The organism is uncultured Sphingomonas sp. (assembly GCF_934560975.1).
GTDB lineage: Bacteria > Pseudomonadota > Alphaproteobacteria > Sphingomonadales > Sphingomonadaceae > Sphingomonas_I.
The window spans coordinates 1-52,420 of sequence record NZ_CAKTFO010000003.1; the positions used below are offsets into that span (position 1 = coordinate 1).

A 52,420-nucleotide genomic window follows, 5' to 3' on the forward strand; every position below is an offset into this window, starting at 1 on the left:
CTTCCGCTTCATTCCGTCCGTCCCTTCGAAGGGCCGGTTTCTAGTTCCAACTGGATGAATAAACGGGGGTCACGTCAACCGCCAAGCTCCACGCCCGATGCGACGGCAAAGGTCGTCCACTCGGCTTCGTGCTGACGCCGGGTGAGGCGCGCGACGTGCAACGCTTCGGCCTCTTGTTCCGCATGATAACCGGTAAGGTGACGGCGCTGCTGGCCGATCGCGGCTACGACGCCGACGCGATCCGGACTGAGATCGCCTCGCAAGGCAGCCAGGCGGTGATCCCGGCCAAGCGCGGCCGGAACCATCCCACCCTGCACGACCGCCGGAAGTATCGTCTGCGCAGCCTCATCGAGCAGCTCTTCAGCAAGCTCAAGAACTGGCGACCGTCGCCACCCGCTATGACAAAACGCGCACGTCCTACCTCGGCTTCGTCAGTCTCGCCTCAGATCTCCTGTGGCTGCCTTTCATCAGCGGCTTGGATGTGCGGCATCGCCAAGGCAGATGCGTGGGTTCAATCTTCATGCCGCCCCACCAGGCGCAGCTGCCTCACGATCCCGTTGAATGCTGCGGTGATGCCTGAGCGCGCCCGATCTGATTCTCCCGGTCTTCCCGGCTCATTTGCTTGCCAGTACCTTGCGACTGACTTCACGAGTGGGGCGCGGCGTGCGTCGGTCCGCAGGAAGAAGCCGGATGGAGGCGGGCTTCATCCGGTCCGTCACCTTGGGGATCTGGTCCACCGCCTCCTTTAATCGAGCCAGTCGCGCGGCCTTTGAGTAACGGCCAGCGGTCTCGCCCGGCGTCGCATGGCCTATAAGGTCGGCGCGATCCTCTAGATACACGTGTTGAAACTTCAATTCCGTCGTGACCATGTGTCGAAATGAGTGGAGCGCTTGCCCGGGCACGATGAAGTCGAGGCGCTTGGCAATTTTGGTCCACCAGTTTTTGTAGTAGACATCGCCGTAGCCGCGATTTCCCGTCTCGGTTCGCAGCTCAGGAAAGAGCATCCTCTCTCCGGCTGCACGTAGTGCTTCGACATAGGCGGGCAGCCCGAGCCGGATCAATTCCTCGGCAAACGGCACATCGCGCTTGGAAGCACGGTTCTTAACGCGTCCGCCGTTTTCATCGGTGATGGTGAAGTACCAGATGTTCCCGCTCTGCCCGATATCGTCCAGCGTCAACTGGCAGATTTCCTCACGACGACAGCCTGTGTACCAAGCGATCAGCACGACCCAGTAGCCGGCGTCGTGCCAGATCTCGGTTCCAATCTCCATTCGGCGGGACACCGAACGCGAGCCGATCCAGATCGGCAGGCGGAACATCTTTCTGCCTTCCTCTTCAGTGTACGCATCGCGCTGCTCACGGGCGTCCCGGTCATCCTCATAGATGAAGTCGCTCCAAGGTATGTCCTCGGTGCCAGGCACCTGCTTGCTGAACCAGCCGACTAGCTCCTTCAGGAACAGAAAATGGCGGTTGGTGGTCGTGGCACCTAGGCCCAAACTCGTTCTATCACGCGCGCCGGCTGCGATGTCGTCTTCAGCCTCGCGGCAGATTTCCTCCAACGACATCGCATGATGCCGACTGGATTTATGGTGGCTCTTAGGAAGCTGGGCGAAATGCTGATTGAGAGTCACGACGTCTTCCCGCGTCAGGAGGCGCAGGGGCTTGGAACCGCAGCTCTTCTCCAGAAGTCGCGCCGCCGCCTCGAACTGGCTCCGCGTTTTGGAGGTCCACCGCGCCTTCCGCCTGGCGTCGCCGGTGATCTTCGGATTGTCGGTGATGAACCTTGCCGCAGCCTGGGTCGAAGACATGGAGGCCCATGGCTCTTCAACGGCCGGCATCGTTGCTGTAGCCAGCGCGGGCGGGTTGGGGGAGGGCACATCGGCGACCGGAGGGGGTGCAATGGGCACCTGCGACCACATCGACATCGGGTCTCCCAAGCGACGGCGGAACTCCATTGCCGCCGCCAGCTTACCCTCAAGGGCCACCTTCCGCGCTAAGGCCAGGCTTTCGTCGGTGCGCGGAGCCACAACGCGGTCGAGTTCCTCACCTGCCGAGTCCAACGTCTTTTCGCGCCAGGATGGCCGGTCTGCGAAGAACTCGGTCAGCGTTTCGCGCTGTTCCTCGGAGAGGCCCGCAAACCGCGCCTCGATATGCTCGCGACTGCCGACGTCGGCCGGTATTCCGTGAACGACAAAGTCGCGCAGCATCGTCTCATAAATCTCGACCAGCCCCTCGATCAGGTACGTCGCGTTGGCGGGGTCGTCTTGCTGGAAGCACACATGATTGCGGTCCAGTTCGTCCCGCATCTCCTCCAGCGCCTTGCGGAAGATGTCGGACTTCTGAGCGGTGGTCAGCGAGCGCGTGCGACGATCGTGGCCAAGCTTCATCTTCAGCGTCTCGCTCTTCGCCGTCATGGCGCAGCCCATGCACCGCGCAATGGACTGATCCCTCGTCTTCAGGCTCAGGCGTATCGTGAAAGGCTTACCATCCGGAAAACGGACGGTGCGGCGCCAATAGTAGACGGCACCGCGGCGTTCGACGTTCTGGATTGCGGGCAACGGGCTCTCCACAGGGAGTTGTCACACCCACCGGCCCAATCCAGTGGGTGGAGCCAGCTTTTTGCCGCTATTACTATCGCTTAGGTGGTGAATTGGCTGGGGCGGCAGGATTCGAACCTGCGAATGCCGGTACCAAAAACCGGTGCCTTACCACTTGGCGACGCCCCAATGCCGCGCGGGCTTATAGCGATGCCCGCGCGGGATGGAAGGTCAGAAAAGACGTTCGACCCAGCCGTGTGGATCGGGGGCGAGGCCGCGCTGGATATCGACCAGCGCATCCTTGAGCCGGCCGGACACGAGGCCGGGGCCGCCATTGCCCACCGTAAAGTCGAACTCCGCGTTGCGCACCCGGCCGACCGGCGTCACCACGGCGGCGGTGCCGCAGGCGAAGGCCTCGCGCAGGCGGCCGCTTTCCGCGTCCGCGCGCCACTGGTCCATGGCATAACGCTCCTCACGCACGGTCATGCCGGCGTCGCGTGCCAGCGTCAGCAGCGAATCGCGGGTGATGCCGGGCAGGATGGTTCCGCCCAGCGGCGGCGTGATCAGCGTGCCGTCCTCCATCACGAAGAACATGTTCATGCCGCCCAGTTCCTCGACCCAGCGATGCTCGGCCGCATCCAGGAACACCACCTGGTCGCACCCTTCGCGGATCGCTTCCGCCTGCGCCACCAGGCTGGCCGCATAATTGCCGCCGCACTTGGCGGTACCGGTGCCGCCCGGCCCGGCCCGGCTGTAATCCTGCGACACCCACAGGGTCACGGCCGACGCGCCCCCCTTGAAATAGGCGCCCACGGACGATGCGATCACCATGAAGAGGTATTCGGAAGCGGGCTTCACGCCCAGGAACACCTCCGTCGCGATCATGAATGGGCGGAGATACAAAGCCGCGCCCTCGCCGGAGGGGATCCAGTCGCGGTCGACGGACACCAGTTGGCGGCAGGCCTCCAGGAACAGGGACTCGGGCAACGGAGCCATCGCCATGCGGCGGGCGGACTCCGCGAAACGGCGGGCATTGGCATCCGCCCGGAACAGGGCCGCGCCGCCATCCTCCTGCCGGTACGCCTTCAGGCCTTCGAAGATTTCCTGCGCATAATGGAGCACGGCGGTGGCGGGATCGAGCTGGATGGGGCCGCGCGCGTGGACCCGAGGCTCATGCCAGCCTTGCCCTTCCTTGTAGCGGATCGTCACCATATAATCGGTGAAGACCTTGCCGAACCCGGGATTGACGAGCAGCGACGCGCGGTCCGCGGCGGCCATTGGGGCCTCGCTCGGTTCGTTCTTGAACACCAAAGTGCTGTCGCCGCTCACTTTTTTTCTCCCAACGTCTTTTTGCAGCCGGTTGCAGTGGGGTAGGACGCGTGCCACAAAGGGTCAACAATGGCAGTCTCGTCCGCTTCACCGCTTTTTTTGCGTGAAACCGAAATTCGTCGCGGCGTCGAGCTGCTCTATTTCGGCTACAGTCACCTTTACCGGCAAACCGACGAATGTCTCGCCCAGCAGGGGCTGGGGCGGGCGCATCATCGTGCGCTGTATTTCATCGCGCGCACCCCCGACCTCACGATCAGTTCGCTATTGCGGACCTTGGGTATCACCAAGCAGTCGCTCGGCCGGGTGCTGAGCGAGCTGACCGATCGCGGCCTGATCGAGGCGCGGATCGGGCGGGAGGATCGCCGCCAGCGCCTGCTGCGCCTGACCGAAACCGGCGCGGCACTGGAAGGCAGGCTGTTCGAGCTGATGCGCCAGCGACTCGGCCTGGCCTATGGCAAGGCCGGGCAGGAGGCGGTGACCGGGTTCTGGCACGTGCTGGAAGCCTTGATCCCGCAGGAGGAGCGGGGCCGCGTCGCCGCGCTGACGGAAAGCAAGCTGCCTTAACCATCATAGTTCGCAGGCGCGGCGAAATTGCTTGCGTCAACTTTTTGGTAACTTTAGCAGCCTTGCCCTATGAACATCGAACTGATCCCGGTGGGCAAGGATCCGCCCCACGACCTTAACGTCGTCATCGAGGTGCCGGTCGGCGGGGAGCCGGTCAAATATGAGTTCGACAAGGCGTCGGGTGCGCTGTTCGTCGATCGTATCCTGCACACGCCGATGCGCTATCCGGCGAATTATGGCTTCGTGCCGCACACGCTGTCGCCGGATGGCGATCCGCTTGACGCGCTGGTGATCGCGCGCTCGCCCTTCATTCCCGGCTGCGTCGTGCGCGCCCGCCCGATCGCGGTGCTGAAGCTGGAGGATGAGGCCGGCGGCGACGAGAAGCTGGTCTGCGTGCCGGTGGACACCACCTTCCCATATTATACCGACGTGGGTGAGCGGCATCACCTGCCGTCGATCGTGCTGGCGCAGATTGAGCATTTCTTCACCCATTACAAGGATCTCGAAAGCGAGAAGTGGGTGCGGATCGGCAATTGGGGCGATGCGGAAGAAGCCCGCAAGATCGTGCTGGAGGCCATCGCCGCCGCCGAACGCGCCAAGAGCGGCGGCATCTGACAAGCCGGATCGCACGCCTGACTTACGGGCAGAGCGGGCGGTAGCATAAGAGAATGGCGTGATCCCGGACTTCGGGGTCACGCCATTTTCACGTCGCATCGCTGGGGATTGCGGGGGCCGGGCATGTCGCGCACGGACCGGCTCCGGCGAACGGCCCACCGCGCGACCCCGCAAGGTCGGCGGCGGCGCGCATCATCCCCGCTGCCCCGTCGCGATCAGCGGACGGTAGACGAGCCCGCCTTGCTGGCCTTGCTGCGGTCCCACATCTTCTTGGCGGTGTAAGCGCCGCCGATCGCCATTCCGACCGGGCCCAGGCGCCGCAGCAGCGCCACCGATGCGGCGCCGATTACGGCACCCTTCAGGCCGCTCTCCCGGCGACGGCGTTCCACTTCGCGTCCGATCAGCGCGCCGACGATGTTGCTCAGCATGATCTCATTCCTTTTTGCGTGACGAATTCGGCGGAACAGCGCGCGAAACGCCGCGCTTGTTCCGGCCGTTCGCCGCAAGCGGCTTTGCGGCCGTGGGGCTGTAGGGATAGACTGGTCGGCAAACAGACAGAGGAGACGGAGATGCGCGAGAAATACAACAAGGACGGCGCCAGGTCCGGAGCGGACAGGGACCGTTCGCGCAAGCATCTGGTCACGGCAGCCAAGGCGGGCGCGGCGATCGGCATCGGCTCGGCCGCCTTGGTCGCCGCTTTGCTCTATGCCAATCGCGACAAGGATTGGGACAAGCAGGACGACGCCTTTGACCCACGCTTCGAACCGGAAGATAGCTGATCCGGGCAGCGTTGTTGCGGCGGATAATGTCCCGCCGATGGCGTGTCGCAGGTACGGGCCGGTGCGACCTCGGCATGGGCGGCTTCTCGCTCGCCGCCTTTCGGGCCGAACCTTACGTGAAGCGCGCCCTCACAGGCGGGTGACGATCTCCGCCACGGCGAGCCAGAATGCTGTCAGTCCCGCCAGCATGATCGGGAATGCGTAGCGCGGCGTGAAAACCCAGGCCGGACGCGCCTGCGAGGTGTCGGGGCGGGTGTCGGACGGCAGGACCATGCCGGGGCCTTCACGCGAGATGGAGAGTGGTGAAACCTACGCCCAGCCAGAACAGGCAAAGGCCGGCGGCAGCGGTGGGCATCACCAATTTCTGTCCGATACGGGAGGCAATCAGAGCGTTCATGTCGATCCTCTTGATAATGAGAATGAACTAGACGCCCTGATTGTTCCCCGGAAACGAGCAGTGCTGGTGAGAGTGATCGAACGGACCGATCAACTTCTGCTCAGCGGCCGAGCATCGCCTCCGGCTTCACCACGCGGTCGAACGTCGCCTCGTCCACAAGGCCAAGTTCCAGCCCCGCTTCCTTCAGCGTCAGGTGCTTCTTGTGGGCATGCTTGGCGATGGCGGCGGCATTGTCATAGCCGATTTCGGGCGCCAGCGCGGTGACGAGCATCAGCGACCGCTCCATGCCGGCGCGGATCTGGTCGCGATTGGCTTCCATGCCGTCGACACAGCGTTCCGCGAAGCTCTCCATGCCGGTCGCCAGGATGTCGATCGAACGCAGCAGCGCCGCGCCGATCAGCGGCTTGAACACGTTCAGCTCCATGTGGCCCTGCAGCCCGCCGACCGTTACCGCCATGTGGTTGCCGATCACCTGCGCCGACACCATGGTCAGCATCTCGCACTGGGTCGGGTTGACCTTGCCTGGCATGATGGACGAGCCGGGCTCGTTTTCCGGCAGCGACAATTCGCCCAAGCCCGAACGCGGACCGGAGCCGAGCAGGCGGATGTCGTTGGCGATCTTGGTCAGCGCCACCGCCAGCACGTTGAGCGTGCCCGACAGGTGCACGATCGGATCGTTGGAGGCGAGCGCCTCGAACTTGTTGGGCGCGCTGACGAAGGCGAGGCCGGTGATATCAGCAATCTCCTTGGCGATCGCCTCGCCAAAGCCCTTCGGCGCGTTGAGGCCGGTGCCGACGGCCGTGCCGCCCTGCGCCAGCAGCAGCATGCCGTGGTTCACCGCCGGCTCGATCCGCAGCTTCGCGCGCTCCAGCTGATGGACATAGCCGGAAAATTCATCGCCCAGCGTCAGCGGGGTCGCATCCTGCAAGTGGGTGCGGCCGATCTTGACGATGTCGTCCCAGGCCTTCGCCTTGGTGTCGAGCGCCCGGGTCAGGCAATCGAGTGCCGGCAGCAGGCGCGACGTCACCGCGCGCGCAGCCGCGATGTGCAGCGCGGTCGGAAAGCTGTCGTTGGACGATTGCGAGCGGTTGACGTGATCGTTGGGGTGAACCGGCGACTTGCCGCCCTTGTTGCCGGTCAGGATCTCATTGGCGCGCCCGGCGATCACCTCGTTCGCGTTCATGTTGGACTGGGTGCCGGAACCGGTCTGCCAGATCACCAGCGGGAACTGATCGTCCAGCTTGCCGTCGACCATCTCGGCCGCCGCCTGCTCGATCGCGTCGGCGATCTGCGGATCAAGGCCATGGTTGCGGCTGACCCGCGCCGCCGCCTGCTTCACGATAGCGAGGCCGTGGACGATGCCGATCGGCATCCGTTCGCGCTCCCCGAACGGGAAATTCTCGATCGAGCGTTGCGTCTGCGCACCCCAATAGCTGTCCGCCGGAACCTCGATCGGGCCAAAGCTGTCGGTTTCGGTGCGCGTGGTCATATGTCCAATCCCCAATGCGAGTCGTTTCGGAACGCCCTTAGCAAGCCCTGAGTCGCGGGGGAAAGGCATGTCCGAAGCGGTGAGGGCAACGCGAACGCGCCCACTCCAGCCTATCCCCATGCCAACCACCGATCGAAGCCGCATGATAGTACAACTCGTGCCCGAAAGCAAGAACAAAAGCGGAACGGCAATCCGGTCCGTGCTGCCATGTTCCCTCCGGCCGCAAAGCCGGATAGGCGTGCGGCAAAGGGAGACAATGATGACGCGCGGAATGTCGATGGCAGCGGCGGGGGTAATGATCGTAGCGGCGGCAATGGGCGTACCCGCGTCGGCGGCCGCGCCCCAACCCGGCCTTCGTCCGCAGGCGGAGGCCCAGGCGCTCGACCTTGCGAAGAAGGCGATCGCGCTCAGGTCGGTAACGGGGCAGGGCAACCAGACGGGCCAGGTCGCGGCCTTGTTCAAGCAGGCGCTGGTGGACAGCGGCTTTCCGGCGGACGCGATCACCATCACGCCGGTGGACGACACCGCCTACTTCATCGCCCGTTGGAAAGGGCTGGACGCCAAGCTGAAGCCGCTGGTCATTTCCGGCCACATGGACGTGGTGGCGGCCAACCCCAAGGACTGGCAGCGCGATCCGTTCACGCCGCTGGTGGAAAACGGCTATCTGTTCGGGCGCGGTGCCAGCGACATGAAGCTGGACGGGGCGATGGCGGTCACCGCTCTGGCCGAACTGAAGCGGCAGGGCTTCGCCCCGCGCCGCGACATCGTGCTGGAATTTTCGGGTGACGAGGAAACCGCGATGAAGACCAGCGCGATCCTCGCCGATCAGCTCAAGAATGCCGAACTGGTGCTCAACATCGACGGTGGCGGCGGGATGCTGGATGCCGACACCGGCAAGCCGCTTTACTGGGTGTGGACTGCGGCCGAAAAGACCTATGCCGATTTTGAGCTGAGCGTCACCAACCCCGGCGGCCATTCGTCCGCGCCGCGTGCCGTGAACGCCATCTATCAACTGTCCGCCGCCTTGACCAAGGTCGGCAATTACCAGTTCAAGCCCGAACTTAACGCGATCACCCGCGCCTCCCTCGCCAGCGCCGCCCGCTACGAGGAGCCGAAGACGGCGGCGGCGATGCGCGCCTTTGTCGCAGATCCCGCCGACAGGACGGCCATCGCGACCCTGACCGCCAATCCGGCCACCGTGGGGCGGATCGGCACCACCTGCGTCGCGACCATGGTCGATGCGGGCCACGCGCAGAACGCCTTGCCGCAGCGCGCGACCGCCAACATCAACTGCCGTATCTTCCCAGGCCACAAGCCGGCCGACATCATGGCCGAACTGGCCCGCGTGATCGGTGATCCCGCGGTGAAGATCCGCGACGTCAGCGAAGGATCGGTGGCGACCGATGCGTCACCTTTGCGGCCGGACGTGTCCGCTGCGGTCGAGCGGGCGCTGCATCAGGTCTATCCCGGCGTGCCGGTCTTCCCCGGCCAGGCTTCGGGGGCCAGCGACAGCATGTGGTATCGCGCCAAGGGCATACCGAGCTACAGCATCAGCCCGATCTTCATGAAGGACGCCGACGATTTCAGCCATGGCCTGAACGAACGCGTGCCCGTTTTCAACATCGCGCCGGGCGTGCGTTACTACATGACCCTGTTCAGCAATTTGTCGCAATAAGGTGTCGGAAGCCGCGCCGGACCCGTTCGGCGCGGTATCCTGCGGGCGTAGGGCCAGCTTCTCAACAGCGCATGCGCCGATCCGCGTGCAGCCTTTGTCGAATCGCACGAGCGATCGTGCTCTCGCGCAGGCGGGAGCCCAAAAGGCGAAGATCGTCGCGCAAACTCCTCCACTCCCGCCTGCGCGGGAGCATTGGAGTCGTGGTTGCCGGAACGCTGGCGCCGCCGCCGGCTTACTTCTTGCGGGTGAAGTCCACCGACACGACGTTGGAGCCGTCCTCGACCTGCCGCACCACCGGATCGTTCTCCGGCGGGTGGATCTCCTCCGGCTCCTGATTGTCGGCCTGCGCCGAAAAGTGGAGCGCGAAGTCGACCGCCGGATCCTGGAACGCCGTGATCGCCGCAAAGGGAATCACCAGCTTCGACCCGACCTGGTTGAAGCTCAACCCCACCTCGAAGTGGGTGGGGCTGACGTGTAGGTCCCAGTAGCGGTTCTGGATGACGATCGTCATCTCGTCGGGATAGCGTTCGGTCAGGTGACGCGGGATATCGACGCCGGGCGCCTGCGTCTTGAACGTGATGTAGAAGTGGTGGCTGCCGGGCAGGCCGCTCTTCTCCACCTGGCCGATCACGCGGCCAACCACGGCGCGCAGGGCGTCCTGCACGATCTCATCATACGGAATCAGGCTGTCGGGAGGGCCATCGGTCATGCCCCTCACCTGAACTTGGGCGCGAGGCGGGTCAAGCGTTGCCTGTGTCCGCGTCGGCGCTATACGCCGCCCATGCGCACCGCCACCATCAGCCGCAAGACCGCCGAGACGTCGATCGACGTTTCCGTCAACCTCGACGGATCGGGCGTGTATGAGATTTCGACCGGGATCGGCTTTCTCGACCACATGATCGAGCAGGTGTCCCGCCATTCGCTGATCGACATCAAGCTGAAATGCGACGGCGATCTCCATATCGACCAGCATCACACGACCGAGGATTCGGCGCTGGCGCTGGGACAGGCGGTGAAGAAGGCGCTGGGGGACCGGCGCGGCATCACCCGCTACGGCACGGCCTATTCGCCGATGGACGAGACGCTGAGCCGCGTTGCGATCGACATCAGCGGTCGCCCCTATCTGGTGTGGAAGGCCGAGTTCACCCAGACCAAGCTGGGCGAGCTGGATACGGAGCTGATCGAACACTGGTTCCACAGCTTCGCCGGCGAGGTCGGCCTGACCCTGCACATCGAGACGCTCTACGGCCGCAACAACCACCATATCTGCGAAAGCCTGTTCAAGGGCCTCGCTCGCGCGCTGCGCCAGGCGGTCGAGATCGACCCGCGCAAGGCCGATGCGATCCCCTCGACCAAGGGGACGCTGGGAGGGGAGGCGTGACCGGCCCATGACCCTGGCCCTGATCGATTATGGCGCGGGCAACCTCCGCTCGGTGGACAATGCCCTGCGCGCGGCGGGGGCGGACAATGTGATCGTCACCGCCGATCCCGACCTGATCCGCCGCGCCGACCGCGTCGTGCTGCCTGGCGTCGGCGCGTTCGGGGCGTGCATGGGGGCGCTGACGGCGATCCCGGGCATGGTGGAGGCACTGAACGACCGCGTGATCCGCGAAGGCGCGCCGTTCTTGGGCGTGTGCGTCGGCATGCAGCTGATGGCCGATGCCGGCGAGGAGTTCGGCACCACCCCCGGCCTGGGCTGGATCGGCGGCACGGTGCGCAAGCTGGAACCGGCGGACGCGGCCGCCCGCGTGCCGCACATGGGCTGGAACGATGTGGTGCCCGACCGGGCGCATCCGCTGGTGGAGGCGGGCGAGGCTTATTTCCTCCATAGCTTCGCCTTCGACGTGGCCGATCCCGCGCACCGCGCCGCCGCGACCGACCATGGTGGGCCGGTGACCGCCGCGGTCGCGCGCGACAATCTGATCGGCGCGCAATTCCATCCCGAAAAGAGCCAGGCCTACGGCCTCGCCTTCCTGTCCCGCTTTCTCGACTGGCGTCCCTGAATGAGCATCACAATCTATCCCGCCATCGACCTGAAGGATGGCAAGGTCGTCCGCCTGCTGGAAGGCGACATGGCCCGTGCGACCATCTTCAACGACGATCCGGTGGCGCAGGCCAACGTGTTCCACGAAGCGGGCGCGGACCACCTCCACGTCGTCGATCTGGACGGCGCGTTCCAGGGCCAGTCGGTCAATGGCGAGATCGTGGCCGAGATCGTGGAAAGCTTCCCCGGCAAGGTCCAGGTGGGCGGCGGCATCCGTACCCGCGACGCGATCGACCGCTGGCTGGCGCGCGGCGTCGACCGGGTGGTGATCGGCACGGCGGCCTTGACCGACCCGGAACTGGTGCGGGAAGCGGCGCGGGCGCTGCCCCACCGGATCGTGGTCGCGGTGGATGCACGCGACGGCATGGTCGCGACCCATGGCTGGGCGGAAGTGTCCGACATGACCGCCGTCGACCTCGCCAACCGCTTTGCCGACGTGGGCGTTGCGGCGGCGTTGTTCACCGACGTCGGCCGCGATGGGCTGCTGAAGGGCTGCAACGTGCGCGCGACGTCCGAACTCGCCCGCAACACCCGCCTGCCGGTGATCGCCAGCGGCGGGGTGAAGGGGCTGGTCGACATTGCCGACCTCGCCCGCCATGCGAGCGAGGGGATCGAGGGCGTGATCTGCGGCCGGGCCGTGTATGACGGCAAGCTCGACCTGCGAAAGGCGCTGCGCCTGGCCCACGACGAGGCGATCTAGTGACCGTCCGCGCGCGCGTCATCCCGTGCCTGGACGTGGCGGGCGGCCGCGTGGTGAAGGGCGTCCAGTTCCTCGACCTGGCCGACGCCGGCGACCCGGTCGAGCAGGCCAAGGTCTATGATGCGGCCGGCGCGGACGAGCTCTGCTTCCTGGACATCACCGCCAGCCACGAGGCGCGCGGCACCATCCTGGACGTGGTGGCGCGCACGGCGGCAGTCTGCTTCATGCCGCTGACGGTGGGCGGCGGCGTCCGCTCGGTGGAGGATGCGCGCGCCTTGCTGCTGGCGGGCGCGGACAAGGTCGCGATCAACTCGGCGGCGGTGGCGCGGCCCGAACTGGCGGGCGACCTGGCCGATCGCTTCGGCGCGCAATGCGTCGTCGGCGCGGTGGACGCCAAGGCGGTGGCGCGCGGCCGATGGGAGATCTTCACCCATGGCGGCCGCCGCGCGACCGGCATCGACGCGGTCGAACATGCCGTGCGCCTGGCGGAGCTGGGCGCGGGCGAGTTGCTTGTCACCTCCATGGACAATGACGGCACACGCGGCGGTTACGATCTGGGCCTGACCCGCGCCATTGCCGACGCGGTCAACGTGCCGGTGGTGGCCAGCGGCGGGGTCGGCACGCTGGACGACATGGTGGAGGGCATCACCAAGGGCCATGCCAGCGCCGTGCTGGCGGCCAGCATCTTCCATTTCGGGCAGCATACGGTGGCGGAGGCGCATGCCGCGCTGGCGGCGGCCGGTCTCCCGGTGCGGCGGGCGCTCGCCTGATCGCCGCAGACGGGGGCTCTATCCGGGGCCGGATGGACACGGTGCCTGTAGGGAAAAGGTGAGGGGCGCCCCCGGGGACGTGTCATTCTCTCTCCTGGCCTGCCGCCTTCGCGGGAGCACAAGAGGGCGGGGCGTCGGCCGGCGGATCCTGGTTCGTGATATGGGATGTCATCATCCCAACGCCCCATGCGGCTTCGGCTCAAGAAGGTGGCAAGGGCGCAACCGTCCGCGCGCTCAGCGGCTGATCAAATCCTTCCCGCAGTCAGCGCGTGTCCTGCTCCCGCCGCAGCATCGTCATGCTCCCGCGAAGGCGGGAGCCTGGCAGGCGATCCGCGCCGTTCCAGGCTCGGGCTCGCGCGAGCTGACGCTTCCCGGTGACCAGAATCTGGCCTGGAGCGGTTGGCGACGGATCGTAATACAACCTGCGCGAAAACCGCTCTAAATAGCTGCGATCAGGGCGATATGCCTGCGGTGAACGGTCACCCTGTTCGGACCTGCGCCATCACCGGCCGCGGCGCGGCGATCCGTCAGGACGAAGCCCGGCTGTTCGCATCCGTGCACAGGCCGTCGCCCGTATGTTCCTTGCAATGGTCCTGCGCCTTGGCGCTGCACCCGGACATGGCCGTGATCGCACCCAGAGCGAGCAGGACGGCGAAAACGGAACGAAGCGAACGATACATCCTGAAATCCAGCTACCGAATACGCGTCCCCGGGCGCGCTCCATCGCACGACCCACAATCCGGTCAGCGACGGAGTGCCGCTATATCGCGACAGGCCTCCTGTCGCTGATCAAGATCAAGCAACACAATAGGTTAACCAACAATCCGGAGCCGCAGGCCGAAAGTGTGGCAGGATCGTCGCAATGGCGATTGCGCGTGAATCCCGTCACGAGGCCTTGGCGAGAAAGCACTCCACTGCCCTGCATGGAGCCGGGGCATGGCCGATGCGCAGGCCGGCCGGCCGCAAACGGCTACCGGCTTGCTACTCACGTCATCCTGTCCGGTAACGCATAGCCCACGACGCGGGGCCCGGCTCGGAATAAGGTCAGGCCGCGCCGGAACGACGAAGGCCTGACCTGCCAACCCCGATGACCGCGGGCGAGCCGCTGCTCAGCGGGGCTGGCCGTCCGCCTTGACCACCGTGCCACCCTTCATCACGAAGGCCACGCGCTCCAGCACGCGGACATTCCCCAGCGGATCGCCGTCGACCGCGATCAGGTCGGCATAGCGGCCCGGCTGTACCTGGCCGATGTCCGTGCTGCCGATCAGGTCGGCGGCGTTGCGGGTGCCGGCCAGGATCGCCTGCATCGGCGTCATGCCGGCCTGCACCATCAGCGCCAGTTCCTGCGCATTCTCGCCATGGGCGGACAGGCCGAACGTGTCGGTGCCGAGCGCGATCTTCACGCCCGCCGCCTGCGCATCATGCGCCATGCGCAGGATCATCGGGCCGATCACCTTGGCCTTTTCGGCGGTGGAGGGATTCAGCTGTTCGGGATGGGTCGTGGCGCGCTCATAAACCTTCTGCGCCACCAGCATGGTGGGGACCAGATAGGTGCCGTGCTGCCGGAACAGCTTGAACGTCCCGGCATCGGCATAGCTGCCATGCTCGATCGAATCGACGCCCAGTTCGATCGTATGGTCGATCGCTTCCTTGCCATGCGCATGGGCCATGACCTTCATGCCCAGCGAATGGGCGGTATCGATCACCGCCTTGATCTCGTCATCGGCCATCAGCTGATGCTTGGGATCGTCGCCGATCGACATGACCCCGCCCGACGGCATGATCTTGATCTGGTCCACCCCCAATTGCCGCATCCGGCGCACGGTGGTGCGGGCCTGCTCCGGAGTGTCGATCACCGAATCGTGCCAGTGCGGGATTTCGGAAAAGTCGGGCAGCAGGCCGTTGGCGGGATCGCCATGCCCGCCGGTGGGGCCGAGCGCATCGCCCGCCACCCACATGCGCGGGCCGGGAATGGATCCTTCCTCCACCCCCTTCTTGAGCGCGACGATGGCGTTGGTCGGGCCGCCGGCGTCACGGATGGAGGTAAAGCCCGCCATCAGGGTCGCGCGCGCGTCGTTCACACCGTCGATCAGTGCCTGGTAATCGGTGCGGGTCACCGCGTTGCGGATCGGGTCGCCCGGGTGAAAGGCGGACAGGATGTGGACGTGCGTGTCGATTAGGCCGGGCAGCACGGTCTTGCCGGACAGGTCCACCACCTCCGCGCCCGCCGGCGTGACGAAGCCGGGCTGGACGGCGGTGATGCGGTCGTCGTGCACCAGGATCGATACCTGCCGCTTCGGCGCGGCGCCGCTGCCGTCGATCAAAGTACCGGCGTGGATCACCAGGTCCTTGGCGGCGACCGGCGCCGCGGCGAGCGCCAGGACGGCGGCCAAAATACGTGCAAGCCTCATTCATGTCCCCCTTCAGAGTGCCTGCCACTGGCGGATCGCATCGATCGGCCACAGCAGCATGAGCACGTTCAATGCCAGATTGTCGCGGATCAGCCACAAAGTCACGCCCTCGAACAGCAAGGCGACGACGATCGTGAGGAGAGGGGGCAGGCGGCGTGCCAGCATAAAGCCGGCTGCCATGCAGGCGATGTCCGCCAGTGAGTTGACGACGCTGTCGCCGACATAGCCGAGCGCCATCGTCGCGGTGCGATAGCGGTCGATCACGGCGGGCGAGTTCTCGACCCATTCCCACGCCGCTTCGACCAGGATGGCGAGTGCCAGTCGCCACACCACCGGCATCCGGCGAAGCAGCAACCATCCCGCCAGGTAGAAGAGGAAGCCGTGAATGACATGGCTGGGGCTGTACCAGTCGAACAGATGCTGGCTGTTGCCGCCGTCCACCGCCCCATGCCACAGGTCGACATGGCCGCAGGTGCAGATCGGCGGCCGTCCCATCGCCAGCAGGGTCGCCACGGCCCCTGCCAGGGTCAGGGCGATCGAAGTCAGCGGCGCGGCGATCCGGTGGTTTGCGGCAAAGCGATGCATCCGTGCCACGTTGACCTTCCGCCGCCGGAAAGCCAAGAGCGGCCATGCCTTTGTCCGGCCTTGAGCATCGCGGTGTCCTGTTCGTCCTTTCCTCGCCGTCCGGCGCGGGCAAGTCGACCATCGCGCGTCGATTGCAGGCGAGCGATCCCGACATCGCCGTATCCGTGTCCGTCACCACCCGCCCGCCGCGCCCCGGCGAGGTCGACGGCGTCGATTATCACTTCGTCGACGTGCCCCGCTTCAAGGAGATGGTGGCGAACGGCGAGCTGATGGAATGGGCCCACGTCTTCGACAATCGCTACGGCACGCCGCGCGCGCCGGTGGAGAAGATGCTGGCGGAGGGGCGCGACGTCCTGTTCGACATCGACTGGCAGGGCGCGCAGCAATTGTACCAGCAGGCCGGCGGCGACGTCGTGCGCGTCTTCATCCTGCCGCCCTCCATGGCCGAACTCGGCCGGCGGCTGCGTGGGCGTGGCACTGACGACGAGGCGGTGATCGAAGGCCGCATGGCGCGCGCCGCGGCGGAGATCAGCCACTGGGACGGCTATGATTACGTCCTCATCAACCAGGATGTGGATGCCTGCTTCGCCCAGGTGAAGACGATCCTGGATGCCGAACGCCTGCGCCGGTCGCGCCAGACGGGACTGATCGGTTTCGTCCGCAGACTGATGATCAAGGGCGGCTAAGGATCGATTGACTTGCCCTGCGGTTGTAGCCCGCAAACAGGGAGCAAGCCTTATGGTCCGTCTCGTCATCGGCAGCGTCGCGGGCGCCGTCGCCATGTTCATCGTCGGCCTGATATTCTGGGCGACGCCGCTGCGTTATGCCGGGCTGTCGTCCGCCGGGGAGGCGCCGAACGCCGCCGTCCAGCTGTCCTTGGCACAGAACCTGCCGCATACCGGCCGCTATGTGGTGCCGGACGTGGGCACGCCCAACGGCACGATCCTGTATGGCAAGGGGCCGATCGCGACGGTGGATTACAACAGCCGGGGCTATTCCAGTTCCGACCCCGCCAGCATGATCGGCGGCTTCATCCAGGATGTGGTGGTCGCGTTCATGATCGCGTTCAGCCTGTACGTCATTGCCGGGCGGGTGGACGATTTCACGACGCGCCTGCGCGTGGCGATCGGGCTGTCGGCAGCGGCATCCGTGTTGATCCTGCTGCGCGATCCGATCTGGACGCATACCGACTGGCGCTTCGCGATCTATGCGCTGGTGGCGGACCTGGCCGCGCTCGCCGCCGCCTCGTTCGTGATCGTGCGCTGGTTCCTGCCGCGGGTCGGCCCGGCGCTATAGCAGCGAAAGGAAGCGCGCCGCGGCAAGGAAATCCGCCCGGCGCGCATCCCGCGCCTGCGTGGCGAGCGCGTCCTCGCCCCAGCGTTCGGCCTGCCACAGTTCGTCGAGATGGGTGAGGGCAAACGCCGCCTCCGCCGCGATCGCCCGTTCGGTCAGCGCGAGCGCCACCACCAGCGAACCGCCGATCGTGACCAAAGGCGACAGGGCCGCGAGGTGGAAGGCGTCGAAGGCGTCCAGCGCATCGCCCAGCCGGCCGATGGTCGCGGGCGGCTGCGGCGCGTGGACGATCCCGTTCGTGACCGCAAAATGGACGTCATAGCGCCGCTGCGCCCAGCCGAGCAGTGGGTCCCATGCCTCCGCCTGCCGGGCGACCAGCTCGTCCGGGCCATCGGCGCGGTAGCATAGCAGGTCGGTTTCGGCATAAGCGGCGAGCGGACGGGCGAACATCGCCGGGTCGGGCGCCACCCGGTCGATCGCGGCATTGGCCAGCCCGGTCAGCGGCATGGAGCGGGGGTCGATCGTCTCGCCCTGATCCCGCCATTCCCCGGCCACACCGTCCGCCAGCGCGGGCGAAGGCAGGATCAGCCCGTTGCGCGCGGGCGTCTTGACGGCGCGTCCGTCGAGCAGGATCGCGCCATCGGCGACGGTCACCTCCTTGTAGAAGCGCTTCACGGCAGCGCCTCCAGAATCGCGACCAGGGCCGAGGGATGGTCCGCCACCACGTCCGCCCCTGCCTCGATCAGCTGGTCGGCATTGTGATAGCCCCAGGAAACGCCGATCGCGGCGCAGCCCGCCGCCTTGGCCATCGCCATGTCGTAGCTGGTATCCCCGATCATCGCGGTGGTGGCGGGCGAACTGCCGGCATCGGCCATCGCCTGGTCCAGCATCGACGGGTGCGGCTTGGACGGGTGACGGTCGGCGGTCTGCAGGGTCACGAAGCGGGGGTGGAGGCCGTGATGGTCGAGGATCGCCTTCAGCCCGCGATCCGACTTGCCGGTGGCGACGCCCAGCAGCCAGCCGCGCGCCTCCAGATCGGCGACCGCTTCCGCGATCCCCTCGTACAGCGGATGGTTGGCCAGTCCCTGCGTCCGCATGTCGAAGAACGCCGCTTTATAGGCCTCCCCGATCGCGTCATGCTCCTCGGGCGTGCCGCCGGGATAGAGGACGCTCATCGCCTCGGGCAGGGACAGGCCGATGATGCCGCGCGTCGCCGCATCACCCGGGGCCGCAACCCCCACCACGTCGAACGCGCGCTGCATGGCGAGGCAGATGGTGGACTGCGAATCCACCAACGTCCCGTCGCAGTCGAACACGGCAAGACGCGTCACTTGCGCGTCCGCGACCGGCGTTCGCCCTTGCGTTCCTTGCGGCGAGCCTTGGCGGCGGCGCTGGCGGCCTTTTTCTTGCCCTCGGCCGTTTCACTGAACTTGGGTTCGTCGAAGGGCAGGGCGTCGCCCCCCGCGAGGTCGAAGCCGAGATGCTGCAGGCTTTCCAGGAAATGCTTGGGCGGTTCGGCCGACACGTCCAGTTTGTGCCCGTCGGGATGATCCACCCGCAAACGACGGGCATGGAGGTGCATCTTGCGGCTGATCCCGCCGGTCAGGAACGCGTCCTGCCCGCCATATTTGCCGTCGCCGACGATCGGGTGGCCGATCGCCGCCATGTGGACGCGCAACTGGTGCGTCCGGCCGGTATAAGGCTGCAATTCGACCCAGCAGGCAGCGTTGCCGGCGCGTTCGATCACGCGATAGCGGCTGCGCGCGGGCTGCCCCTCCTTCTCGTCGACATGCATCTTCTCGCCGCCGGTGCCGGGCTGCTTGGCGATCGGCAGTTCGATCATGCCGTCCTCGATCGACGGCACGCCGACCACCAGCGCCCAATAGAGTTTGCGCGCGGTGCGGCTGGAAAAAGCCTTGGCGAGATGCGCGGCGGTGCCGGCGGAGCGGGCGAGCAGCAGCACGCCGCTGGTGTCCTTGTCCAGCCGGTGGACCAGCTTGGGCCGGCCCTCCGCCTCGAACTGAAGGCCGTCGAGCAGGCCGTCCAGGTGCCGTTCGGTCTTGGTGCCGCCCTGGGTGGCGAGGCCCGGCGGCTTGTCGATCACGATCGCGGCCCGATCGCGGTGGATCACCAGGCTCTGCACGAACTCCTGATCCTCCGGCGAAAGCGGCGGGCGCTCGCGCTTGGGGCGGTTGGTGGCGGCGGCAGGCGCGGGCGCCTCCAGCGGGGGGACGCGGATCGACTGGCCCGCCTCGATCCGGTCGCCGGGCGCGATCCGCTTGCCGTCCACGCGCAACTGGCCCGTGCGGGCCCAGCGCGACACGATGTTGAAGCTGGCATCCGGCATGTGGCGGCGGAACCAGCGGTCCAGCCTTATGCCGTGATCATCCTCCGCCACCACGAAGGTGCGGGCGTCCGAAGCGATTTCCGTCATCCCAGCACCCGTACCATCATCAGGCCGACGAACAGCATCAGAACCGAACCCGCCACGGACGAGACGGCATAAGCGGCGGCGGCAACGCTCTGCCCGCGCATCAGCATGTTCGCGGTTTCCAGGCTGAAAGCGGAAAAGGTGGTGAAGCCGCCCAGCACGCCCACGCCCAGGAACAGGCGCAGCGGCTCGCCCTCCCCATTGGTATAGCGGGTCAGGGTTCCCGCCAGCACCCCCATCAGCAATCCGCCGAGGAGGTTCACGATCCACGTGCCCCAAGGGAAAACAGGCCCGAGATTGGCGAGCGCGACACGGCCGACATGATAGCGGAAGCCGGCGCCGACCGCGCCGCCCGTCATGACAAGAATGATGGGATTCATGGGCGGGGTGTAGCGGGTCCGGGCCCTGCCTGCCAGTGGGCCTCAGCCAAGCATCAATCCGGCGACGACGAACAGCAGGCCGAGCGTGGCGACCATCCACACGAATGTGCGAACCTTGGGGATGCCGGCGGCGTAGAGCGGCAGGTAGATCAGCCGCCCCCAGAAATAGAGGTGCGCGCCTGCCTCCGTCTTCCAGCCCAGCCGGCCTACCACCGCCGCGCCGAGCAGAGCGCCGATGAACAATGGCAATGTCTCGAACAGGTTGGCCTGCGCGCGCAGCAGCCGGGCGGGCAAAGGTGCGAGCGGCGGCATCTGCGCATCGCGCGCGCCCATGTTCCAGGCGGTGCCATATTGCCGCGTCCGGGCATTGCCCGCCCAGAATATGTGGACCAGCGCCAGCAGCAGGGTGGCGCCGAGCAGGTAGAATTCGGGTCGCATGGGTTCAGTCTCGTTTGGTCACGGTGATGGTGCCGCCGCTGCCCGCCCCTTCGGGACGGACGGCGAGCGCGAAATCGGCGTCGTCCTTGTGCGCGTCGAGGGAGGCGGTGCCGGACCGGATCGCATGGTAGCCGGCCTGTTGCGCCGCCTGCCGATAATAAGCGATCAGGGCGGCGGGCGGCCTGGGATTGCTGAAGCCGATCCGGACCTCGCCCCCTTTATCCTTGCCGTGAACGTCCATGTTGCGGACCCTGGTATCCGCAGCCAGCTTTATCCCGTCCAGATCGACATGCTGGCCACTGTCGAGGGCCGGCAGCTTCACATTGCCCATGGCGAAGGGCGCATCGAGCGAGACCACGCTGTCGTCCCCGGCAGTCCTCACGCTGAGGCTGACGTCGTTGCCGTTCACGGTTTCCGTGGCGGACCAGCTCGATTTCTGGGTGCAGCCGGCAAGCGCCAGCGCGGCGATCACCAAACCGGATGGGGTACGCATGGACGATCCTCCTGCCCGCCAGGTGTATGCTTGCTGTATTGCCCATGCAACACGCATCTGCTTGACGGGCGGGGTGCGCATGCCGACATTGTCCCCATGCTGAACCTGTTTTCGCTGGCCTGCGGCCTGGCGGCCGTGATCCCGGTATTGTTCGCTTTGCTGCCCATGCTCGGCTGGGCGAACTGGCTGATCCTGCCGTTGCCGGTCGCGGGATTGCTGCTGGGCGTGATGTCCAGCCGGAACGAGGGGCGCAACCTCAACATCGCCGTGCTGGTGGTGGCGGTCGCGCGGCTGATGCTGGGGGGCGGCATATTCTGATCCTGGCCGCCCTTGCCGCGACGGTCGCGCCGACGCCGGCCGCCGAGACGACGGGGGAGGCGGCGGCGGGCGTGGTCCGCGCCTACTATGCTGCGGTGAACCGGCACGATTACCGGACCGCGCATCGCATCTGGAGCGGCGGGCACAGCTTGGCCGCGTTGACCAAGGGCTATGGCCGAACCAAGTGGGTGGAGGTTGAAACCATGCCACCGTTCCGCACGGAGGGCGCGGCCGGCAGTGTCTATTGCACGGTCAATGTGCGGATCCGCGCCGAGCTGGCGGGCGGAACGCGGCAGCGTTTCGCGGGCGCGTATATCCTGCGGCGGATCAATGACGTGGAGGGATCGACGGCGGCACAGCGGCGCTGGCACATCGAACAGGCGCAGCTAAGGGCGGTGCCCGCCGGCGGCTGACCACCGGCGGGCGCTTGCGGGGTCAGCGGCAGCGTATCTGCTGCTGGTTCCGATCCACCGCCTTGCCCGCCAACGCGCCTGCCGCCGCGCCGAGCAGGGTGCCGACCGTGCGCGAACGGCCGCCATCGATGACGTTGCCCAGCACGCCGCCCGCCGCGCCGCCGACGATCAGGCCGGTCGTGCCGTCCGAACGGCGGCAATAATAACGCCCGTCATTGCCGGCATAGACGCGATCGTCCTGCGCCAGCACCCGCTCCCGGTAATTGGGGCTGTTGCGGTAATATTGGGAGGGGTCGTAGCCGCCTTCATACCGGTCGTCACCCTGCGGATAGGCGGGCCCGCCATAGGAGCGGGCGCGCCAGTTGGAGCGCGCCTCGACATAGGCATCGCGCTCGCTCAGGTAACGCTGGAATTCCTGCTGGTAACGGGTCTGGGCCGCATCCCAGCGCGCCTGATCGTCGCGGCTCTGCGCCAACGACGGAGCGGCGACGGTCGCGCCAAGGGCCGCCAGCACCGCAAGAGAGGTAATACGACGCATCTTCGTGTCTCCAAACAAGGCGGTGCCGGGCACCCCTGAACCGGGACCTATCCGGCACCGCCTGAACCGGTTCTTACGAAACCGGGCCGCGCCTGTCCGGCTTAGCGGCAGCGGACATTGCCGCGATCGACCTGACGCCCGAGCAGGCCACCACCGGCCGCGCCGATCACCGTGCCGAGCAGGCTGGAATTGCCGCTGGTCACGACATTGCCGAGCACGCCGCCCAGCACGCCGCCGACCAGCAGACCGGTGGTGCCGTCATTGCGGCGGCAGTAATAGCGATTGTCGGACCCGCGATAGACGCGGTCGTTGCGACCGAGCCGGCGCTCCTTGTAATTGCCCTGGTGGTAGTAGCGGGCCGCATCATAGTTGCGGTAGCGGGGATCGGGCCGGTTCCAGTCGTAATTGCGCCCGCGCTGCCAATCGCGCCCACGCGCCTCGTTGCGGCCCCACTGATCGTTGCGACCCCGATTGTCGTTGCGCCCGCGTCCGTCGCGATCATGATGGTCCCGCCGGTCCTGATCGTAGCGATCCCGATCATAATGCTGGGCCGCGACCGGGGCGGCGGCGGGCAGCGTCATGGCGGCGACGATCGCGCTGATGATGAGCTTGCGCATTCCTGCAATCCACTTCGTCTTTGTGACTGACAGGCGTGTAACGAGGTGTTCCGGCCGGCGGTTGCGTGAACCGAAAACAACGGCTTGTTCAGCCAACGGCGCGGTGCTTCCATGTTGCGCGACGCTCGATTAGACGGGGGCTGGATTTCCACGCCGATGCATCGTTTCGCCAATCCCGCCCGCTTCGTGCGGATTGCCCGTCCGCTCACCGCCTGGTGCGGATGGGCCGGCGCCGTGCTGGTGGCGATCGCGCTGGCGGGCGGGCTGACCGCGACGCCTGCCGATTACCTGCAGGGCGATACGGTGCGGATCATCTACATCCATGTGCCCGCCGCCTGGCTGGGCATGGCAGGCTGGGCCGGTATTGCGGGGGCGAGCGTGGCGCAACTGGCATGGCGCCATCCGCTGGCGGCGGTCGCCGCCCGCGCCATTGCCGTGCCGGGGGCGGTGTTTGCCGCCATCTGCCTGGTTACCGGATCGATCTGGGGGCGTCCGACCTGGGGCACATGGTGGGAATGGGACGGGCGGCTGACGTCGATGCTGGTGCTGTTCTTCCTATATGTCGCCTACCTCGCGCTGGCGCGGGCGGCGGGGCGCGATGCGGCGGGGCAGCGGATCGCGGCCTTGTTCGGCATGATCGGGGCGGCGAACCTGCCGATCATCCACTTTTCGGTGATGTGGTGGCGCACGCTCCACCAGGGGCAGAGCATCGGCCTGACGGGTTCCTCCATCGCAGGAGCGATGCTGTGGCCGATCCCGCTGTCGGCGCTGGGCTTCACCTTGCTGTTCGTCAGCGTCGTGCTGATGCGGATGCGCACCCTGCTGGCCGAAGCGAAGGTGGAGGCGCGGCTGCACCGGATGACCCTGTCATGAGCGCGGTGCTGCATGCCTGGCCGTTCGTCGCAGCGGCCTATGCCGTGGCGATCGGCGGCACGCTGGCGTTGCTGGGGTGGAGCCTTGCGGCGATGCGCCGGGCGGAACGACGGGCGGGGGCTCTGGATCGTCGGTGAAGGCCAGGAACCAGCGATTGACGCTGGCGCTGCTGGCGGTGGCGGCGCTGATCGGCGCGGCCCTGCTCGCCATGTCGGCGCTGAAGGAGCAGGCCGCCTATTTCTACACGCCCGGCGACGTGGCGAAGGGGCATGTGCGCCCCGGCACGGCGGTGCGGCTGGGCGGCATGGTGCGGAAGGGATCGTTGCGGCATGAGGCGGACGGCGTGACGATCGACTTCGTGGTGACGGACGGGCGCGCGACCGTGCCCGTGCGCTTTTCCGGCATCGTGCCGGCCTTGTTCCGCGAAGGATCGGGCGTGGTGGCGGATGGCCGCTTCGATCCGGCCGGCCGCTTCCTTGCCGACACCATCCTCGCCAAGCATGACGAACGCTACATGCCGCCGCAGGTCGCGGGCGCGATGCACACGTCGGACAGCGTCGCGCCATGATCGCGGAACTGGGCCTGGCGCTGTTGTGGCTGGGCGCGGCCCTGTGCGCGCTCCAGCTGGCGGTGGCGATCGTCGGCCTGCGGCGGGAGGAGAGCGGCTTGCTTGCCATGATCCGGCCGACCGCCGCGTTGCAGGCGCTGCCCACCTTGGGGGCGTTCGCCGCCCTGATCGCGCTGTTCGTGCGGGTCGATCTGTCGGTACGGCTGGTGGCCGAGAACGACCATAGCGCCAAACCCCTGCTGTACCGCCTCGCCGCGACGTGGGGAAACCACGAAGGCTCCATGCTGATGTGGGTCGCGATCCTGGCGGCGGCGGGGGCGGCGGTGGCGCTGCTGGAACGCAGGCTGCCGGACCGCACGCTGGCGGCGACATTGGGCGGCCAGGCGGCGATCGGGATCGGCTTCTACGCCTTCCTGCTGTTCGCCTCCAACCCGTACGCGCGGCTGAACCCAGCGCCGGCCGAGGGGCTGGGCCTCAATCCTTTGTTGCAGGATCCGGGTTTGGCGTTCCACCCGCCGACGCTCTATGCGGGCTATGTCGGCCTGTCCGTCGCCTTCTCCTTTGCCATCGGGGCGCTGGTCACGCGTGAGGTGGGCGCTGCGTTCGCGCGGGCGATGCGGCCGTGGGTGCTGGGCGCGTGGGTGCTGCTGACGCTGGGAATCACGGCCGGCAGCTACTGGGCCTATTATGAACTGGGCTGGGGCGGCTGGTGGTTCTGGGATCCGGTCGAGAATGCGTCGCTGATGCCGTGGCTGGCAGCGACGGCCCTGCTCCATTCGGTGACGGTGCTGGCGACGCGGGATGGCTTGCGCATCTGGACGATCATGCTGGCGGTGGTCGCCTTTTCGATGAGCATGATCGGCACCTTTCTGGTCCGCTCGGGCATCCTTACCAGCGTCCATGCCTTTGCGGTCGATCCCGGCCGGGGCGCCTTCCTGCTGGCGCTGCTGATCCTGTATATCGGGGGGGCGCTGACCCTGTTCGCGTTGCGCGCCGGCGTGGTGCGGGAAGGGGCGCGGTTCGATCTCGTCAGCCGCGAAGCTTCGCTGGTCGGCAACAATCTGCTGCTGACAGCCATCCTCGGCATCGTGCTGCTGGGTACGCTCTATCCGCTGGCGGCGGAGGCGGTCGGCAGCGCCGTGTCGGTCGGGCCGCCTTATTTCGACGCGGTGGCCGGGCCGCTCGCCTTGCTGCTGGTGGCGCTGCTCGCCATCGGACCGCTGGTGCGCTGGCGGAGCGACCAGGCGCGCACCGTCCTGCGCCGCGTGGCGCCGGGTGCGGCCGTGGCGCTGGCAACGGCGGCGGCGTGTGCGATCCGCGGCGGGATCGGGCTGATGCCCCTCCTCGGGCTCAGCCTGGCGGCGGGGCTGGCGGTGGCGAGCATCCTGCCACTGGTCGGGCGCAACCTCTTCCGGACGCCGCTGCACCTGTGGGGCATGGTGATCGCGCATCTGGGCGTGGCCGTGTCGCTGGCCGGCATGGCGTGCGACAGCGCCTTCACCGTGGAGACGCTCACCGCCGCGCGGGTAGGGGAGACGGTGTCGGTGGGGCCATGGCAGGTGCGCTTCGCCCATATCGAGCCGGTGTTCGGCCCCAATTGGCAGGCGTTGGAGGCCACGTTCGCGGCCAGCCGGGGCGATGCCGCGCCGGTCACGCTCCACCCGCAGGCGCGGGCCTATTGGTCGCCACCGGCCGAGACGAGCGAGGCGGCGATCCACACCAGTTGGAACGGGCAGCTTTACACGGTGCTGGGCAGGCAGGCGGAGGGCGGGCGCTGGCAGTTGCGCCTGTGGTGGAAGCCGTTCGTGACCCTGATCTGGGCGGGCGGCGGATTGATGGCATCGGGCGGGGTGCTGACGCTGGCCGGGCGCATCCGGCGCGGTGCGCGGGCGCGGCGGAGAAGGAAAGCGTGGGAATGAACGGTCGTCGGATCCTGTGGCTGCCGCTGGCCGCCTTCATCCTGCTCTCCTCCGGGTTGGTCTATGGGCTGGCGCGGCCGGAGAATCGGATCATCACGTCCAAGGTGGTGAGCGCGCGCGTGCCGGACTTTGCCCTGCCGGCGGCGGTGGATACGTTGCCGGGGCTCGCCAGCGCGGACCTTGCGACCGGCCAGCCGCACCTGCTCAACATCTTCGCCAGCTGGTGCATTCCCTGCATTTCCGAAGCGCCGCAGCTGAAGCGGATGGCGGATGCGGGCGTACCGATCATGGGCATCGCCGTGCGCGATCGGCCGGAGGCGGTGGCCCGCTTCCTGCGCCGTCACGGCAATCCGTTCCAGCGGATCGGGGGGGACGGCGACAGCCAGGTCCAGGTCGCGTTCGGATCGTCCGGCGTGCCCGAAAGCTTCATCGTCGACGGCAAGGGACGCATCGTCCAGCAGGTGATCGGGCCGATCAACCCGGCGGACGTCGACGCGATGGTGGCGGCGATGAAGGCAGCGCGGTGAGGGGCGCCTTGCTCTCCATGGCGCTTGCCGGCCTGGCCGCGCCGGCCTTGGCCGAGAGCAGCCTGCCGCCCGCGCCGCTCGCCAACACGCAACTGCCCGATGCGGGGCAGGAGCGGCAGGCCAAGGCGCTGATGGCGACGATCCGCTGCCTGGTCTGCCAGGGCCAATCCATTGCCGACAGCGATGCGGATCTGGCGGGCGACATGCGCAGCCTGATCCGCCAGCGTATTGCACGCGGGGAGAGGCCGGAGGCAATCCGCGCCTGGCTGGTCAGCCGTTACGGCGCCTGGGTCAGCTATGCGCCGCCGCTGGACCGCACCACCTGGCCATTATGGACCGCCCCGGTGGTGATGGTCGGCGTGGGCCTGCTGCTGGCCGCGCGGACGCTGAAGAGGCGGCGGCGATGACGGCCTGGTTCCTTCCCCTGCTATGCGCGGCCGTCCTGCTCGCGGCTTTGGTGCTGGTCGCCCGTCCCTCGCGGGGTGGCGTGCAGCTTGCGGCGGCGTTCCTGATCCTGGGACTGGTCGGCTATACGTGGCAGGGTTCGCCCGGGCTGCCCGGGCGACCATCGCAGGCCCGCGCCGCGCCTGTGCTCAAGGACAGCCTGTTCGAGAGGGAGCGCAAGGCCTTTTTCGAGACGCTGGGGCCGGAGGCGCAGGTGCTGGATACCGCCGACGCCTTCATCCGCAACGGCGATCCGGATTATGCGGCCGGCATCCTGCGCGGGGCATTGTCGCGCAACCCGGAAAGCGGGACTTTGTGGGTCGGCTATGGCCACGCGCTGACCGCAACGGCGGAGGGCGTGATGACGCCGGCCGCGCGCTACGCCTTCGATCAGGGGATCGCGCGTGCGCCGCAAAACCCCGCCGGGCGCTATTTCCTGGCGCTGGCAATGGCGGAGGCGGGCGATCTCGATCAAGCGGAGGCGATCTGGACCGGTCTGCGCCCGCTTGCCGCCAAGCGGTCGCAGTGGCGCGCGTTGGTCGAGCAGAAGATCGCCGCCGTCGCCCGCTTGCGCACGATGATGCAGGATCAGCCCTGATCGGTGATGTGCGGCACCCTCGCCACCTTATTTGATGGCGAGGGGGATGCCCGCCACCACCAGATGGACCCGGTCGACGGAGGCGGCGACGCGCTGGTTGATCGTGCCAGCCATGTCGCGGAAGCGGCGGGCGAGCGCATTGTCGGGTACGATGCCCAACCCGACTTCGTTGGCCACAAGGATGATGCGTCCGCGACCGCGCGCCAGCACATGCTCCAGTTCGGCCAGGGGGGCGTCCAGCGCCTCCTCGGCAAGCAGCAGATTGGACGCCCACAGGGTCAGGCAATCCACCAGGATCACCGCGTCCGGTCGATCCGCCTGCTCGACGGCGGCGGCGAGGGAGCGGGGCGCTTCCACCGTCCGCCAGCGTGGCCCCCGATCGGATCGGTGGCGGTCGATCCGGTCGCGCATCTCGTCGTCGAACGGCTGCGCGGTCGCGATGAAGACGAGGGTGCCGGCACAGGATTCCGCCAGCGCCTGGGCATGGCGGCTCTTGCCCGAACGCGCGCCGCCGATCACCAGCATCGTCCGTCCGTTCATCGTCAGCATCGCTACCTCTTGTGCAAGCGCGCGCCTTCGCGGATGGGCGCGGGGAATGTTCGATCCCACACCGCATAGCCTGTCCTTTCACGGCGGTCGCCTGGATGAAGCGGCGCGGCGTTTCCGCGATGCGCCCGTGCCATGGCTGGATCTGTCCACGGGCATCAACCCGGGTGCGTGGCAAGCGCCCGCCGGCATCGCCGCCGACCTGCGTGCGCTACCGTCCGGATCCGATTTGAAGGCGCTGAACGGCGCGGCGGCGGGAATGATGGGCGCCGACCATGTGGCGGTCGCGGCATTGCCGGGCAGCGAGATCGGGCTGCGCCTGGTGGCGCAGCTCGGCCTGCCCAGACCATGGCGGATCGTGGGGCCGGGCTATCGCACCCACGCCGCCGCCCTGCCGGGGGCAGAGGCGATCGGCGCCGATGCCGTCCTGGCCGAAGGCGCGCGCGGGGGCACGTTGCTGCTCGCCAACCCCAACAACCCCGATGGGCGGCTGTGGCAGCCTCGGGCCTTGTTGGCGTTGGCGCGCGCGCTGGCGGCGGCGGGCGGCGTGCTGGTGATCGACGAAGCCTTTGCCGATGCGGTGCCGGACGCCAGCATCCTGCCCCTGCTGTCGGCCGACGATCGGGTTCTGGTATTCCGGTCCTTCGGCAAGTTCTTCGGACTGGCGGGCGTGCGGCTGGGCTTTGCCTTCGGCGCCGGGGATCTGGTCGCGTCGCTAGGCGAGATGCTGGGGAGTTGGCCGGTATCGGCCACCGCCATCGCGCTCGGCACGGCGGCCTATCGCGACCGGCCGTGGATCGACGCGACGCGGGCACGCTTGCGGGCGGATGCCGACGCACTGGACGGGTTGCTCGCCAGGCACGGGCTGACGGCGGGCGGGGCATGCCCGCTGTTCCGGCTGGTGGAGACCGACGAGGCGCCGGGAGTGTTCGAAAGGCTGGCGCGCGCGGGCATCCTGACCCGGCCGTTCGATCATGCGCCGCGCTGGCTGCGCTTCGGCCTGCCGGGGGATGCGGCGGAACGGGCGCGGCTGGACCGGGCGTTGCGCCATGGCTGAGCCCGTCGCCCTGGTCGCGCTGATGGCCGATGCGGCGCTGGGCTGGCCGGCGTGGCTCTATGCGCGGGCCGGCCATCCGGTAGGAGCGTTCGCGCGGTTGATCGGCGGGTGCGAGCGATGGGGAAACCGGCCGACACTGTCGACCGCAACCCGGCGGCTGGCGGGGGTGGCGACGATCGCCCTGGTCGTGGCGTCCGGCACAAGCGTGGCGTGGCTGGCGGAGGCGGCGGTGCGGGCGGTGTTCGGCCCGGCCGGGTGGGTCGCGGTGGCGCTGCTGGCATGGCCGGGCCTCGCGCAGCGCAGCCTGAACGATCATGTCCTGCCCGTGGCGACCGCGCTGGAGCGAGGCGACCTGCCGGCGGCGCGCGCGGCGGTGGGCCGGATCGTCGGGCGCGATGTGGAACAACTGGACGAGGCGGGCGTGGCCCGCGCGGCGATCGAGAGCCTCTCCGAAAGCGTCTGCGACGGCGTGGCGGCGCCCTTGTTCTGGCTGCTGCTGCTCGGCCTGCCGGGGCTATGGGCCTATAAGGGCATCAACACCGCCGACAGCCTGATCGGCCATCGCGAACAACGCTGGCGCGCGTTCGGATGGGCGTCGGCGCGGCTGGACGACCTGGCCAATCTGCTGCCGGCGCGGCTGAGCGGGGTGCTGCTCTGCCTGGCGGGCGGCGGCGGGTGGCGGGTGATGGTGCGCGATGCGCGGCGCCATGCCTCGCCCAATGCGGGCTGGCCGGAGGCGGCTATGGCGGGGGCGCTTGGGATCAGGCTGGCGGGGCCGATCGCCTATGACGGCGTGGTCGCGGACAAGCCGTGGATCGGGGATGGAATGCGGGAGCCGGGCGCGCGTGAGATAAAGCGGGCGCTTGCGGTCTATCGCCGGGCGTGCCTGATGCTGTGGATCGTGGCGGGGGTGGTGGCATGGGCGCGATAATGTTGCAGGGCACCGGTTCGGACGTGGGCAAGTCGGTGCTGGTGGCGGGCCTGTGCCGCGCCATCGCCAATCGCGGGCTGACGGTGCGCCCGTTCAAGCCGCAGAACATGTCCAACAATGCCGCCGTGACGCCGGACGGGGGCGAGATCGGACGGGCGCAGGCGACCCAGGCCATCGCCGCGCGCGTGCCCCCAAGCTTCGACATGAACCCGGTGCTGCTGAAGCCGCAGGGGGACCGCACCTCCCAACTGGTCGTGCACGGCCGGGTGCGTGGGATCCTGAAGGCGTCGGAATGGCGCAGCGGCCGCGAGGGGCTGATGACGGAGGTGCTGGACAGCTACTGCCGGCTAGCGGCGCAGGCGGACGTGGTGGTGGTGGAGGGCGCGGGATCGGCGGCGGAGGTCAATCTGCGCGGCGGGGACATCGCCAATATGGGCTTTGCGCGCGCCGCCGACGTGCCGGTGGTGCTGGTGGGCGACATCGATCGCGGCGGCGTGATCGCCTCCCTGGTCGGCACGCGCGCGGTGATCGACCCCGACGACGCCGCCATGGTCGGCGGCTTCATGGTCAACAAGTTCCGGGGCGACCCGGCGCTGTTCGCGGACGGGTTGCGCGCGATCGCGCGGCATACCGGCTGGCGCAGCTATGGGCTGGTGCCGTGGCTGTCCGATGCCGCCCGCCTGCCGAGCGAGGACGCAATGGTGCTGCAACGACGAACGGCACGCGGCAACGGCCGTGTCGTGATCGCCTGCCCGATCACGCGCCACATCGCCAATTTCGACGATCTCGATCCCCTTAGGCTGGAGCCGGAGGTCGAGCTGGTGATGGTCCCGCCCGGCGATCCCATCCCGGCGGAGGCGCAGCTGATCGTGCTGCCCGGATCCAAGGCGACGATCGCGGACCTGCGCTTCATCCGGGCGCAAGGCTGGGACATCGATCTGCGCGCGCATCACCGGCGGGGACGGCCGATCGTCGGGCTGTGCGGGGGCTATCAGATGCTGGGCCGCCACGTCGCCGATCCCGATGGCATCGAAGGCCCGGCGGAAACGGTGGAGGGGCTCGGCCTGCTGGACGTGGACACCCGGTTGGGCGGGGACAAGATGCTGACCGAGGTCACCGGAACCGCGCTGGACGCACCCTTCCATGGCTATGAGATGCACCTGGGCCGCACCACGGGCGCGGACACGGCCCGGCCGGTCGCGCAGTTCGACGATGGGCGGCCGGACGGGGCGACCAGCGCGGACGGGCTGGTCGCGGGCAGCTATGTTCACGGCCTGTTCGGCATGGCGGAACAACGCCGTGCCTGGCTCAGGCGGATCGGCGCGGACGGGAGCGGGCCGGACCATCGCGCCGCGATCGATGCGGCGCTGGACGCGATCGCGGCGGAACTGGAGCAGCATGTCGACATTGACGGGCTGCTCGCTTTGTCAAAGACGGCCAAGCACCACGGCGGCGAGTAGCAGCCCGGTTTCGACCAACTCGATACCCGTCCCATGCCCGTCGCCGTTGATCCCGCCGACGCGGGCGTGGAGCCATATGGCATAGGCCGCGAGCAGGAGCGGCGCCGCCAGCAGCGCGGGCGCGGCCACGCAGGCGGCGGCCAGCAGCAGGCCCCAGCCGACCAGGTCGCGCGGGCGGACGGCGCACGCCACCGTCGCGCCGAGCCCGGGCTTCAGCGGCGGCAGCCAGCGCGCCCAGGCCAGCGGCCCGATGCGGGCGGCGGCGGGGATGAGGAGCAAGGCCCACCAGCCGGCGGGAGCGAGCGCGTGCAGCAGCACCAGCTTGGCGATCATCTGCAGAACAAGGGCGATCACGCCGAAGCTGCCGATATGCGGGTCCGCCATCACGGCGAGCAGGCGGGACCGGTCGCCATGCGCCGCGCCCAGCCCGTCGGCCAGATCGGCCAGACCGTCCAGGTGGAGCCCGCCCGTCACCACCACCCACGCCGCGAGCGCGGCCAGCGCCCCGGTCCACGCATCGACCTGCGCGCCGACCCAGCCGGATGCGGCAACGAGCAGCCCGATCACTAGCCCGACCAGCGGGTAGCAGCGGATCGCGGCCGCGAAATCGTCGGCGGAGCCTTGAACGGCAGGCACCGGCAGGCGGGTGAGGAAACCCACTGCGATCAGGAAGCGCCTCATGCCGTCAGTCCGACGATCTGGCCGGCCGGCGGCGGGCCGGGCCAGAGACGCAGCGACAGGATGCCGGCATAAGGCAGGTCGAACGCCCACACCTGTCGCGCGTCGAAACCGCAGGCGGAGGCCAGCGCCGCCCGCATCGCCCCGGCGTGAGTGACCACCAAGGCCGGCTCCGTAATCTCCGCCAAGGCGGCGCCGACGCGCGCCACCAGCGCCGACCAGCATTCTCCGCCGGGCGGTGGCGCGGCATCGGGATCGTCCCAGAAGCGTGCCAGCGCCTGGCTGTCCACCTCGGCGGCAAGACAGCCGTCCCATGCCCCGAAATCCAGTTCGCGCCAGCGCGGGTCAAGGCGCACGGGCAGGCTGTGTCCCGCAATGGCCTGAGCGCAGGCGTGGGCGCGGAGGAGGTCGGAGGAGACGATCTCCGTCACCTCCAGCCGGGCGGCGGCGGCGCGGCACGCGGCGATGCCGGCGGGGGTGGCGGGACAGTCGGTGTGCCCGAGCAGGCGGCCGGCCAGCACCGGCTCGCCATGGCGCATCAGGTGCACCACCGTGCCCGTGGTCACGCGGTGGAGACGCCGGCTTCGGCGAAGGTCGCCATGCCGTTATGCGCGGCCAGCGCGGCGCGGACGATGTTCGCCGCCACCGCCGCGCCGCTGCCTTCGCCCAACCGCATGGCAAGCGACAGCAGCGGCTCCAGCCCCAGCCGGACGAGCAGGCGCGCATGGCCGGGCTCGGCCGAGCAATGGCCCGCCAGGCAATGGTCGACGATGGTCGGGTGAAAGGCGGCGAGCGGCGCCAGCGCCGAGCCGCAGATGAAGCCGTCGAGCAGCACCGGTATCCCGGCCAGCCGCGCCGCCACGACCGCGCCCGCCATCGCGGCGATCTCACGCCCGCCCAACCTGCGCAGCGTCTCAAAGGCCGACGTCGCCGCGTCGCCATGCAGCGAGACGCCCGCATCCACCGTGGCGAGCTTGGTGGCGAAGGCGTCGCCCTGCACGCCCGTGCCGGGGCCGACCCAGTCGCGCGCGGTGCCGCCGAAACTGGCGCAGGCAAGGGCGGCGGCGGCGGTGGAGTTGGCGATCCCCATCTCCCCCAGCAGCAGCAGGTCCAACCCGTCCTCCACCACCGCCGCCCCGACGTTGAGGGCGGCGAGGCACTCGGCCTCCTCCATCGCCGCGGCCTGAGTGAAGTCGGCGGTCGGCCGGTCGAGATCCAGCGGGACGACCACCAGTTCCAGTTCGGCAGCGGAGGCGAGGCTGTTGATCGCCGCCCCGCCGCGCTGGAAATTGGCCACCATCTGCACGGTGACGTCGGCCGGGAAGGCGCTGACCCCGCGCGCGGCGACGCCGTGATTGCCCGCGAACACCGCCACCCGGCCACGATCCAGCACGGGCCGGGCGCGGCCCTGCCAGCCGGCCATGAAGACCGCGATGTCCTCCAGCCGGCCAAGCGATCCCACCGGCTTGGTAAGGTCGTTCTGCCGCTCGGCGGCGGCGGCGCGGCTGTCCGCATCGGGCGCGGGTAGCGCACTCAACGCGGCCTCGAACGCGGCGGGAGAGATGAAGCGGATCATTCGACGACAAATCCCGGCGGGGGCGTGCGGGTGATGAAATGGCCCTTCACCCCGGCAGGCCATTGCTTGAACGGCACCTGGCCCGTCTCGCTCGCGGCATAGAGGGCGGCATAATCCAGGATGGCGCGGGCCGCGTCCGCATCGGGCGCGAACCGGCCGAGGACATAGCCAACCTTGCCCGGCGCGCGCAGGTGGATGGCGCAATGTTCGGTGCAGGCGAACAGGCACGGCATGTCCTGCACCGCCACACCGGCATAGGCCGGGTCGGCGGCCTGCGCCTGGCGCAAGGCGTCCGCCAGCACCGCGCCGCCGCGCCGGCCCGCTGCATCCTCCCGCCCATCCCCGGAAAAGCGGCAGGTGTTGCAGACGACCACGGCGGCACCGGGATCGACGGGGTTCAGCTTCATCAGAACTCGATCCCCGCCTGCGCCTTGATCCCGCCACGGAAGGGATGCTTGACCTGCGTCATCTCGGTCACCAGGTCGGCGGCGTCGATCAGCGGCTGCGGCGCGTTGCGGCCGGTGACCACGACATGCTTCATCGGCGCGCGGTCGACCACGGCCTCCAGCACCTCCGCCAGGGGCAGGTAATCGTAGCGCAGCACGATGTTGAGCTCGTCCGCGATGACCAGCGCGATGTCGGGATCGGCGATCATCCGCTTGACCGTATCCCAGGCGGTCCGCGCCACCGCAATGTCGCGGGCGCGATCCTGCGTGTCCCAGGTGAAGCCTTCGCCCATGGGACGAAACTCGACCAGATCGGGGAATGCGTCGAAGATGGCGCGCTCGCCAGTGGTCATCGCGCCCTTCACGAACTGGACGATGCCGACCTTCATGCCATGCCCCATGGCGCGCACCGCCATGCCGAAGGCCGCGGTCGATTTGCCCTTGCCCGCGCCGGTATGGACGATCAGCAGACCTTTCTCGCCCGTCTTGCCTGCCATCATATCACGCCGTGCCGCCTGGATGCGGCGCATTTTGTCGGTGTGGCGTTGCGCGTCCGCTTCCGTCTCGCTCATCGCCGGACCCGATGGCCGGCGGCGAGGAACAGCCGCTCCGCCGAGCGGCCGAACAGGTCGGCGGTGACCAGCCAGAACACGCCCTGCGCGGCGATCGAGCCCAAGCGGAACTGCCACAGCAGGGTCGCGGGGAAGTCGCCCGGCACCTCGTCGATCACCGGCAGCAGGTGCTGGAGGAGAGCGACCGCGCCGACATAGATGCCGCTCGCGATCAGCAGCCGGTCGACCGCGCCACAGCGATCGGCCAGACGCCGCCATGCCCACAAGGCACCACTCGCGGCGAGCAGCGACACGGCCAGCATCGCGAAATAGGCGGCGGTGCGCAGCCGCACCGTTTCATGCAGGCCCACGGCCGGGGGCGTCGGCGGATATTTGATCGCGGGCACAAGCACGATGGCCACGAACGCGCCGAGTGCCAGCAGCAGCGCCAGGCTGCGCGGGCCGATCCGCACCACCCGTCCGTACAGGCCGGCAAAGACGATGGCCAGCAGCCCGCCCAAAGCGGTGCCGTACAGCCCCATCGCGGTAAACAGGCCCCACGTCTTCTGCGTCGCGCGGCTGACCAGCTCCGCATGCGGCATCGCGCCGGCGGCATGGGCGGCATGCTGCGCCTCAAGCGCGATGGCGGCGTCGATCTGCGGCTCGGCGAACAGCAGGGCGAAGGTGGCGGCGACGAACGCGCCGACCAGCCCGGCGAGCATCCCCCGCCAGAGCAAAGTCTTCATCATGGCCGGGTGATCCCCGTGGTCAGTGGCAGGGAAAGCCCAGCAGATGGCGACCGTCATGCACATATTCATGCACGTACATGCCGTCGAACAGCGCAAACGCGCCCTGTTCGGTGCTGACGAAATAGAGCAGGATCAGCGCCATCACGGTCGCGAGCACCGCCCATGGCGCAATATCGCCCAGCGGGATGTCGGCGGTGGCGCCGACCGGGATGAAGCTGTCGTCAAAAGCAGCGACGGCGCTGGTCATGGCTTTGTCTCCTGCCCGGGAAAACGCGCCCGGCGTGGGTGAAGGATCCGGGCGGGGTCTGGCTCTCGACAGAAAGGGTTCCGCCGATCACAGTGGCGCGACCGCGCCGGGCTTGCACCGGCTTCCCGCCCGGTTCCGATGCCCTGCTGTGCCGGGTTGGCGGGATCGCGTCAACTGATCAGGAGCCCGGCACCATGTCCACCCGCCTCGTCCTGCTCTGCGCGGGCGCTACCGCGTCGGCCCGCGGCGGCGGCTTCCCGGACCCCGCCGAGCCGCTGGATGCGGGCGGGCGGGATAAGGCGCGGACATGCGATCCGGGCGTTTCCCGCGCCAGCCGATGTTGGACCAGCCCCTCGCACGTGGCGCGCGAGACCGCCGCGATGCTGGGGCTCGCGCCGGTCGAGGAGCCGGCATTGCGCGACATCGGCTGTGGCGATTGGACCGGCCTGCCGTTCGGACAAATCGATCGGCAGGCACTGGCCGGCTGGCTGGCCGCGCCGGAAGCGGGCACGCCGGGCGGAGAGAGCATGGCGGAGGTGCTGGCCCGGGTGGCACCCTGGATGGACGGATTGGGCGAAGGCCCCGCGCTGGCGATCACCCACGCCGCCGTGATCCGCGCCGCCATCGGCCATGCCTTGGGTGCGTCGCCCGCCGCGACGCTGGGGATCGACGTCGCGCCCTTGTCGGTGACCGTCCTGTCGCGGCACGGACGGTGGCGGTTGCGGGAGCTTCGCCGTGCCTGATGCTCAGCGTTCGCGACGTAGCAGGTAGGTGTCCATGATCCAGCCATGCTCCCGGCGCAGCGCGGCGCGGCGCGCCACGATGTCCGGCCCGGTCTGATCCAGCGGGCCGCTGGCAAGCGCCTGATGCCGCATGCCGAGATAGGCCCCCCACCAGATGGCGATGCCCGTCGGATCGAGCCGCTGAAAGGCGCAATGGCCGTCCAGCATCACCGCCAGCGTGTCCACCCCATCCGGCCAGCCATCCTCCGCCAGCCGTCGCCCGGTGGTGACCAGCACGGGTGCGGCCAGCGCGTTCAGCGGAATGACATGGGCGGCGGTGAGTGCCTGCAGGCTGGTGATGCCGGGCACCACCGTGACGCGCATCGCCATGCCATCTGCGCGCAGCCGCTCGGCAATGCGCAGCGTGCTGTCATAGAGCGAAGGATCGCCCCACACGAGCAGCGCCAGCCGTCCGCCAGCGGGCAGGTGGGCGGCAATCTGCGCGGCCCAGCCCTCAGCGGTATGGCGGTGCCAATCGTCGACGGCGGCAAGGTAGGGCGCGCCGGCATCGCGTTCCGCCAGGTCGAACTCCACCACCCGGGTCGCGCCGGTCAGCACGTCGGCGCACAGCATCCGGCGGAGGTCGAGCAGATCGGCCGTGTCGGCGCGCTTGCGGGGCAGCAGGATCAGGTCGGCCGCCCGCATCGCCGCTTCGCCCGCGCGGGTCAGGTGGTCGGGATTGCCCGTGCCGATGCCGATCAGATGGAGGTCGATCACGTCCGCTGCCCGGCGGCGATCAGGTGAAAGAAGGTGCCGGACACGCGGCGCCGCCACGATCCCGTGTCCGGCACGTCGTTGCCATCGGCGTCGGTGACGTGGGCCAGCGGCAGGTCCGGCTGCTCCACGATGGTCGAATAATGGAATTCGTGGCCGGCAAGCGGCGTGCCCGTCGCCAGCGTCCCGATCGGGCCATGCAGTGTCGCGCGGCGATAGCCGAGGTGCATCCGCCGCTGGGCATAGCTGGTGACCAGGCCGAGCAGCCCGGCCATGCGGTGGGGCGTGCCCTCCGCATCGATCAGCGCCTCGCCCAGGGCCATGTAGCCGCCGCATTCGCCATGGACCGGCCGGTCGGCGGCATGGGCGCGCAGCCCGGCGCGGAATTGGTCGGCGGCGGCGAGGCGTTCGGCATGAAGCTCGGGATAGCCGCCGGGCAGCCAGACGAGATCGGCGCCGGCGTCCGGAGCTTCGTCGGCCAAAGGCGAGAAAGGCAGGATCTCCGCACCCGCCGCCCGCCAGCCGTCGAGCAGGTGGGGATAGGTGAAGGAAAATGCCTCGTCCCGCGCCAGCGCGATCCTTTGCGCGGGCGGCGCGACACGCGGCGCGGCGGATGGGGTGCGCGCGCTGCCCCGCGCCGCGTCGCGCAGGGCTGGAAGGTTCACATGTTGTGCGAGGAAGGCGGCATAAGCGTCGATGCGCGCGTCCAGATCGGAATGCTCAACCGCCTGGACCAGGCCCAGATGGCGTTCAGACAGCTGGAGGTCGCCACGCCGGGGCAGGCAGCCGAAGACCGGCATGCCCACCGCCTCCATCCCGGCGCGTGCCAGTCGTTCATGGCGCGCGCTGGCCACGCGGTTGAGGATGACACCGGCCACCGGAACGGCGGGATCGAAGCGCGAGAAGCCGAGCGCGGTGGCCGCCGCCGACTGCGCCTGACCCGACACGTCGATCACCAGCACCACCGGCCAGCCCATCAGGCGGGCGATGTCGGCACTGGCGCCGTTGCCCGTGGCCCCCGGCCGGGCGACGCCGTCGAACAGTCCCATCGACGCCTCCGCCAGAACGAGGTCGGCATCGTCGCCGCGCGCCGCGAGGGCGTCGAGCATCCCTTGGGGCATCGCCCAGCTGTCGAGATTGAAGGACGGCCGGCCGCTCGCCGCGCGGTGAAAGGCGGGGTCGATATAATCCGGGCCGCTCTTGAACGGCTGCACCGTCACGCCACCATCCCGGAACGCGCGCAGCAGGCCGAGCATGACGGTGGTCTTGCCCGTGCCCGATGCGGGGGCCGCGATCATCAGGCCGGGCGTGGCGGTCATGCATCATCTCCGGCAAAGCGCGACCCCGCCGATTGCGGCCGGAAGCGGCGGTCGTAATCGGGGGCGTAAAGGCTGCTTTCGGCAAAATCCTGGGGGTCGAGCACGCGGCCGACCAGAATCAGCGCGGTCCGGTCCGGCCCATTCTGGGCGGCCTCGGCAACCGTGCCGAGCGTGGCGCGGACGACGCACTGGTCCGGCCAGCTGGCGCGCCACACCACCGCCACCGGGCAATCCGTGCCATGGCTCGCGATCAGCTCCGCCGCAATCCCGGCCAGTCGATGGATGGAGAGATGGATGGCAAGCGTCGCGCCGGTGGCGGCAAAGGCGGCCAGCGTCTCGCCGGGCGGCATCGCGCTGGCGCGGCCGGAGGTGCGGGTCAGCACCACCGACTGGGCCAAACCGGGCAGGGTCAACTCCGCCTCCAGCGTGGCGGCGGCGGCGGCAAAGGCGGGAACGCCGGGCGTGACCGAGACGGGAATGCCGAGCGCGCGGATGCGGCGCAGCTGCTCGCCCATTGCGGACCAGATCGACAGGTCGCCCGAATGCAGGCGCGCGACGTCATGCCCCGCCTGATGGGCGGCCGCGATTTCCGCCACGATGTCGTCCAGCGAAAGTGGGGCGGTGTTCACGATGCGCGCGCCGGGCGGGCAATGGTCGAGCAGGGCGACCGGGACGAGCGATCCCGCATACAGGCAGACCGGCGAGGACGCGATCAGGTCGCGACCGCGCAGCGTGACGAGGTCGGCGGCGCCGGGGCCGGCACCGATGAAGTGGACGGTCATGATCGTGCTTCCGGGCAGGAGGATGCCGCCGCGATGGCGCAGGTCGCCATGCGATCGGGCGCGATGCGGCGGGTGACGAGCAGGCGTGCGCCCGGTCCGGCGGCGGCGAGCGCCGCGGCCTCCGCCACGCTGCCCGTCCCGCGCGTGGCGAGGCTGGTTGGTGAGCGGGTCGGGGTTTCGACTCCGCTCAGGATGTCCGGCGCGAGCGGGATCAGGGTCAGGCCAAGCGCCTCGGCCACGGGCATGAGCAGGTGCGCGCGATCGGACGGCGCGGCCAGCGCGGTCACATCCCGCGCGCCCGTCAGCGCGAGGGCCGAACGCAACGAGGCGGGCGTCGCGCCGGCGCGGCAGCCGAAGCCGGCGATGATCACAATGTCACGCTCCATTGCACCAAGGGGTAGCTGGCGCGCCATCCCCGCCGCATTCCCAGCGGAGCGGCTTCGGCCAGATCGATACGGAGCAGTTGGCCACCCTTGACCGCGTGCCAGCGGGTCAACAGCGCCTCGGACTCCAGGGTGACGGCGTTGGCGACCAGCCGGACGCCGGAAGGGAGGTGGCCCGTCAGCCATTCCAGCAAGCCCTCCGACACGCCGCCGCCGATGAACACCGCGTCCGGCAGCGGCCGATCGTGTAGGATGGCAGGCGCGGCACCGTCCACCACGACGAGGCGATCCGCCCCTAATGCGGCGGTGTTGGCGCGGGCACGGGCGGCGCGGACGGGATCGCGTTCGAATGCGATCGCGGCGGTCGAGGGGTGGGCCAGCAGCCACTCGATCGCGATCGAGCCGGAGCCCGCGCCTATATCCCACAACATCTCGCCGAAGCGCGGGGCGAGAGCGGAGAGGGTCAAGGCGCGGATGGGACGTTTGGTGATCTGGCCGTCATGGTCGAACCAGTCGTCGGCAATGCCGCTTGCCTGCGGCAGGACCGCGCCGTCCCCCTGAACGGCAAGGCCGAGCGCGACGGGGTGGGCGATGTCGGCAAAGGCGAGGTCGGCGGCGGTCGCGTGGCGGATGCGCTCGCGCGGGCCACCCAGCGCCTCCAATATCGTCACTGACGACGCGCCGAAGCCTTGCCCTGCCACATATCGTGCAAGCGCCAGTGCCGCATCTCCGTCGCGGACCAGCAGGATCGCGCGCGCGCCGGGCGCGAGGTGCGGGCGAAGGCGGGCGAACGGCGCGGCGTGGAGCCCCAGGCAGAGCGTGCCGTCCAGCGGCCAGCCGAGCCGCGCCGCCGCCCACGCGAAGGTGGACGGCGCGGGATGAGCGACCCACTCGCCGGGCGTGAGGTGGCGCGCCAGCGTGCTGCCGGCACCGAACCAGAACGGATCGCCAGACGCCAGCATCACCACGCGCTGTCCGCGCCGGGCGAGCAGGGGGGTGATGCCGGCCTCGAACGGGACCGGCCATGCCTCGCAGGGGCAGGTGAGCGCGGGCAGCAGCGCGAGATGGCGGGGTGCGCCGATCACCAGTTCGGCGGCATCCAGCGCGGCGCGGCTTGCGGCGGACAGGCCCGCTGGTCCATCCTCACCGATCCCGACGATGGTCAGCCACGGAACCGCCTCAACCATGCCGAACATCCTGATCCTGGGCGGGACGACCGAAGCCAGCGCGCTTGCGGTGGCCTGTGCCGAGGGCGCGATACCCACTACGCTGAGCTATGCCGGCCGCACTGCCAGTCCCCGGACGCAACCCGTGGCGGTGCGGGTGGGCGGGTTCGGCGGCGCGGTGGGGCTGGCGGCTTACCTGCGCCGCGAACGGATCACGCACCTGGTCGACGCGACCCACCCCTTCGCCGCGCGGATCAGCGCCAATGCGGTGGCGGCGGCGGACACGGCCGGCGTGCCCCTGGTCGCCTTGACCCGGCCCGCCTGGCGGGCGCAGGCAGGCGATCGCTGGCAGCGGGTGCCCGATGTGGCAGGCGCGGTGGAGGCGCTTGGAGGTCCGCCGCTTCGTGTCATGCTCGCGGTCGGCCGGATGCATGTGGCGGATTTCGCCGCCCGGCCGCAGCACGCCTATCTGCTGCGCTTCGTTGACCGGCCGGAGGCTCCGCCCGCCTTGCCACGCCATCATCTGGTGGTCGATCGCGGACCATTCACGGTGGACGGCGACCGACGGCTGATGGAGGCGCACGGCATCGACCTGGTCGTCGCCAAGAATGCCGGCGGCGGTGGTGCGGCGGCGAAGCTGCACGCGGCGCGCGCTTTGGGCCTGCCGGTGGTAATGATCGACCGGCCGCCGCTGCCCCCAAGGCGCGAGCTGCACGACGTCGCGACGGTGCTCGACTGGCTGGATCATGGCGCGGAACGCGGCGTGTAGAGGATCGGCGCGCCGGGGCGGTCGATCAGGCGCGTGCGGCTGGAGCCCACGATCACCATCGTCCGCATGTCCGCCATGTCGCCGCGCGCGTCGGGGAGGGGAACGATGCGCAGCACCTCCTCCGGCGTGGTGACGGCGCGCGCGAACAACACCGGGCGTCGGTCGGCGCAGGCGTCGCGCAGCACGGCGAATGCGCGGTCGAGATCGTCGGGGCGCGCCCGCGACCGGGGATTGTAGAAAGCGATGGCGAAGTCCGCCTCCGCCGCCAGCCGGATGCGGCGCTCGACCAGCGACCAGGGCTTGAGATTGTCGGACAGGTTGATCGCGCAGAAATCATGGCCGAGCGGGGCGCCGGCGCGCGCGCTGGCGGCCAGCATGGCGGTGATGCCGGGCAGAACCCGGATGTCGAGCAAGCCCCACGCAGGCGGTCCCGCCTCCAGCGCCTCGAACACCGCCGCCGCCATGGCGAACACGCCCGGATCGCCCGAGGAGACCACCACCACGCGCGCACCCTGCGCGGCCAGGCGCAGCGCGTGGGTGGCGCGGTCCAGCTCCACCCGGTTGTCCGACGGATGCAGCGTCAGACCGGGACGCGGCGCCACCCGCGCGACATAGGGGATGTAGCCGATCACGTCGGTGGCCTGGGCCAGCGCATCCGTGACTTCCGGCGTCACCAGCGCCCCGCCCCCCGGACCAAGCCCGGATATGGCAAGCCACCCTGCGCTCATGGCCGGCGTCCCTGACCATGGATCAACACGATCGCGAAATAGGGCGCGACGTCGCCGGTCTGCGTCAGCGGTACGACGCGCTGTTCGGGCATGGCGGCATATTCGACCAGCCACGCGGCCTCCATCCGCCCCGCCGCCGCGATCGCGCGGCGCAGTTTGGGCAGGTGACGGCCGATCTTCATCACGACCAGGGCGTCGGTGTCGCGGATGCGGCGGGTCAGTTCCTCCTCGGGCAAGGTCGCGGCGGCGATCGTCAGCACGTCATCGCCCCAGGTGATCGGCCGTCCGCTTGCCGTCCACGCGCCCGACATGCCGGTGATGCCGGGCACCACCTGGACCGGCACCCGGCCCGCTAGTCGCGCATGAAGGTGCATGAACGAACCGTAGAAGAACGGATCGCCCTCGCACAGCACCACCACATCCTCGCCGGTCTGTGCCACGGCGGTGAGGTGGCGCGTGCACTCCGCGTAGAAGGCGGCGAGCTGGTCGTTATAGGCGGGGTCGGTGACCGCGATCTCGGTGGTGACCGGATATTCCATCGCATATTCGACCAGGTCGGCGCGGAGCATGCCGTCCACCAGCCGGCGGGCGCGGCCGGGGCGACCGGCCTTGCGGAAGTAGGCGACATGGCGGGCGCCGCGTACCAGCCGGTCGGCCCGGACGCTCATCAGGTCGGCCGCGCCCGGGCCGAGGCCCACGCCATGGATCGTGCCGATGATCATTCGGCAGGGCTGGCCAGGGCGTTGACCGCCGCGACGGTGATCGCGCTGCCGCCCAGCCGCCCCTGCACGATCGCGCACGGGACGGGCTGCTCCGCCCACAAGGCGTCCTTGGACTCCACCGCGCCGACGAAGCCGACCGGACAGCCGATGATCGCCGCCGGGCGCGGGCAGGCAGGGTCTTGCAGCATGTTCAGCAGGTGGAACAAAGCTGTCGGCGCATTGCCGATCGCCAGCACCGCGCCCGCCAAGTGGGGCCGCCACAATTCCAGCGCGGCGGCGGAGCGGGTGTTGCCCATCGCGGCGGCGAGCGCGGGCACGGCCGCGTCGTGAAGGGTGCAGATCACCGGATTGGCGGCGGGCAGGCGCGCGCGGGTGATGCCTTCGCTGACCATGCGCGCGTCGCACAGGATCGGCGCGCCGCCTTGCAGGGCATTGCGGGCGGCCGCCGCGAAGCCGGGGGAAAAGCGGATCAGCGGCGCCAGTTCGACCAGCCCGGCGGCATGGATCATGCGGACGGCGACGGGCTCCTCATCGGGTGGGAAGCACGCCAGGTCGGCCTCGGCGCGGATGATGGCAAACGAACGGCGGTAGATTGCCGCGCCATCGGTTTCATATGAATGGGGCACAAGGACGGCTTTCAAGATGGGCAAGCAGTTGATCGGGCGCGAGGCCGGCCAGCGCGGGGGGATCGCCGGCGCGTGCTCCGTAGCCGAGGTCGAGGCGGCCGTCGCGCCCGGTGACGACGATGTCGGCCGGCAATCCCCGCGCGCACCCCTTGCCGCATCCGGACACATGCAGGCGGCCGGCGACATGCCCCGCCAGCCGCGCCGCCAGCGCCCGCGTCTCGATGCTCGCCTGCGGACAGGCGGGCGCGCCGACGCAGGCGTCCACGGCCAGCAATCTGGGATCGGGATCGGGACGGCCGCAGGCGGCGGGCTCCACCCCTTCGAAGATGGCGATCCGCCATGGGGTGAGGCGCAGGCCCCCAAAGCCGGGCAGATCGGTCAAAACGGACAGTTGGTCAGCCTCCATGCGGCCGAACGGGAGGCCGATGACGGTGCCGAGGTCGTGGGGCCCGGCCACCATCGGCGCGGGTGCGACCGCAGGGCGAATGTCTCCCTGAAACCAACCCGGCAGGGGCGCATGGTGGCGGGCCATGCGCCCCGCTTCGACGCCGCCGCTGTCGACGAACCAGCGGACGAGGTCGAGCAGCCGATCGATCTCGCGGCCATGAGGCAAGGGCATGCCGCCTTGTCGCCCATCGGCGCGCAGGATCAGGCCGCCGCTCTCCCCGCGTTCAAGGCGGAAGTCGGCCGGGCTGGCGGTCAGCACCGCCTGCGCGCCCGCATCGACGGCGATGCCGATCTTGCCCGGCAGCGGCGGCAACGCATCGATCCGATCGAGCAAGCCGGTGGCGAGGCGATGCGTGTGATCCCCCTCCCGCCAATCGGGTGCGATCAGCAGCGCGCGCGTTTCGCGCACCGGATCGGGATCGACCATCCCGGCGTCCACCAGCTCGCCGAGCGCGCGCCGCCACCCGCTTTCGGTGAGCCCGCGCAATTGTAAGGCGGCGCGGTTGGTGAGGTCGATCAGGCCGTTGCCATGGGCGCGCGCCACACTGGCCACCACCCGCGCCTGGGCAGGCGACAACCGGCCGAGCTTGGGCCGGACCCGCAGCAGCAGCCCGTCGCCCGCCGCCATCGGCCGCCACGCCGTCGGGCACCAGCCGCGCACGATGCTCATGCGGGCTCCTCCAACCGGGCGAGGATGGAGTTGCGCCGTGTCACCCACAGGCCTGAGCGGTGGAGCGCCGCGAACCGCGCCTCCATCGCGGCCAGAGCGGCCGGGTTTTCGGCGTGGAGAAACGCCCGCACCGCATCGTCGCCGACCGTCGCGTCATGATACAGGTCGATCAGTTCGGGCGAGACGACATGCGCCAAGTGCGCGAACGCGCCGAGATGGTCGAGCGTGGCGGCAATCTCCGCCGCGCCGCGAAAGCCGTGCCGCATCATGCCCGCGATCCACGCCGGATTGGCGGCACGGGCGCGGACCACGCGGGCAACCTCCTCGCGCAGCGTGCGGGTGCGCGGGCAGGCGGGGTCGGTCGCGTCGAGATGGTAGAGGGTCGCCCGGCCGCCGACCACGCCCTGCGCGGCGGCGAACCCTGCCTCATGCGCGGCATAGTCCGCAGCCAGTAGCAAATCGGTTTCGGGCAGGTCCTGCAAATGGACGAACGCGTCGGCGGCGGCGACCCGCGCGCGCAGCCCGGCGGGATCGTGGCGGTCGCCGCTGTCGTCGAACGCCTGCGACGATCCGGCGAGCCAGGCCGCCCCGGCCTGCGCACGGGCATCGTCGGTATAGGTGTCGGCCGCGTCGCCCAGCCCAAGGCCATAGCCGCCCGGCGCGGGGCCATAGACGCGCGGGCTCGCCGCCTCCCCGGCAAAGGGGTTCCAGTCGGCGGGCTCGTCGCGCAGGGACAAGGCGCGGATCGCCTGCCCGAACAGGATGCATAGCGGCGCGAACGTGTCGCGGAACAGCCCGGAGATGCGCAAGGTCACGTCGATGCGCGGCCGTTCCAGCGTGGCGAGCGGCAGGATGTCCACGCCCGTGACCCGGTCCGATCCGCTGTCCCACACCGGTGCCACGCCGAGCAGGTGGAGCGCCATCGCGAACTCCTCCCCGGCGGTGCGCATCGTCGCCGACCCCCACAGGTCGATTACCAGACCGCGCGGATAGTCGCCCTGATCCTGAAGGTGGCGGCGGATCAACTCGTCCGCCAGGCGCTGCCCCTGTAGCGAAGCGGAGCGCGAAGGAATGGCGCGCGGATCTACGGCATAGAGGTTGCGCCCCGTCGGCAGCACGTCGCGACGGCCGCGATAGGGCGAGCCGGCCGGCCCGGGCGGCACGGCCCGCCCGTCCAAGGCGGCGAGCAGCCCGGCGCGCTCGGCGTCGCCACAGTCGCCCCGTCCGAACACGTGCAGGCCTTCGCCGAAGCGGCTGTCCTTCACGTCGCAGACGAACGTGTCGATCCGGGTGATCGCCTCCGCCACGTTGCGCGCGCCGGCAAGGTCCAGTTCGTCGCCCAAGCCGATCGCCTGTGCTTCCTCGGCAATGTCGGCCTGCAAGCGGTCGCGGCGGGCGGGGTCGAGGCCGTCGGCGGTGGAGAATTCGTCCAGCAACGCCTCAAGCCGGCCCAATCCGGCACCGCCGCCGGTCGTGAGCAAAGGCGGGGGCAGGTGGCCCAACGTCACCGCGCTGATGCGGCGCTTGGCCTGTGCGGCCTCGCCGGGATCGTTGACGATGAAGGGGTAGAGGATCGGCATCGCGCCCGCCAGCGCCTCGGGCCAGCAGGCGTCGGACAGCGCCACCGCTTTGCCCGGCAGCCATTCCAGCGTGCCGTGCGCGCCGACATGGATCAGGGCGTCGCTGCCCCGCGCGCGGAGCCACAGGTAGAAGGCGACATAGCCATGGCGGGGGACACGCGACACGTCATGATAGTCGTCACCACGTGTGGCGGGTGTGCCGCGTTCGGGTTGCAACGCGACCAGCATGGACCCGCGCAAGGTGGCGGCGAAGCGGAATGCTCCGCCGCTGACCGCCGGGTCCTCCTCCGCCGCGCCCCATGCGGCATGGACGGCGTCGCGCAAGGGAAGGGGGAGATGGGCCAGCGCCGCGCGATAGTCGGCCAGCGGCCAGGCCAGGCGTTCGTCGAGGAGCGCGTCCGCAATCGGCGCTGCGGGTGCCGTGGCATAGCCGGCCGTGCCCAGGTCGGTCAGGATCGCGTCGGCGGATGCCAGCGCGTCCAGGCCGACCGCATGCGCCATCTGGTGGGTCTTGCCGGGGTAGGTGGAGAGGATCAGCGCGAGGCGGCGTTGGGCGGGCGCCGTGCGGCCGAGCGCGATCCAGGCGGCGACCCGATCGGCGATCGCGGCGATCCGCTCGGGCGCGGCGCGGTGGGCGCGGCGGGCGTGCTGGAGCGCGGGATCGCGCACCGCCGCCTGCTTGAAGCTCGCCACGCCGGCGAAGATGCGGCCGTCCACTTCGGGCAGGACCACATGCATGGCGAGATCGGCGGGCGAGAGGCCGCGCGTCGCGCCGTCCCACGCCTGCTCGGTCGAGGTGGCGAGCGCGACCTGGAAGACGGGCACGCCACCTGCATCCAGCGGCGAGCCATTTTCGGCGTCGCGCGCGGAAAAGGCCGTGGCATTGACGATCGCGACCGGGGCGAGCGCCGCAACCCAGCGCGCGATCCAGCCGCGCGCCTCCGCATCCTTGAGCGAGGGAGCGAAGATCGGCAGCACGTCGAAGCCCCGCTCCACCAAAGCGGTGTGCAAGGCGGTGACGGGGTCGAGGTCGGCGGCGAGCAGGTAGGAGCGGTAGAAGGCGAGCAGGATGCGCGGGCGATCGTGCCGCAACGCGAAGGCGGCCGGGCAGCTGACGCCCACCTGTGGCGTCCACCCGCCGACCAGCGGAATGGCGCGCACGTCCGGCACGGGGCTGGCGGAAAGGCCGGTCGCGCACGCAAGCTGCGCCAGGGCCGCCTGCGCCGCGACAGCGCCGCCCGTGTCGCACAATGTGGCGAGTTGCCCCAGCGTTTCGGCCGGGACGGTCGAGGCAGCGGCGAGGCGCCGATCCTCCCGCCCGTCGGCCGCCAGCACCGCCAGCGCGATGCCCCGTTCGCGCGCCAGCAACTCCACCTGCTGGAGGCCGTAGGACCAATAGGAACGCCCGCCGATCAGCCGCAGCAGGATGCCCTTGGCCCGCGCCAGCGTCCGTTCGACATAGGTGTCGACCGACAAGGGATGCTGGAGATCGGCCAGGTTGGCAAGCCGCAGCGAAGGCAGCGGAGCACCCGCCGCCGCGGCCGCGTGCCAGCCGGCGGCGAACGCGCCCAGGTCGCTGTCCGAAAAAGACAGCAGCACGAGGTCCGCCGGATCCTGGCCGAGATCGCACGGGGTCGCGGTCTCCTCCAGCCCGTGGCTCTCGCGAAAGACGACGTGCATCGCCGCCCTCAGCCGTTCAGCACATGTCCGATCGCGGCCGGATCTATCCGGTCATGCTCGGCGATGACCACCAGGCGGGTGGCGTGCGCCTCGCCGGGCCGCCACGGCCGGTCATATTGGGTGCGGACGCGCGCGCCCACCGCCTGCACCAGCAGTCGCATCGGCTTGCCCCGCACGGCGGCATAACCCTTGACGCGCAGGATGTCGTGATCGCGGGCCAGCGCCTCGATCCGGGAGACAAGGATGGCGGGATCGTCGATCTCGCCCATTTGGTGGACGATGCTGTCGAAATCGTCATGCTCATGCTCCGCCTCCCCGTCATGGTGGGAAGGGCGGGCGGCGATGTCGTCCTCGGCCGCCGCGTCGAGGCCCAGGATCACGGCCGGGTCGATCACGCCGTCGACCAGCTCCACCACCGGCACGGGCCGGGGCGCTTCGGCGGCGATGGCGGCGCGGGCGGCGGCCACGCCCTCCGGCCCGGCGAGGTCGGCCTTGGTGAGGAGGACCATGTCGGCGCAGGCAAGCTGATCCTCGAACACTTCCGACAAGGGCGTTTCATGATCGATGCCGGGATCGGCGGCGCGCTGCGCCTCCAGCGCGAGGAGGTCCGGCGCGAACCGGCCGGCCGCGACTGCCTCGGCATCGGCCAGCGCGATCACGCCGTCCACGGTGATGCGGGAACGGATGGCGGGCCAGTCGAACGCCTTCAGTAGCGGCTTGGGCAGCGCCAGCCCCGACGTTTCGATCAGGATGTGGTCCGGGCGCGGTTCCAGCGCCAGCAGCTGCTCCACCGTCGGGATGAAGTCGTCCGCCACCGTGCAGCAGATACAGCCATTGGCCAGCTCGACCACGTTTTCGGCCGGGCAATCGGGAATGGCACACCCCTTGAGGATGTCGCCGTCGACACCCAGCGTGCCGAACTCGTTGACGACGACCGCGAGGCGGCGGCCATTGGCGTTGCGGATCAGGTGGCTGATCAGCGTGGTCTTGCCGGCACCGAGGAAGCCCGTGACGATGGTGACCGGAACCTTGGCGAGGGACGGGGCGAGCGATGGGGCAGGAGAGGGATTGTTCATGTTTGGTCTTCCGCGAGCGCCGCGACGGGATAGCAAGCGGGGCGCATTGCGGCCGGTGCCCAGGCCGCGGGCGGGCGCCTGTGTCGCCCGTGGCCCAAGCATCCGATGCGGCCCCAACCGCATGGGCTTCGTCGCTCAGACGGAACACCGTGCCCCGGCCATCCCCTGGACCCAGGCAAGAGCGACCATAACGCCGGCAGGTCTCCTGGCTCGCGGGTCAGGGCATCGGGGCACGGCCTTCCCACGCAGAGGCGCAAGCGCCCGTGCCCAGTGGCCGCCTTGCCGGAAACCGGCAGGCATGCGCCCGTCGCTCGCCGCTCACAGTTGCAGGGACAGCCACGGACTTGGGGAAGGACCCCGCACCGTATTCCCATTCAAGCCCTTTCGGACACCGGCGTGATCGGTGGAGCCGGCGTTCCGGCTCCGTCCAATGGTTTAGCCGATCCCGCCATGGCTGCCAATCCGATCCTTTTGCGTGGTGCCCGGCCCGTGCGGCCGCTATGCAGCGCGCGGTGTCGTTACAGGATCCAGCCGCCCTGCCGCTCAGCCGCATCGTCGTTCGGCCGGGCGACCCCTATTTCACCACCGAACAGGGCGCGTCCTGGACCCCGATCGGCCACAATGACGCCGTCACCTGGCCCGAACTGGCGCCCTTGTTCCGCAGGCGCGACATGGCGGCGGTGGAGCGGCACCTGTTGTGGCTGCGCGACCATGGCGTCACCTGCATCCGGCTGATGCTGGAATATTGCCACACCGAGCATCGCTATTTCGAGCGGCCGGCGGGGCGCTTCGCCGGCAACATGGTGCGATTGTGGGACGACCTGTTCGCCCTTCTGGAAAAGGTCGGGCTGAGGGTGCTGTTGACGCCCTACGACACCTTTTTCATGTGGATACGGTGGCGGCACCACCCCTATCATCGCGCCAATGGCGGCATGTGCGCCGACCGTGGGCAGTGGCTGACCTGTCCCGAGACACGGGCGGCGATCAAGCATCGGCTGGCCTTTGCCAGCGACCGCTGGGGCGGCAGCCCGGCCCTGTTCGCATGGGATGTGTGGAACGAGATCCACCCGGCGCATGGCGGCGACGACCCTGCGGCGGCGGCGCCGTTCATCGCTGACGTGGCCGGCTGGCTGCGCACGCACGAGGTTGCGCGACGCGGCTATGCCAATCTGCAGACCGTGTCCGTCTTTGGCCCGGAGCTGATCCGGCATCCCGCCCTGGTGGAAACCATCTTCCGGCATCCCGCGCTCGATTTCGCCAACACGCACCTCTACGAGAAGGGCACGATCGATGCGCCGCGCGACACGGTAGCGCCCGCGCTTGCCGTCGCGCGGCTGATGCGGACGGCGGTGGAGGAGGCGGGGCCGGGCCGGCCGGTGTTCGATTCCGAACATGGGCCGATCCACAGCTTCAAGGACAAGAAGCTGACCCTGTCGGAGGCGTTCGACGACGAATATTTCCGCCACATCCAATGGGCGCATCTCGCCAGTGGTGGCGCCGGCGGCGGGATGCGCTGGCCCAACCGCCACCCCCATATCCTCACCGCCGGGATGCGCCAGGCGCAACATGGTTTGTCGCGCTTCCTGCCCGTGGTCGACTGGAGCAGGTTCAGGCGGCGCAACCTGTCGGCGGAGATTGCCTGCGACGATGCCGGCGTGGCGGTGGTCGGTTGCGGGGACGATCATCAGGCGCTGGCGTGGCTGGTCAGGACGGACCGGTTGTCGCCGGAGGGAATGGTGATGCCGTGGGCGGAGGCACCCGCCGCGTCGCTCCGCATACCGGGGCTGGCGGACGGGCGTCATCTGCTGACGATCTTCGACACGCGCGCGGGCTGCGTGGTGGGGAGGGCGGAGGCGACCAGCAACGACGGCATGCTGGTGGCGGAGATCGGAGCGGTCCGGGCCGATCTGGCGATTGCGGTCGGGCGGGTGGAACCCTGAGCTTCGGTCGGTGGCGTGCCGGCAGGCCTGTCGATGACCCACTATCCAGGCACTCCCGCCCTCCGGCCTCCGCCGGAGCACTGCGTGTTTGTTAATCAGCCTCAGGCGGGAACGGTGGAGCGGATGGCGGCAGCGACGGTCCGCCTGCGCGACAGGACCATGCCGACGCCGGCAAAGGCCAGAAAGGTCAGGATGACGCCGACCGGGAAGCGGTAGCGGAGCAAGGCGAAGCTGGCGATGTAGGGGGCGGCGACGAGGATGGAGACGGCCGCCAGGTAGAGAAACCGCCACCGCCGCGCCCACAGGACCCAACCGAGCGTCAGCAGCCCAGCCAGCGCCATCACGCTGGTGGCCAGCGCCCGCAGCGTCGTGCGGAACCGGATCGGCCCGGTCTCCCAACGGTCCCACAACCAGGGCGGCGGGAAGAAGAAGTTCTGGAGGTTGCGCGCGGCGATGAATGCAGCCTCACTCCGATGGGTCCTGACCCACGCTTGCGTTTCCGCGGCAAGCTTGCGGTTATAGGCGACCTCGCCTCCGGCCCGGTTCATCAGTGCATAGCCCGGGCCGCCCTGGCTATGGGGGTGCAGCGCCACCAGCCGATCGACATTGGCCGCACGTTCGTCGGGATTGGTGATCTGCCCCGGATAGAAACCGATGGCGAAGGATAGGCCGAAGCTCGACCGGCTGCGGATCGGCTCGCCCAGCACGCGCTGATTGCGCATCGCCCAGGGCGTGGTCAGCGCGACGTAGAAAAGCAGCGTCAATCCCCCGATCGCGATCCACATCGGCCATCTGGTGCGGCGGAGCAGCAGCAGGCCGAGGGCGCCCGCGCTGGCTAGGCCGGCAGAGGGGCTGAGCACCTCCAGCGCGGCAACGCCGAGGGCGATGCCGACCAGAACCGGCACGCGGACGCGGCCGGCCAGATCGGCGTTGAGGATGATCAGCAGCAGCCCGAACAGGGCGCAGCCGACATAGCCGAACTCCCACACGCTCGCTTCGCGGCCTTCCAAGCTGATCTGCATCGGCACCACGCACAGAAAGGCAAGCGCC

At 69.1% G+C, this 52,420-nt stretch carries 62 protein-coding genes, 1 tRNA gene, 1 pseudogene and 2 riboswitches (1 of these 66 cut by a window edge); of the genes and pseudogenes, 26 read left to right on the top strand and 38 right to left on the bottom strand.

What is annotated here, in order from left to right:
* Nucleotides 1-128: 128 nt before the first annotated feature.
* A pseudogene (locus tag Q0D93_RS14850) lies at nt 129-323 on the top strand (IS5/IS1182 family transposase); the annotation flags it as partial.
* A gap of 291 nt (nt 324-614) precedes the next feature.
* Here the strand turns inward: Q0D93_RS14850 and Q0D93_RS03100 are convergent.
* From Q0D93_RS03100 to Q0D93_RS03110, 3 genes are all read right to left on the bottom strand, one after another.
* Nucleotides 615-2,558, bottom strand: coding sequence for a site-specific integrase (locus Q0D93_RS03100; protein WP_294391270.1), 1,944 nt, complete (start codon nt 2,556-2,558; stop codon nt 615-617).
* Between the two features lie 93 nt (nt 2,559-2,651).
* Nucleotides 2,652-2,726 (bottom strand) — tRNA-Gln (locus Q0D93_RS03105).
* A gap of 42 nt (nt 2,727-2,768) precedes the next feature.
* Nucleotides 2,769-3,866 carry a branched-chain amino acid aminotransferase gene (locus Q0D93_RS03110; protein ID WP_294391273.1) on the bottom strand — a complete coding sequence of 366 codons (1,098 nt, stop codon included), beginning with the start codon at nt 3,864-3,866 and terminating at the stop codon, nt 2,769-2,771.
* A 69-nt stretch (nt 3,867-3,935) separates the two neighbouring features.
* Between Q0D93_RS03110 and Q0D93_RS03115 the strand changes: the two genes are divergently transcribed.
* Nucleotides 3,936-4,430, top strand: a complete 495-nt coding sequence (locus Q0D93_RS03115; protein ID WP_294391275.1) for a MarR family transcriptional regulator — start codon at nt 3,936-3,938, stop codon at nt 4,428-4,430.
* 69 nt (nt 4,431-4,499) lie between these two features.
* Complete coding sequence (gene ppa, locus Q0D93_RS03120; RefSeq protein WP_294391278.1) at nt 4,500-5,045, top strand: inorganic diphosphatase; 546 nt, start codon at nt 4,500-4,502, stop codon at nt 5,043-5,045.
* Nucleotides 5,046-5,260: 215 nt separating this feature from the next.
* On the opposite strand, the gene Q0D93_RS03125 is transcribed toward ppa, so the two are convergent.
* A complete protein-coding gene (locus tag Q0D93_RS03125) occupies nt 5,261-5,473 on the bottom strand; it encodes a hypothetical protein (RefSeq protein ID WP_294391280.1) in 213 nt (70 codons plus the stop codon).
* Between the two features lie 141 nt (nt 5,474-5,614).
* On the opposite strand from Q0D93_RS03125, the gene Q0D93_RS03130 reads away from it, so the two are divergent.
* Nucleotides 5,615-5,824 carry a hypothetical protein gene (locus Q0D93_RS03130; protein ID WP_294391283.1) on the top strand — a complete coding sequence of 70 codons (210 nt, stop codon included), beginning with the start codon at nt 5,615-5,617 and terminating at the stop codon, nt 5,822-5,824.
* Between the two features lie 129 nt (nt 5,825-5,953).
* Here Q0D93_RS03130 and Q0D93_RS03135 read toward each other — a convergent pair whose 3' ends face one another.
* Together Q0D93_RS03135 and fumC are read right to left on the bottom strand one after the other, a co-directional pair.
* The gene (locus Q0D93_RS03135) at nt 5,954-6,097 is read right to left on the bottom strand and encodes a hypothetical protein (RefSeq protein ID WP_294391286.1); all 144 of its coding nucleotides are present in this window, start codon (nt 6,095-6,097) and stop codon (nt 5,954-5,956) included.
* Nucleotides 6,098-6,321: 224 nt separating this feature from the next.
* Nucleotides 6,322-7,710, bottom strand: a complete 1,389-nt coding sequence (gene fumC, locus Q0D93_RS03140; RefSeq protein WP_294391289.1) for a class II fumarate hydratase — start codon at nt 7,708-7,710, stop codon at nt 6,322-6,324.
* Between the two features lie 259 nt (nt 7,711-7,969).
* Between fumC and Q0D93_RS03145 the strand changes: the two genes are divergently transcribed.
* Nucleotides 7,970-9,385, top strand: a complete 1,416-nt coding sequence (locus tag Q0D93_RS03145) for a M20/M25/M40 family metallo-hydrolase (protein WP_294391292.1) — start codon at nt 7,970-7,972, stop codon at nt 9,383-9,385.
* A gap of 232 nt (nt 9,386-9,617) precedes the next feature.
* Here Q0D93_RS03145 and Q0D93_RS03150 read toward each other — a convergent pair whose 3' ends face one another.
* Nucleotides 9,618-10,094 carry a ClpXP protease specificity-enhancing factor SspB gene (locus Q0D93_RS03150; protein WP_294391294.1) on the bottom strand — a complete coding sequence of 159 codons (477 nt, stop codon included), beginning with the start codon at nt 10,092-10,094 and terminating at the stop codon, nt 9,618-9,620.
* 72 nt (nt 10,095-10,166) lie between these two features.
* Between Q0D93_RS03150 and hisB the strand changes: the two genes are divergently transcribed.
* The 4 genes from hisB to hisF are packed head-to-tail and all read left to right on the top strand — an operon-like array spanning nt 10,167 to nt 12,899.
* Entirely contained in the window at nt 10,167-10,766 is a 600-nt protein-coding gene (hisB, locus tag Q0D93_RS03155; protein WP_294391297.1) for an imidazoleglycerol-phosphate dehydratase HisB, read from the top strand.
* 7 nt (nt 10,767-10,773) lie between these two features.
* Nucleotides 10,774-11,388, top strand: a complete 615-nt coding sequence (gene hisH, locus Q0D93_RS03160; protein ID WP_294391299.1) for an imidazole glycerol phosphate synthase subunit HisH — start codon at nt 10,774-10,776, stop codon at nt 11,386-11,388.
* On the top strand, nt 11,389-12,129 hold the full coding sequence (gene hisA / locus Q0D93_RS03165) for a 1-(5-phosphoribosyl)-5-[(5-phosphoribosylamino)methylideneamino]imidazole-4-carboxamide isomerase (RefSeq protein WP_294391301.1): 741 nt from the start codon (nt 11,389-11,391) through the stop codon (nt 12,127-12,129).
* Nucleotides 12,129-12,899 carry an imidazole glycerol phosphate synthase subunit HisF gene (gene hisF, locus Q0D93_RS03170; RefSeq protein WP_294391304.1) on the top strand — a complete coding sequence of 257 codons (771 nt, stop codon included), beginning with the start codon at nt 12,129-12,131 and terminating at the stop codon, nt 12,897-12,899. The genes hisA and hisF overlap by 1 nt, the downstream gene beginning before the upstream one ends.
* A gap of 527 nt (nt 12,900-13,426) precedes the next feature.
* Here the strand turns inward: hisF and Q0D93_RS03175 are convergent.
* The 3 genes from Q0D93_RS03175 to Q0D93_RS03185 all read right to left on the bottom strand — a co-directional run bounded on the left by Q0D93_RS03175 (nt 13,427) and on the right by Q0D93_RS03185 (nt 15,895).
* Nucleotides 13,427-13,579 (bottom strand): hypothetical protein, encoded by a 153-nt coding sequence (locus tag Q0D93_RS03175; RefSeq protein WP_294391306.1) that lies wholly within the window; start codon nt 13,577-13,579, stop codon nt 13,427-13,429.
* A 429-nt stretch (nt 13,580-14,008) separates the two neighbouring features.
* Nucleotides 14,009-15,310 (bottom strand): amidohydrolase family protein, encoded by a 1,302-nt coding sequence (locus Q0D93_RS03180; RefSeq protein WP_294391309.1) that lies wholly within the window; start codon nt 15,308-15,310, stop codon nt 14,009-14,011.
* A 12-nt stretch (nt 15,311-15,322) separates the two neighbouring features.
* Nucleotides 15,323-15,895 (bottom strand): DUF2585 domain-containing protein, encoded by a 573-nt coding sequence (locus Q0D93_RS03185; RefSeq protein WP_294391688.1) that lies wholly within the window; start codon nt 15,893-15,895, stop codon nt 15,323-15,325.
* A gap of 44 nt (nt 15,896-15,939) precedes the next feature.
* On the opposite strand from Q0D93_RS03185, the gene gmk reads away from it, so the two are divergent.
* Together gmk and Q0D93_RS03195 are read left to right on the top strand one after the other, a co-directional pair.
* Nucleotides 15,940-16,581: a guanylate kinase gene (gene gmk, locus Q0D93_RS03190; RefSeq protein WP_294391312.1), complete on the top strand. Its 642-nt coding sequence runs from the start codon at nt 15,940-15,942 to the stop codon at nt 16,579-16,581.
* A gap of 52 nt (nt 16,582-16,633) precedes the next feature.
* Nucleotides 16,634-17,191 carry a hypothetical protein gene (locus Q0D93_RS03195; protein WP_294391315.1) on the top strand — a complete coding sequence of 186 codons (558 nt, stop codon included), beginning with the start codon at nt 16,634-16,636 and terminating at the stop codon, nt 17,189-17,191.
* Here Q0D93_RS03195 and Q0D93_RS03200 read toward each other — a convergent pair.
* The 6 genes from Q0D93_RS03200 to Q0D93_RS03225 are packed head-to-tail and all read right to left on the bottom strand — an operon-like array spanning nt 17,186 to nt 20,930.
* The gene (locus Q0D93_RS03200; protein WP_294391318.1) at nt 17,186-17,863 is read right to left on the bottom strand and encodes an ATP12 family protein; all 678 of its coding nucleotides are present in this window, start codon (nt 17,861-17,863) and stop codon (nt 17,186-17,188) included. The genes Q0D93_RS03195 and Q0D93_RS03200 overlap by 6 nt on opposite strands.
* Complete coding sequence (locus Q0D93_RS03205) at nt 17,860-18,519, bottom strand: HAD-IA family hydrolase (protein WP_294391320.1); 660 nt, start codon at nt 18,517-18,519, stop codon at nt 17,860-17,862. Before Q0D93_RS03205 ends, Q0D93_RS03200 begins: the two co-directional genes overlap by 4 nt.
* A complete protein-coding gene (locus tag Q0D93_RS03210) occupies nt 18,516-19,622 on the bottom strand; it encodes an RluA family pseudouridine synthase (RefSeq protein WP_294391322.1) in 1,107 nt (368 codons plus the stop codon). The genes Q0D93_RS03205 and Q0D93_RS03210 overlap by 4 nt, the downstream gene beginning before the upstream one ends.
* Complete coding sequence (gene crcB / locus Q0D93_RS03215; RefSeq protein ID WP_294391324.1) at nt 19,619-19,999, bottom strand: fluoride efflux transporter CrcB; 381 nt, start codon at nt 19,997-19,999, stop codon at nt 19,619-19,621. The genes Q0D93_RS03210 and crcB overlap by 4 nt, the downstream gene beginning before the upstream one ends.
* Before the next feature lie 42 nt (nt 20,000-20,041).
* A complete protein-coding gene (locus Q0D93_RS03220) occupies nt 20,042-20,437 on the bottom strand; it encodes an MAPEG family protein (protein WP_294391328.1) in 396 nt (131 codons plus the stop codon).
* Nucleotides 20,438-20,441: 4 nt separating this feature from the next.
* Nucleotides 20,442-20,930 carry a hypothetical protein gene (locus Q0D93_RS03225; RefSeq protein ID WP_294391329.1) on the bottom strand — a complete coding sequence of 163 codons (489 nt, stop codon included), beginning with the start codon at nt 20,928-20,930 and terminating at the stop codon, nt 20,442-20,444.
* Nucleotides 20,931-21,026: 96 nt separating this feature from the next.
* Between Q0D93_RS03225 and Q0D93_RS03230 the strand changes: the two genes are divergently transcribed.
* Together Q0D93_RS03230 and Q0D93_RS03235 are read left to right on the top strand one after the other, a co-directional pair.
* The gene (locus tag Q0D93_RS03230; RefSeq protein WP_294391331.1) at nt 21,027-21,248 is read left to right on the top strand and encodes a hypothetical protein; all 222 of its coding nucleotides are present in this window, start codon (nt 21,027-21,029) and stop codon (nt 21,246-21,248) included.
* Nucleotides 21,249-21,319: 71 nt separating this feature from the next.
* Nucleotides 21,320-21,661: a hypothetical protein gene (locus Q0D93_RS03235; RefSeq protein WP_294391334.1), complete on the top strand. Its 342-nt coding sequence runs from the start codon at nt 21,320-21,322 to the stop codon at nt 21,659-21,661.
* A 22-nt stretch (nt 21,662-21,683) separates the two neighbouring features.
* Here Q0D93_RS03235 and Q0D93_RS03240 read toward each other — a convergent pair whose 3' ends face one another.
* Nucleotides 21,684-22,199, bottom strand: coding sequence for a glycine zipper 2TM domain-containing protein (locus Q0D93_RS03240; RefSeq protein ID WP_294391336.1), 516 nt, complete (start codon nt 22,197-22,199; stop codon nt 21,684-21,686).
* Nucleotides 22,200-22,300: 101 nt separating this feature from the next.
* A complete protein-coding gene (locus Q0D93_RS03245; protein WP_294391338.1) occupies nt 22,301-22,816 on the bottom strand; it encodes a glycine zipper 2TM domain-containing protein in 516 nt (171 codons plus the stop codon).
* Nucleotides 22,817-22,972: 156 nt separating this feature from the next.
* On the opposite strand from Q0D93_RS03245, the gene ccmC reads away from it, so the two are divergent.
* The 7 genes from ccmC to Q0D93_RS03280 are packed head-to-tail and all read left to right on the top strand — an operon-like array spanning nt 22,973 to nt 27,745.
* Entirely contained in the window at nt 22,973-23,689 is a 717-nt protein-coding gene (gene ccmC, locus Q0D93_RS03250; protein ID WP_294391341.1) for a heme ABC transporter permease CcmC, read from the top strand.
* Nucleotides 23,686-23,826, top strand: coding sequence for a hypothetical protein (locus tag Q0D93_RS03255; RefSeq protein WP_294391343.1), 141 nt, complete (start codon nt 23,686-23,688; stop codon nt 23,824-23,826). Before ccmC ends, Q0D93_RS03255 begins: the two co-directional genes overlap by 4 nt.
* The gene (gene ccmE, locus Q0D93_RS03260) at nt 23,823-24,257 is read left to right on the top strand and encodes a cytochrome c maturation protein CcmE (protein ID WP_294391346.1); all 435 of its coding nucleotides are present in this window, start codon (nt 23,823-23,825) and stop codon (nt 24,255-24,257) included. The genes Q0D93_RS03255 and ccmE overlap by 4 nt, the downstream gene beginning before the upstream one ends.
* Nucleotides 24,254-26,176: a heme lyase CcmF/NrfE family subunit gene (locus Q0D93_RS03265; RefSeq protein WP_294391349.1), complete on the top strand. Its 1,923-nt coding sequence runs from the start codon at nt 24,254-24,256 to the stop codon at nt 26,174-26,176. The genes ccmE and Q0D93_RS03265 overlap by 4 nt, the downstream gene beginning before the upstream one ends.
* Nucleotides 26,173-26,703: a redoxin family protein gene (locus tag Q0D93_RS03270; protein ID WP_294391352.1), complete on the top strand. Its 531-nt coding sequence runs from the start codon at nt 26,173-26,175 to the stop codon at nt 26,701-26,703. Before Q0D93_RS03265 ends, Q0D93_RS03270 begins: the two co-directional genes overlap by 4 nt.
* A complete protein-coding gene (locus tag Q0D93_RS03275; protein ID WP_294391354.1) occupies nt 26,700-27,110 on the top strand; it encodes a cytochrome c-type biogenesis protein in 411 nt (136 codons plus the stop codon). The genes Q0D93_RS03270 and Q0D93_RS03275 overlap by 4 nt, the downstream gene beginning before the upstream one ends.
* Nucleotides 27,107-27,745, top strand: a complete 639-nt coding sequence (locus Q0D93_RS03280; RefSeq protein ID WP_294391357.1) for a tetratricopeptide repeat protein — start codon at nt 27,107-27,109, stop codon at nt 27,743-27,745. The genes Q0D93_RS03275 and Q0D93_RS03280 overlap by 4 nt, the downstream gene beginning before the upstream one ends.
* 27 nt (nt 27,746-27,772) lie before the next feature.
* Here Q0D93_RS03280 and cobU read toward each other — a convergent pair whose 3' ends face one another.
* Complete coding sequence (gene cobU, locus Q0D93_RS03285) at nt 27,773-28,285, bottom strand: bifunctional adenosylcobinamide kinase/adenosylcobinamide-phosphate guanylyltransferase (RefSeq protein WP_294391689.1); 513 nt, start codon at nt 28,283-28,285, stop codon at nt 27,773-27,775.
* A 55-nt stretch (nt 28,286-28,340) separates the two neighbouring features.
* Here cobU and Q0D93_RS03290 point away from each other — a divergent pair, with 55 nt between their 5' ends.
* Genes Q0D93_RS03290 through Q0D93_RS03300 form a run of 3 tightly spaced genes read left to right on the top strand, consistent with a single transcriptional unit; the run spans nt 28,341 to nt 31,739 of the window.
* Complete coding sequence (locus Q0D93_RS03290) at nt 28,341-29,348, top strand: threonine-phosphate decarboxylase (protein WP_294391360.1); 1,008 nt, start codon at nt 28,341-28,343, stop codon at nt 29,346-29,348.
* The gene (cbiB, locus tag Q0D93_RS03295; RefSeq protein WP_294391363.1) at nt 29,341-30,279 is read left to right on the top strand and encodes an adenosylcobinamide-phosphate synthase CbiB; all 939 of its coding nucleotides are present in this window, start codon (nt 29,341-29,343) and stop codon (nt 30,277-30,279) included. The genes Q0D93_RS03290 and cbiB overlap by 8 nt, the downstream gene beginning before the upstream one ends.
* Nucleotides 30,267-31,739 (top strand): cobyric acid synthase, encoded by a 1,473-nt coding sequence (locus tag Q0D93_RS03300; protein ID WP_294391366.1) that lies wholly within the window; start codon nt 30,267-30,269, stop codon nt 31,737-31,739. The genes cbiB and Q0D93_RS03300 overlap by 13 nt, the downstream gene beginning before the upstream one ends.
* On the opposite strand, the gene cobS is transcribed toward Q0D93_RS03300, so the two are convergent.
* The 7 genes from cobS to Q0D93_RS03335 are packed head-to-tail and all read right to left on the bottom strand — an operon-like array spanning nt 31,707 to nt 35,986.
* Nucleotides 31,707-32,420 (bottom strand): adenosylcobinamide-GDP ribazoletransferase, encoded by a 714-nt coding sequence (gene cobS / locus Q0D93_RS03305; protein WP_294391369.1) that lies wholly within the window; start codon nt 32,418-32,420, stop codon nt 31,707-31,709. The two genes, Q0D93_RS03300 and cobS, sit on opposite strands and share 33 nt — an antisense overlap.
* Entirely contained in the window at nt 32,417-32,956 is a 540-nt protein-coding gene (locus Q0D93_RS03310) for a histidine phosphatase family protein (protein WP_294391690.1), read from the bottom strand. The genes cobS and Q0D93_RS03310 overlap by 4 nt, the downstream gene beginning before the upstream one ends.
* 23 nt (nt 32,957-32,979) lie before the next feature.
* A complete protein-coding gene (gene cobT, locus Q0D93_RS03315) occupies nt 32,980-33,993 on the bottom strand; it encodes a nicotinate-nucleotide--dimethylbenzimidazole phosphoribosyltransferase (RefSeq protein ID WP_294391372.1) in 1,014 nt (337 codons plus the stop codon).
* Nucleotides 33,990-34,400, bottom strand: a complete 411-nt coding sequence (locus Q0D93_RS03320) for a DUF1636 domain-containing protein (protein ID WP_294391374.1) — start codon at nt 34,398-34,400, stop codon at nt 33,990-33,992. Before Q0D93_RS03320 ends, cobT begins: the two co-directional genes overlap by 4 nt.
* The gene (cobO, locus tag Q0D93_RS03325; RefSeq protein ID WP_294391377.1) at nt 34,400-35,011 is read right to left on the bottom strand and encodes a cob(I)yrinic acid a,c-diamide adenosyltransferase; all 612 of its coding nucleotides are present in this window, start codon (nt 35,009-35,011) and stop codon (nt 34,400-34,402) included. The genes Q0D93_RS03320 and cobO overlap by 1 nt, the downstream gene beginning before the upstream one ends.
* Entirely contained in the window at nt 35,008-35,736 is a 729-nt protein-coding gene (locus Q0D93_RS03330; protein ID WP_294391380.1) for a CbtA family protein, read from the bottom strand. The genes cobO and Q0D93_RS03330 overlap by 4 nt, the downstream gene beginning before the upstream one ends.
* 22 nt (nt 35,737-35,758) lie before the next feature.
* Nucleotides 35,759-35,986, bottom strand: a complete 228-nt coding sequence (locus tag Q0D93_RS03335; RefSeq protein WP_294391383.1) for a CbtB-domain containing protein — start codon at nt 35,984-35,986, stop codon at nt 35,759-35,761.
* Nucleotides 35,987-36,041: 55 nt separating this feature from the next.
* Nucleotides 36,042-36,113: riboswitch (cobalamin riboswitch) on the bottom strand.
* A 67-nt stretch (nt 36,114-36,180) separates the two neighbouring features.
* On the opposite strand from Q0D93_RS03335, the gene Q0D93_RS03340 reads away from it, so the two are divergent.
* Nucleotides 36,181-36,729, top strand: coding sequence for a histidine phosphatase family protein (locus Q0D93_RS03340; protein WP_294391385.1), 549 nt, complete (start codon nt 36,181-36,183; stop codon nt 36,727-36,729).
* 3 nt (nt 36,730-36,732) lie between these two features.
* Here Q0D93_RS03340 and cobF read toward each other — a convergent pair whose 3' ends face one another.
* The 5 genes from cobF to cbiE are packed head-to-tail and all read right to left on the bottom strand — an operon-like array spanning nt 36,733 to nt 41,153.
* A complete protein-coding gene (cobF, locus tag Q0D93_RS03345) occupies nt 36,733-37,485 on the bottom strand; it encodes a precorrin-6A synthase (deacetylating) (protein WP_294391388.1) in 753 nt (250 codons plus the stop codon).
* Nucleotides 37,482-38,801: a cobyrinate a,c-diamide synthase gene (locus tag Q0D93_RS03350; RefSeq protein WP_294391391.1), complete on the bottom strand. Its 1,320-nt coding sequence runs from the start codon at nt 38,799-38,801 to the stop codon at nt 37,482-37,484. The genes cobF and Q0D93_RS03350 overlap by 4 nt, the downstream gene beginning before the upstream one ends.
* On the bottom strand, nt 38,798-39,583 hold the full coding sequence (cobM, locus tag Q0D93_RS03355; RefSeq protein ID WP_294391395.1) for a precorrin-4 C(11)-methyltransferase: 786 nt from the start codon (nt 39,581-39,583) through the stop codon (nt 38,798-38,800). The genes Q0D93_RS03350 and cobM overlap by 4 nt, the downstream gene beginning before the upstream one ends.
* Nucleotides 39,580-39,954 (bottom strand): cobalamin biosynthesis protein, encoded by a 375-nt coding sequence (locus Q0D93_RS03360; protein ID WP_294391398.1) that lies wholly within the window; start codon nt 39,952-39,954, stop codon nt 39,580-39,582. The genes cobM and Q0D93_RS03360 overlap by 4 nt, the downstream gene beginning before the upstream one ends.
* Entirely contained in the window at nt 39,951-41,153 is a 1,203-nt protein-coding gene (gene cbiE / locus Q0D93_RS03365) for a precorrin-6y C5,15-methyltransferase (decarboxylating) subunit CbiE (RefSeq protein WP_294391401.1), read from the bottom strand. Before cbiE ends, Q0D93_RS03360 begins: the two co-directional genes overlap by 4 nt.
* Here cbiE and Q0D93_RS03370 point away from each other — a divergent pair.
* Nucleotides 41,152-41,901 carry a cobalt-precorrin-6A reductase gene (locus tag Q0D93_RS03370; RefSeq protein WP_294391405.1) on the top strand — a complete coding sequence of 250 codons (750 nt, stop codon included), beginning with the start codon at nt 41,152-41,154 and terminating at the stop codon, nt 41,899-41,901. The two genes, cbiE and Q0D93_RS03370, sit on opposite strands and share 2 nt — an antisense overlap.
* Here the strand turns inward: Q0D93_RS03370 and cobJ are convergent.
* From cobJ to cobW, 6 genes are read right to left on the bottom strand one after another with little or no spacing between them, the layout of a single operon-like run.
* Nucleotides 41,877-42,629 (bottom strand): precorrin-3B C(17)-methyltransferase, encoded by a 753-nt coding sequence (gene cobJ, locus Q0D93_RS03375; protein WP_294391408.1) that lies wholly within the window; start codon nt 42,627-42,629, stop codon nt 41,877-41,879. The genes Q0D93_RS03370 and cobJ overlap by 25 nt on opposite strands.
* Nucleotides 42,626-43,351, bottom strand: coding sequence for a precorrin-2 C(20)-methyltransferase (gene cobI / locus Q0D93_RS03380; protein ID WP_294391411.1), 726 nt, complete (start codon nt 43,349-43,351; stop codon nt 42,626-42,628). Before cobI ends, cobJ begins: the two co-directional genes overlap by 4 nt.
* Complete coding sequence (locus Q0D93_RS03385) at nt 43,348-43,977, bottom strand: precorrin-8X methylmutase (RefSeq protein ID WP_294391414.1); 630 nt, start codon at nt 43,975-43,977, stop codon at nt 43,348-43,350. The genes cobI and Q0D93_RS03385 overlap by 4 nt, the downstream gene beginning before the upstream one ends.
* Entirely contained in the window at nt 43,961-45,094 is a 1,134-nt protein-coding gene (locus Q0D93_RS03390) for a cobalamin biosynthesis protein CobG (protein ID WP_294391419.1), read from the bottom strand. The genes Q0D93_RS03385 and Q0D93_RS03390 overlap by 17 nt, the downstream gene beginning before the upstream one ends.
* Nucleotides 45,091-48,354 (bottom strand): cobaltochelatase subunit CobN, encoded by a 3,264-nt coding sequence (gene cobN, locus Q0D93_RS03395; RefSeq protein WP_294391422.1) that lies wholly within the window; start codon nt 48,352-48,354, stop codon nt 45,091-45,093. The genes Q0D93_RS03390 and cobN overlap by 4 nt, the downstream gene beginning before the upstream one ends.
* An 8-nt stretch (nt 48,355-48,362) precedes the next feature.
* Nucleotides 48,363-49,430, bottom strand: a complete 1,068-nt coding sequence (gene cobW, locus Q0D93_RS03400) for a cobalamin biosynthesis protein CobW (RefSeq protein WP_294391424.1) — start codon at nt 49,428-49,430, stop codon at nt 48,363-48,365.
* 177 nt (nt 49,431-49,607) lie between these two features.
* Nucleotides 49,608-49,841: riboswitch (cobalamin riboswitch) on the bottom strand.
* A gap of 101 nt (nt 49,842-49,942) precedes the next feature.
* On the opposite strand from cobW, the gene Q0D93_RS03405 reads away from it, so the two are divergent.
* Entirely contained in the window at nt 49,943-51,370 is a 1,428-nt protein-coding gene (locus Q0D93_RS03405; RefSeq protein ID WP_294391427.1) for a hypothetical protein, read from the top strand.
* A gap of 101 nt (nt 51,371-51,471) precedes the next feature.
* Here the strand turns inward: Q0D93_RS03405 and Q0D93_RS03410 are convergent, their stop codons facing one another.
* Nucleotides 51,472-52,420, bottom strand: partial view of a hypothetical protein gene (locus Q0D93_RS03410; RefSeq protein WP_294391430.1) — the 3' portion only. Its footprint extends 407 nt past the window's final position; 949 of the gene's 1,356 nt are visible here — the last part of the coding sequence; its start codon lies off the right edge, out of view; the stop codon is at nt 51,472-51,474.

What these genes read in the sequence shown, in the direction of transcription:
- Q0D93_RS03115 (WP_294391275.1), top strand. Translation starts at nt 3,936, where the DNA reads ATGGCAGTCTCGTCCGCTTCACCGCTTTTTTTGCGTGAAACCGAAATT.
- ppa (WP_294391278.1), top strand. Translation starts at nt 4,500, where the DNA reads ATGAACATCGAACTGATCCCGGTGGGCAAGGATCCGCCCCACGACCTT.
- Q0D93_RS03125 (WP_294391280.1), bottom strand. Translation starts at nt 5,473, where the DNA reads ATGCTGAGCAACATCGTCGGCGCGCTGATCGGACGCGAAGTGGAACGC.
- Q0D93_RS03130 (WP_294391283.1), top strand. Translation starts at nt 5,615, where the DNA reads ATGCGCGAGAAATACAACAAGGACGGCGCCAGGTCCGGAGCGGACAGG.
- Q0D93_RS03135 (WP_294391286.1), bottom strand. Translation starts at nt 6,097, where the DNA reads ATGGTCCTGCCGTCCGACACCCGCCCCGACACCTCGCAGGCGCGTCCG.
- fumC (WP_294391289.1), bottom strand. Translation starts at nt 7,710, where the DNA reads ATGACCACGCGCACCGAAACCGACAGCTTTGGCCCGATCGAGGTTCCG.
- Q0D93_RS03145 (WP_294391292.1), top strand. Translation starts at nt 7,970, where the DNA reads ATGACGCGCGGAATGTCGATGGCAGCGGCGGGGGTAATGATCGTAGCG.
- Q0D93_RS03150 (WP_294391294.1), bottom strand. Translation starts at nt 10,094, where the DNA reads ATGACCGATGGCCCTCCCGACAGCCTGATTCCGTATGATGAGATCGTG.
- hisB (WP_294391297.1), top strand. Translation starts at nt 10,167, where the DNA reads ATGCGCACCGCCACCATCAGCCGCAAGACCGCCGAGACGTCGATCGAC.
- hisH (WP_294391299.1), top strand. Translation starts at nt 10,774, where the DNA reads ATGACCCTGGCCCTGATCGATTATGGCGCGGGCAACCTCCGCTCGGTG.
- hisA (WP_294391301.1), top strand. Translation starts at nt 11,389, where the DNA reads ATGAGCATCACAATCTATCCCGCCATCGACCTGAAGGATGGCAAGGTC.
- Q0D93_RS03175 (WP_294391306.1), bottom strand. Translation starts at nt 13,579, where the DNA reads ATGTATCGTTCGCTTCGTTCCGTTTTCGCCGTCCTGCTCGCTCTGGGT.
- Q0D93_RS03180 (WP_294391309.1), bottom strand. Translation starts at nt 15,310, where the DNA reads ATGAGGCTTGCACGTATTTTGGCCGCCGTCCTGGCGCTCGCCGCGGCG.
- Q0D93_RS03185 (WP_294391688.1), bottom strand. Translation starts at nt 15,895, where the DNA reads ATGCATCGCTTTGCCGCAAACCACCGGATCGCCGCGCCGCTGACTTCG.
- gmk (WP_294391312.1), top strand. Translation starts at nt 15,940, where the DNA reads ATGCCTTTGTCCGGCCTTGAGCATCGCGGTGTCCTGTTCGTCCTTTCC.
- Q0D93_RS03195 (WP_294391315.1), top strand. Translation starts at nt 16,634, where the DNA reads ATGGTCCGTCTCGTCATCGGCAGCGTCGCGGGCGCCGTCGCCATGTTC.
- Q0D93_RS03210 (WP_294391322.1), bottom strand. Translation starts at nt 19,622, where the DNA reads ATGACGGAAATCGCTTCGGACGCCCGCACCTTCGTGGTGGCGGAGGAT.
- crcB (WP_294391324.1), bottom strand. Translation starts at nt 19,999, where the DNA reads ATGAATCCCATCATTCTTGTCATGACGGGCGGCGCGGTCGGCGCCGGC.
- Q0D93_RS03220 (WP_294391328.1), bottom strand. Translation starts at nt 20,437, where the DNA reads ATGCGACCCGAATTCTACCTGCTCGGCGCCACCCTGCTGCTGGCGCTG.
- Q0D93_RS03225 (WP_294391329.1), bottom strand. Translation starts at nt 20,930, where the DNA reads ATGCGTACCCCATCCGGTTTGGTGATCGCCGCGCTGGCGCTTGCCGGC.
- Q0D93_RS03230 (WP_294391331.1), top strand. Translation starts at nt 21,027, where the DNA reads ATGCTGAACCTGTTTTCGCTGGCCTGCGGCCTGGCGGCCGTGATCCCG.
- Q0D93_RS03240 (WP_294391336.1), bottom strand. Translation starts at nt 22,199, where the DNA reads ATGCGTCGTATTACCTCTCTTGCGGTGCTGGCGGCCCTTGGCGCGACC.
- Q0D93_RS03245 (WP_294391338.1), bottom strand. Translation starts at nt 22,816, where the DNA reads ATGCGCAAGCTCATCATCAGCGCGATCGTCGCCGCCATGACGCTGCCC.
- ccmC (WP_294391341.1), top strand. Translation starts at nt 22,973, where the DNA reads ATGCATCGTTTCGCCAATCCCGCCCGCTTCGTGCGGATTGCCCGTCCG.
- Q0D93_RS03255 (WP_294391343.1), top strand. Translation starts at nt 23,686, where the DNA reads ATGAGCGCGGTGCTGCATGCCTGGCCGTTCGTCGCAGCGGCCTATGCC.
- Q0D93_RS03265 (WP_294391349.1), top strand. Translation starts at nt 24,254, where the DNA reads ATGATCGCGGAACTGGGCCTGGCGCTGTTGTGGCTGGGCGCGGCCCTG.
- Q0D93_RS03270 (WP_294391352.1), top strand. Translation starts at nt 26,173, where the DNA reads ATGAACGGTCGTCGGATCCTGTGGCTGCCGCTGGCCGCCTTCATCCTG.
- Q0D93_RS03280 (WP_294391357.1), top strand. Translation starts at nt 27,107, where the DNA reads ATGACGGCCTGGTTCCTTCCCCTGCTATGCGCGGCCGTCCTGCTCGCG.
- cobU (WP_294391689.1), bottom strand. Translation starts at nt 28,285, where the DNA reads ATGAACGGACGGACGATGCTGGTGATCGGCGGCGCGCGTTCGGGCAAG.
- Q0D93_RS03290 (WP_294391360.1), top strand. Translation starts at nt 28,341, where the DNA reads ATGTTCGATCCCACACCGCATAGCCTGTCCTTTCACGGCGGTCGCCTG.
- cbiB (WP_294391363.1), top strand. Translation starts at nt 29,341, where the DNA reads ATGGCTGAGCCCGTCGCCCTGGTCGCGCTGATGGCCGATGCGGCGCTG.
- Q0D93_RS03300 (WP_294391366.1), top strand. Translation starts at nt 30,267, where the DNA reads ATGGGCGCGATAATGTTGCAGGGCACCGGTTCGGACGTGGGCAAGTCG.
- cobS (WP_294391369.1), bottom strand. Translation starts at nt 32,420, where the DNA reads ATGAGGCGCTTCCTGATCGCAGTGGGTTTCCTCACCCGCCTGCCGGTG.
- Q0D93_RS03310 (WP_294391690.1), bottom strand. Translation starts at nt 32,956, where the DNA reads ATGCGCCATGGCGAGCCGGTGCTGGCCGGCCGCCTGCTCGGGCACACC.
- cobT (WP_294391372.1), bottom strand. Translation starts at nt 33,993, where the DNA reads ATGATCCGCTTCATCTCTCCCGCCGCGTTCGAGGCCGCGTTGAGTGCG.
- Q0D93_RS03320 (WP_294391374.1), bottom strand. Translation starts at nt 34,400, where the DNA reads ATGAAGCTGAACCCCGTCGATCCCGGTGCCGCCGTGGTCGTCTGCAAC.
- cobO (WP_294391377.1), bottom strand. Translation starts at nt 35,011, where the DNA reads ATGAGCGAGACGGAAGCGGACGCGCAACGCCACACCGACAAAATGCGC.
- Q0D93_RS03330 (WP_294391380.1), bottom strand. Translation starts at nt 35,736, where the DNA reads ATGAAGACTTTGCTCTGGCGGGGGATGCTCGCCGGGCTGGTCGGCGCG.
- Q0D93_RS03335 (WP_294391383.1), bottom strand. Translation starts at nt 35,986, where the DNA reads ATGACCAGCGCCGTCGCTGCTTTTGACGACAGCTTCATCCCGGTCGGC.
- Q0D93_RS03340 (WP_294391385.1), top strand. Translation starts at nt 36,181, where the DNA reads ATGTCCACCCGCCTCGTCCTGCTCTGCGCGGGCGCTACCGCGTCGGCC.
- Q0D93_RS03350 (WP_294391391.1), bottom strand. Translation starts at nt 38,801, where the DNA reads ATGACCGCCACGCCCGGCCTGATGATCGCGGCCCCCGCATCGGGCACG.
- cobM (WP_294391395.1), bottom strand. Translation starts at nt 39,583, where the DNA reads ATGACCGTCCACTTCATCGGTGCCGGCCCCGGCGCCGCCGACCTCGTC.
- Q0D93_RS03370 (WP_294391405.1), top strand. Translation starts at nt 41,152, where the DNA reads ATGCCGAACATCCTGATCCTGGGCGGGACGACCGAAGCCAGCGCGCTT.
- cbiE (WP_294391401.1), bottom strand. Translation starts at nt 41,153, where the DNA reads ATGGTTGAGGCGGTTCCGTGGCTGACCATCGTCGGGATCGGTGAGGAT.
- cobJ (WP_294391408.1), bottom strand. Translation starts at nt 42,629, where the DNA reads ATGAGCGCAGGGTGGCTTGCCATATCCGGGCTTGGTCCGGGGGGCGGG.
- cobI (WP_294391411.1), bottom strand. Translation starts at nt 43,351, where the DNA reads ATGATCATCGGCACGATCCATGGCGTGGGCCTCGGCCCGGGCGCGGCC.
- Q0D93_RS03390 (WP_294391419.1), bottom strand. Translation starts at nt 45,094, where the DNA reads ATGAGCATCGTGCGCGGCTGGTGCCCGACGGCGTGGCGGCCGATGGCG.
- cobN (WP_294391422.1), bottom strand. Translation starts at nt 48,354, where the DNA reads ATGCACGTCGTCTTTCGCGAGAGCCACGGGCTGGAGGAGACCGCGACC.
- cobW (WP_294391424.1), bottom strand. Translation starts at nt 49,430, where the DNA reads ATGAACAATCCCTCTCCTGCCCCATCGCTCGCCCCGTCCCTCGCCAAG.